Below are 57,671 nucleotides of genomic sequence, written 5' to 3'. Positions count from 1 at the left end.
TGTACCATGCGTATAATCTGCAAGCCCCGTGCGGACTAAACCGCTTGGCGGCCTGTTTGTGCATGCCGGGCTGCAAGGAACTTAAAAAATAGCACATGGAGCTTAAAAAACAGCGGTAAGCTGAGAAAACCTGCATGTTAAAGCGAAGTGACGAAGCTGTATAATGGAAGACACGTAATCGTTCCAGTTCGTTTGAGCTCGGTGTTATACCCTTGTAATGGGAGGAATGCGGCATGAGGATCAGGGTCTTATTGGCGGACGACGAGCCGGTCATATTGCGCGGGCTAAAAAAACTGATAGATTGGGAAAAATTAGGGTTTTCGATGATCGGAGAGGCCAATGACGGCAACGAATTGAGACAATTGCTGCGCGAATGCCGCCCGGATCTGATCATCAGCGATATCAGCATGCCGGGATGCAGCGGCATCGACATTATCCGCGAGATCCATGAACAATCCCTGCAGGTAAAAGTAGTTTTCATAAGTGCATACCAGGAGTTTGCTTATGCCCGGCAGGCGATTCAATACGGCGCCGTAGACTATTTGGTCAAGCCGGTGAACAAAGCGCATTTGGAAAGCGTCGTCGGCAAGGCGGCGGCGCTGATCCGCGAGGAAAACGAAGGCGAGCGGGCCAGGGAAAAGCTGACCCATTATGAGCGGAAACAACGTACCGTGACGATCGAAGAATTGCTGGACGGCTTGATGGACGGGGACAAGCGGGCAGCTTCCGAATTAACCCGCATGGGCGCGGTGGCGCTGAGCCGGCATACGAGCGTCTGTTTGCTGGAGCCGGATGAAACGATGGGAAGCGCCTCCTCCCGCTGGGAAGAACGGGAGCGGAAGCTGGTCCATTTCGCCCTGCACAACATAATCAAAGAAACGATCGAGCCCGGCGGCAACGGCTTGATGTTCCATAAAGACGGAAGGTTCGGGATCTTGATCCAGCATGAACACGCGGACGAGCCGCGTGAGTTGGCGTACGACCTGCACGGGAAGATCAACGCTTTCCTCAAATTGCCGGTTTCCCTGGGAATAGGCCGGCCGGTATGCGGCATCGAGGCGGCCTCCGATTCCTACCGCGCCGCATTGAAAGCGCTTAACCACAAATATTTCACCGGCCTTAACCGGGTGAACGAGACGGATGAAACCGCGGCGGATCATTCGGAAGAGTTATGCAGCATCGCCGAGCTGGAGGAGAACATAGCCAAGGCGCTGATGTCGCAGAACAGGGAGGAACTGCATGCGGCGGTGAACCGGCTTCTTGCGGCGACCCGGCGGCGGGCGGCGGGCAGTAAGCAACTGGCCGTGATGAGCGTGTACAATGCGATCCAACTGCTGGATCAGCATATGGCAAAAATTGGCATCCAGTTAAGCGCGTCAGGCCACGATCCCAACGCGTTGTTGGCCAGACTGTCGGGGCATGCGGCTTATGAAGGCGTAAAGAAGGAGTTTGCGGCGATCGTGGAGCGCGCCTGCGAACAGATCGTCCATAAGTTGGCAAACAAAGAAATCGCTGAGCTGCGCCGGGTCAAAACGTATATAGAGGAGCATTACGCCGAAAACATCACGCTGGAGTCCATGGCCGCTATGATTTATATGAACCCGTACTACTTCAGCAGCTTTTTCAAAAAACATACCGGAAAAAATTTCAAGCAGTATTTGACGGAGGAACGGATGAAGCATGCGCTTCGGTTGCTATTGGAGACAGACCTGATGATCTATGAAATCGCCGAACGCGTCGGCTACAACAACGCCCGCCATTTCAGCGACATGTTCAAGAAGATGTACGGCAAACTCCCGCAGGAATACCGGCAATCCGCCGGCGTGGAATAGGAGAGGCGGATGCGCTTAAGGAGATCCAAATTCACCAGTATCTTCGTCAAGTTCGCGGGGGCGTTCATCCTGGCCGGGCTGGTGCCGCTGTTTGCGTTAAGCCTTTTTTCGGTGAACACGTTTACGGGGTATGTGGAGCGGTATACCGCCGGAAATTTGCAGCAGATGGTCATGTACATGAGCTACAACCTAAACGCCGCGTTTAACCAATACAACGAAGTGTCGAAGCTGATGTATACCGGCAAATACGAAGGTTTCATCGAAAGCTCCACCCAAAACCAAACCTATAATGTCAATGAACTGGAGCAAATCAACAATATTCCGATCGATTCGTTTCTAAAGACGTTGCTGTACAGCGACAATTACATCAGCAGCGTGTATTTTGTCCGGGAGCGGGACGGGAAGCTGTTTTATCAGGAAAAAGAAAACCGGGGGATGGAAGCGGAGCTGCTGCCCTATAAAGCATGGGTTGAGCAAATGCGCGCCAATCCTTCCAAAGTCGCGATCTTCCCTACGCATACCGACGATTATTATCCGGCGTCGGGCCGCAGAGTGTTTACCATCGGCCGCAGCCTGATCGATATATCCGGCAAAGTGACGGCCGAGCCTAAAATCGTCGGCACGTTGTTCCTGGACGTGGACGCTGCGATTTTCGATCAGTATTTTAAGGAGCTTCATCTGCGGGAGCAAGACGAATTGGCTCTGCTGGACGGGGACGGCAACGTCTATTTCAGCAATCGGGGGGAGGAGGCCCGTTCGCCTGGGGAACAGGATAAGCCCGAGCCGGATGAAGGAATGATGGTGATCTCGGAGCCGATCCCGTTTCTAAAAGGCAGCCTTACCGCGCGGATTCATCGCGCCTCGTTGTTTGAGCAGCTGTTGTCGGTGCGAATGACTGTGTTTATCGCCATCGGGCTGTGTGCATTTGCGCTTGTCGTGATGGGCGCCTGGTTCTCTAAGCGCTTGTCCGCGCCGATCCTCAAGCTGATGAAGCAAATGGCCAAGGTCGAATCGGGAAACCTCGATTCGCGGGTGGAGATTCGCAGCAACGACGAGCTCGGCAGGCTCAGCCACAGCTTCAACCGGATGGTCGACCGTTTGAGGGCGTACATCGACGAAGCTTACGTGGCCCAGATCAAGCAGAAACAGACGGAATTAAACGCATTGAAAAGCCAAATCCGGCCGCATTTTTTGTACAACACCCTTGAAGTGATTCGGATGAGCGCGGTGGATAAAGACGACCATGAAGTGGCCGACATGATCCTCTCCCTGTCCAATCAGCTCAAATACGTCATCGATTACGGCGAGGAGAAGGTCAGCATCCGCAGCGAGCTGGACAATATTAAAGACTATTTTTACATTATTTCGGTCCGCTACGATCAGCGGTTTGAGTTCAATTGCCATGTGGCTCCGGAAGTGGATTTGAATTGGCACATCTTAAAGCTCTCCCTGCAGCCGATCGTCGAGAACGCCATCCAGCATGGGTTAAAGCAGCAAGGGAGAGGTACGGTCGGGCTTACCGTCGCAAGACGCGAGCGGACCATTGTCATCACGGTTTACGATGACGGCGCCGGAATGAGTTCCGATACGCTGATGAGTTTGAACCGCGCGCTGAACGATCCTGAAGCTCCCGGCAAAAACGTCGGGCTCAAAAACGTGCACGAACGGATCAAATCGGTATTCGGCGAAGCCTATGGGATCGTCATCAACAGCCGGGAGCATCTCGGCACCTCGATTGTGCTCACTTTTCCCATCGTGGAGGAGAGCGCGGCGGAACGAACGGGAACATGAATTTTCCGTTCGTTTTTTGTGCGCGCGGCTGCCCTCGGCCTTCTTAAAAACAACGCATGCGAAGCTTAAAAAAGTTCATTCAGCCCGAGAAAGGCAAATGTTATGCTTGAACCAAGGAAGCGTTTTCAAAGCGATGATGCGCACATCGTTTATTCGTTTCCAGTTCGCAGGATAAAAGGGAGGTTACCTGAAAGATGGCTAAAAAAAGAGGCTCAAAACTTTCCGCCCTGGTTTTGGCGGCGTCCATGGTGCTGAGCGCATGCGGCGGAGGCAGCTCCGGCGGAAATACGGCGGCAACGCCTTCAACCGGCAGCAATGGAAATGCCGCTGCCAGGGGAGATGCTCCGAAAGAGGTCGGCTTTACGATCGGCTACGCTTCCGGCGATCCCGCCACGAAAAAAGCGATCGCCGATACGGTCCAGCGGTTTATGGAGGCGAATCCGCAGATCAAAATCAAAGATATCAGCGAAACGACGTCCGCCGCTTATTTGGATTGGCTGAAAACGAAGGACGCGGTCGGCGAGTTCCCGGACCTGGTGGAAATGCGCGATACGGAAGTGTTTGCCGACGCGGGCAAAATCGTAGAACTGCCATCCGATTTACTGGAGTTGTTCAACGACCCGCCAAAGGTCGACGGCAAAGTATGGAACGCGCCGCTGCAGGTGAACTCGCCGCAGGGGATCATTTACAGCAAGAAAGCGTATGAGCAGGCCGGCATCACCGAACTGCCGAAAACGTACGGCGAATTCATTGAGATTCAGGAGAAGCTGAAGGCCAGCGGCATTTCGCCGATCGTGGTCGGCGGCAAAGACATTTTCCATATGGGTTTTTGGGTCAACAAGTTCCTGATCGACCAGGTGTATGCGAACGATTCGGATTGGAACTCGAAACGCACGGCCAAACAGGTGAGCTTCACCGACGCGAACGTCGTGCAAGCGATGACGGACTATAAGGAACTGTTCCAAAACTACGTCGATAAAGGCTGGCTGAGCACGGGCGACAATCAGACCGCATCCTTTCTGGTAAGCGGAAAAGCGGCGCAGTTGTATTCCGGAACATGGATGTTCACGCAAATCGCCGAAGCCGACCCAAACTTCGAATTTGGCTTCTATGCGCTTCCTGACCGCGAAGGCAATGTGAACGTAATCGGTCTGTCATCCCCGGCCGGCTGGTCCATTTCCACGGAAGCGTCCAAAGACGCGGATAAGGTGGAAGCGATCAAACAGTTTATCCGCTTTTTCTTTGAGCCGGAGAACTATTCGCTCTATTTGGCCAGCATCAATGCGATTCCTTCGACCAAAGAGCAGGTCACTTATGAATCCAGCGAGCAGATGCAGGTGGTGCTCGAGCTGATGGCCGACCCGAATGTCAAAAAATCGCTGGCGATCAACAACTGGTGGGGCGAAAATCAAATTCCGCCGCAGTTTCGCAACTGGTACTACAAGCTGCTTCAGGAACTGGTCGCAAAAGATGGAGTCGTCCTGGATTACATGAAGCAGGCGGACACGGAATACGACAACCAAGTTAAAGCCAACGCGATGTGAGGAATCCGGCAATGCCTATGAAAAAGCAGATAAAATGGCCGTCCTATGCGCTGTTCTTCATTTTACCGTCCTTTATTTTGTATACCCTGTTCGTGATCGTTCCGACGTTAGGCAGCATCTATTACAGCTTCACGTCTTGGGACGGCATTAGCGCTGACGTACGTTTTATCGGACTGGCCAATTTCGTGGAAATTTGGAACAGTCCGCGCGTCCATAATGCGCTGAAAAACACGCTAATTTTAACGATCAGCCTTGTCGTTCTTGAGAACTTGTTCGCCGTCCTGCTTGCGATGCTGGTCGATAAAGTGCGTTGGCTGAGCAAAATATTCCGCAGCATCTTTTATTTCCCCACGTTGCTCAGCGGTATTGTGATGGGGTTCGTCTGGGCGATGATGCTGAATTACAACTTCGGCGTTGTTAACCAAGTGCTGGACAAGATCGGCCTCGGGGCTTTCGCGGTCGATTGGCTCGGAGATCCACGCTTTGCCATGCTGGCGATTCTTTTATCAACGGTCTGGAAAGGCGCCGGATATTATATGATCATCTATCTCGCCGGACTTCAGGGTATTCCCCATGAAATGAACGAAGCGGCCAGCATCGACGGCGCAAACGGCTGGCAGCAGTTCCGGCACATCACGTTCCCGCTGCTGGCGGGATCGGTAACCGTATGTATGGTCTTGTCCATGATCAGCGCACTTAAAATTTTTGACCAGATCGCGGTCATGACGGACGGCGGTCCCGGTTTTGAAACCGAAACCTTAACCTATCTGATCTATAAGGTCGGGTTCGGCGAGCTGCGGCAAGGGTTCGGGACGGCGCTGGCCATGGTGCTGTTCTTCATGATTTTGATCATTACCGTGTTGCAAGTGAAAGTCCTCCAAAAAAGGGAGGTCGAAATGTGATGTCGCTGAAAGCACGCAAGCTTGTGATCGATGTTTTGATACTAATGGTGACGGTCATCGCGGCGGTATTTTTCTTCTTCCCGATCTTCTTCAACATCATGTCCGCTTTTAAGAGCAACGCGGAAATCATGAAAGACGCGGTCGCTCTTCCGGCATCGTTGTACTTGGAAAGCTTCAAATATTTGCTGACGGAAACAAACTACCCGCACGCAATCGTAAACAGCCTGATTTTGACGGTCGTGTCGATCGTATTCCAGGTGCTGTTCATCCCGATGGCCGGATACGCCATTCAGCGGCGGAACGCGAAATGGACGAAATTCGTCTTTCTGTATTTCCTCGCCGGGATGATGATTCCGTTCCAAGCCTACATGATCCCCCTGTTCAAAGAGCTCAAATTGCTGGGGCTTTACGGCAGCCTGGCGGGGCCGATCATGATCTACGTCGCCGGTTCGGTTGGCTTCGGCAGCCTGTTGTATTCCAGCTTCGTTAAAGGGATTCCGGCGGAGATCGAGGAAGCGGCGGAAATCGACGGATGCTCCCGGGTGCGGATTTTCTGGAACATCGTGTTCCCGCTGCTTGGCCCGGTGACGGCCAGCATGGTCGTCCTGAACGGTCTGGGAATCTGGAACGATTTCCTGATGCCGATGCTCGTCTTGCCGTCCGGCGAACCGAAGACGATGATTGTGGAAATATACCGGTATATCGGGGAATTTTCGTCCCGTTGGGACATGATTTTTGCCGGTACAACGATGTCAGTTGTCCCTGTGCTGCTCGCTTTTATCCTCCTGCAAAAATATTTCGTCAAGGGCATTGCAGCGGGAGCGACGAAAGGTTGAGGGAGACTTTTTAAAAAGACAGTTAATGACGGCCTCAGTCAAACTCGGCGAGGTCGTCTTTTGCTATGCTCGGAATTAGTACAATTTACATTACATGGATATCTACGCAGTTTGCAATAATAATCAAAAATATTGCTAATGCGGAGGTACTAGTCATGAAACACTTGATCGTTTATGCTCATCCTAGCCAAGAAAGCTTCAACCACGCCATTCTAGAGACTGCGGCAGGTGCGCTGAAAAGCAAAGGACATGAGGTTGTCGTACGTGATTTGTATGCGCTCGGCTTCCAGCCTGTTCTTAAACCCGAAGATACGGAAGCAATGAAGGCCGGACAAACTCCTGCGGATATCAAAACGGAACAGGAATATATCGCACAAGCGGACGTTATTACGTTCATTTATCCCATTTGGTGGGCGGGATTGCCTGCGATTATCAAAGGATACGTGGATCGGGTATTCTCATACGGCTTTGCTTATGCTTATGGCGCTGAAGGCATTGATAAGCTGCTGAAAGGCAAAAAAGGGCTGATCATCAACACTCACGGTACGCCTAAAGAAGTTTACGATCAAATCGGCATGAGCGAAGCGCTGAAACTTACTGCGACAACGGGCATTTTTGACTTCACGGGCATTGAATCCGTTGGACATCTGCTGTTCGGCAATGTTCCAAGCGTTGGTGAAGAAGCCCTCAAAGGATATTTGAAAGAGGTTGAAGAAACAATTAATTCTTTATAAGATTCATAAAAGAAATGCGGAAAGGCGTTTGGTAGGCAGATCAACTTCCGCTGTCCGGACTCTTTGCACGATTATCCCCTTTGATCAGGTAGCAGAGAAACAGACTAGCTCGGGAGAAGAAAGTATTTGGTGGAGAAGCAGATAGGTTCGAGATAATTTAAACGGGCTTAGGAGAAAGAATCAGGTTTAGATGAGGTGAAACAGACCGGACAAGAGATGAAGACAGGAGATCAATACAGGAGATCAATACAGGAGATCAATACAGGAGATCAATACAGGAGATCAATACAGGAGATCAAGGACAAGACACGAGGGAAACGAAAAGACCGTGATTTTGCTGTAGCCTGAACCCTTCCGTCTGCAGCAACGTCCGCACTGTTCATGCTCATCCCCACCCATCAAGTTGCTCCGCATCAAACTCCCCCCACCGTTCCAGCGTCTCGATCAGGCTGCGGCCGCAAGGGGCTGGTTCGGTTGGTGCGCGATTAGCCGGCGGTAAGGGAGCGCCGGAATCGCCACACACATGCGCAGCAACTTCTGCCGCATCGTTTCTTCCGCTCCGGGCAGTCCTCCGGGCAGGCGCAGCCGGCGGCGTACGGTGTACTCGTTCAGGTACGCCTGCAGATGCTTCAGTCCCAAGGCTCCATACGTACTCTTCAGCGATTCCCACGCCTCTTAACCACTTTCCGCAAGGGCGCATACAGCCGAAAGGCCAGAGGGAACGACTGTACTGCCGATGTACGGACATCCACATGCCCGCTAATAAACGCGGTTAGATCGTGACGGTCTGCCCTTTTTTCGCCTCCCCGCTTATGCGGCACCAGGCGGATTTTGACGTGCTCCGGCTCGCCCGACTCCGTGACCGTGCAGCCGGCTACGACCGCCGAGGCGTACGGATGCGAAAGCTGACACCGGGACGGATTACGCCCATACTGATCGCTGTTCACCTTCACGTCTCCAGAAAGCAGTTCCCTGGCATCGAACTCCCCCACGGCATGGCGTATTTGTAGAATAGGCCCGGGCCGACCCATCCGTGAGGATAGTTGGACGCCCGGGCCCTTCCCCGAACCGGACGTGCGCCTTTCAACGCATCCGGCTCTCCATCTAAAGTGGCGATTGCAGCGCAATCGTGTTACGTCGCGCCAGGTGTGTTTGCGTTTCGAATCTCTTGCCTTTGTAGAAGGCTTGAGCGAAGGAAGATAGCGCAATCGCCCCCATATGTACTCGTTGCGGGGGTCTACTCGGCAGATACGCACCTCACTTTAGACTGGAACCCTTCACCATGTAATGGGCTTTCCCCATCGCGGATTACTACGGTTCCTCCGTCCCCTTCCGTTCACATCAACGAAGCGTCCGGCCCGTGCGGGCGGAACGGTCGGGTTCCCACGTTCACTGTTTGTCGTCTCGCTGCCTTAGGTCGTCACTATACGCGGGGAGGATTTGCAAGGTTATACCTCTATACCCAGCAACCACCAGCTCTTCACAGGAGTCTGGGTCGTCATGTTATGCACAAGAACATGACATCCTTCCACCCATCCGTGTCGTCCATCGGTTTCGGATGTTTCGATTGACCGCGCTTCAGACGTGACTTTGCTTGCGCTGACCATAGCAGGTCATCGAGGCTAGCGCCGCCTCTTGGGAAGATGGATTTCCCTCACGGCTACATTGTCGGAAGGGCTTCAGACCCCGGCTTTGCTCGAAGCCGACGCATGCCTTCCTAGCCTAACCGGGTTGAGGTAGCCGGTTACATTGAAATGTATCAACATAAAGCGCCTCGTGGCGCACTTTGCAGCATCGACCACGCGGTTTTGTAGGTGACCCGGATCACCTTGCTCAGCCGCAGCGCCGAGATGCCGTCAGGGAGCAAGAACAACTCCAGCGCCTGAAACCACTTCACCAGGGGGAGATGCGTTCCTTCAAAAATCGTGCCGACCAAAGGCGAGGTTTGATGCTTGCACTTTCCGCACTCGAACAAAGGGATACGCCGGGAAGTCAGCCGGCTGCACCGGGTGTGAGCGCAGCGCGGGCAGACGAAGCCGTTTGGCCACTTCATCGCGATTAGCGCCTCCATGCAGTCCTGCTCGCTGTTAAAACGGCTGCTGAATGGTTGAAGTTCCGTTCCCGTATTGACCTCCATGTTCGCTCGCCCTCCCGAATTTAAAATAAGCGTACATACGTTCTCTTTTCCTAATTATACCAAACATACGTTCCCTTATCAAGCCGAAAATTTCATCTGATCCGCCTCATTTTTTTATCTCTTTTTCTTTATCCCGTACACTATCCCCCCCTGAACGAAAGGGATAATCGTGCAAAGGCAAGCAGAAAGCAGGGATACCAGGACAAGAATCCTAAAGACAGTCACCTCAGCTATTTACCTTAGTCCAGGAAATCGGGAGGGGGCGCTAGGGTCAAGTGGAAGAATAAGATTGCCTGCCGGGAAAATAAGCAAGAAAATAAGCGGGAAAGTTCTAAAATCACCGCATCTTTAGCTTAAAAAACTTCATTTTATTCACAAAACCGCAGTGTTACGCTTTCGATAAGCGGAAATTCGGATACCGTGCTGGAGCAATTACACGATGAAAGGCAGGAACCCCCCCTTGTTAAACGATACACAGCGGCAATGGTTGAACGGCGTTATCGCCAAAGTGACGGCCAAAATGGACGCGGTCAGCGAGCGCTCCCGGAACAAAATTCCTTATACGACCGTGAACGGTGTGCATGACGACCGGTCCATAGATAATCCGACGGGAGATGATTCGGACGGCATTAACTGGTGGACCAACGGCTTTTGGGCAGGCATGTTATGGCTGATGTACCATGAAACCGGCAACGAGAAATACAAGGGAATCGCGCAAATTTCCGAAGCCAAGCTGGACCGGTGTTTTGAAGAATTTTACGGTCTGCATCATGATGTCGGGTTTATGTGGCTGCCTACGAGCGTCGCGAACTACAAAGCGACCGGCAACCCGGAATCCCGGAGGCGGGCGCTGCATGCCGCAAACTTGCTGGCGGGCCGGTTCAATTTGGCGGGAGGCTTCATTCGCGCATGGAACGATCTAAAGGAAGGGGATACACGGGGCTGGGCGATCATCGACTGCATGCTCAACATTCCCTTGCTGTACTGGGCCACGGAAGAAACGGGGGACCCGCGTTTCAAGCAAATCGCCATGAAGCACGCGGACACGACCATGTCGGCGTTTGTCCGCCCCGACGGCTCCGTCAACCATATCGTCGAATTCGATCCATTCCACGGAGGCGTGGTTCGGACGCACGGCGGCCAGGGCTACGGGGAAGGCTCCTCCTGGACGCGCGGGCAGACCTGGGCGCTGTACGGTTTTATGCTGAGCTATATTCATACCGGAAAAGACGAGTATTTGCAGACGGCCAAGCGGGTTGCGCATTATTTTATGGCGAACATTCCGGAGGACGGCATCATCCCGGTCGATTTCCGGCAACCGGCGGAGCCAAGGCTGGCGGACGATACGGCCGCGGCCATCGCGGCCTGCGGGCTTATCGAAATCGCCAAGGCCGCCGGCGGGCACGAAAGCCGCTCGTATGCGGCGGCGGCGCTGAAGCTGCTGAAGACGCTGGACGAATCGCGCATCGATTGGTCGCCGGATACCGACCATATCCTGCTTTACGGCACAGGGGCCTACCACGGCAAAACGCATCATCAACCGATTATCTACGGCGATTATTATTTTATGGAGGCGTTATTCAAGCTGAAGGGCAACGATCTGTATCTTTTCTGAAATTTGGTATTGTAATCTCCCGGAAACCGATTAAAATGAAAGCACTCGATGTTTACTTCAGCGAAGGAGCCTTGCGGTGTTTAAACGAATTGCTGTAATCGGTTTGATCTGCTTGATTTTTTCGGTTTTTATTCCGCTGTCGATGTACAATCGAATCGGCGGCGCTGCTCAGGAGTTGCGGGTTCAAAACGGGGTCATGGACCTGCGTTCCTGGGACTATGAACACCATGGACGCATAAAACTCGATGGCGAATGGGAGTTTTATTGGAATAAGCTGCTGACGCCGGACGATTTTGCGCGGGCAGGAGCGGACAAGCCTGTTTATGACGCCCTGATGGAGGTTCCTTCGACATGGACCGGCCAGCAAATCGGCGCTAAAACCCTGCCGGCCTCCGGCTTCGCCACCTATCGGGCGGTTTTGAAAAATTTGCCGCATGACGGGATCTTTGCGATCAAGAAGACGAATATCCGCTTTTCCAGCACAGTTTACGTCAACGGCCAAAAGCTGCTTGAGGACGGCAAACCGTCCGGGCAAGCGGGCACGTACAAGGCGGGAAATTTTCCGCAGGTTGCGCTTTTTTCGGCGGAGCGGGGGGATGTTGAAATCATCGTTCAAGCCGCCAACTATGATTATGTCAATGCCGGCATTCCCGTCTCGATTTTTTTCGGCGAGCAGACCGCCATGGTCCAGCATCAGAAGCAAGCTCTGGCGCTTGAATTCAGCACTTTGGCCGCGCTGGGAATCCTCGCTCTCATTTATTTAATCTGTTACGCGGCGGCGGCGTTATACCGGAGGAAGGATCCTGTCGTGCTGTGGTCTGCGGCGATATGCCTGCTGTTTGCGGTTTATCACGGATTGATCGGAGAACGTACGCTTTCCCTGTTCCTTCAAGGCATTCCGTTCGAAGTCCTCTACAAAATCAAAGATATGAGCTCCATAATCGCCTTTATTGTGCTGGCTGGCTTTTTTTACAAAACGGAAAAAAGTTTTATTTCCCTCAAGCTCATTCAGGCCGTCATCGCGTTCCTCGGCTGTGATTTGGTGCTGATCGCCGTGCTGCCGATCGGGAGTTACACCCCGTTTCATGGATATGTGATTCTCGTTTATGAGTTTTTACTGGTTTGGCTTCTGTGGAAGTCCGCCTTGATTTATATCCGCAGCGAGCCGTCCAACCGGTTTAAATTTTTGCTGCTGTTTATGGCGATCCTTACGATCAACCTGTATTCGCTGGACACCATCCTGTTTGCCTTGTCCGTAAAAGAAAGCTTGTGGTCGGGCCAGGCCTATATCCTCATTTTCAATATGATTATGGTTTTTTTGATCGTGCTGAGGTTTTTTGAGGCGTATCAGACGGTTAACCGGATGAAAAACGATCTGATCCGGCTGGACGAGATCAAGGATGATTTTCTTTATGACACTACCCAGCAGTTGACCACGCCGTTGAACCACATTGTGACGATCGCGAACTCGTTGTTGAAGGGGGCGGAGGGGCCGGTTTCCCAAAGCCAAGCTATGAACTTGAACGTGGTCACCAGCAGCGGCCAAAGGCTGGTTTACATCGTAAACGAACTGCTCGACTATTCGAAAATAAAGCACGGGGACATCAAGCTGTTCAAAACCCGCATTCAGCTGAAAGACGCCGTCGATTCAGTGCTGAAGGTGCATCAGTTCCTGCTTAGCGGAAGGCAGATCCGGCTGGTCAACAGGGTACCCGCAGCCTGGCCCGCCGTAGACGCGGACAACAACCGGCTGCTGCAAATCTTGCACAATTTGCTCAGTTATGCCATTAAGTCGTCCGAGCAAGGGACGGTTGAGGTCAGCGCCGAAACCGTTCAAGGGCAGGTCAAAGTCACGGTGAAGGGGAGCGGCTCCGGCATCGTGGCGGATATGGAGGAGCGGCTGTTTCAAAGCTTGGAAGAACGGGAGGATGCCCGGGAAAATCCATATGGCGGCACCGTGCTTGGACTAAGCATCACCAAAAAACTGGTGGAGCTCCATGGCGGAACAATACAGGTGCGATCCGCTCCGGAGGAAGGGACGGCGTTTGAGTTCACCCTTCCCCTCGCCGCTCCGGTTCCGGGCCAAACAGCCGCCCTTGCAAGCTCTGGTGAAGGGGTAAATTCCGCGGAGGTTCATGCTGCCGTGGAATATCCGCATTTCGTTCAAGGCCGCAGCGATGAAACGATTCTGGTGGTGGAAAATGATTTGGCAAACCAGCGGGCCATGTCCAATGTGCTTAAGCTGGAGGGCTATTCGGCCGTTTACGTCAACCGGGGGCGGCAGGCGCTGGCGGAAATCGCCGCCGGACGTGCTTTTTTCCTGGTTATCCTGAATATGACGATGCCGGATATGAGCGGTTATGAAGTGCTGGAGCAAATCAGGGAAAGATTTTCTTCATTCGAGCTGCCGGTCTTAATGCTGACGCCGAGAAACCGGGTGAAGGACATGAAGCTGGCGGTGGACCACGGGGCCAACGATTTTGTCGGCATGCCGTTTGAAGCCGAAGAGCTGCTCACGCGTGTCCGCAGTTTAACCAAGCTGAAGGCTTCCGTAAAAAATGCCAAGGATGCGGAAATCGCCTTTTTGCGTTCGCAGATCAACCCGCACTTCCTGTATAACGCGCTGAATTCGCTCGCCGAGCTGTGCGTTGAGGCGCCCGAACGGGCCGAGGAACTGACCCTGGAGTTATCCCGGTATTTAAGAGGCAGCTTTGACTTCAAGCAATTGGACTCGCTTTCGACGCTGAAAAATGAGCTGGAGCTGCTGGCCGCTTATGTTCATATCGAAAAAGCCCGCTTCGGCGACCGGCTGCAGGTCGAATACGAGATAGACGGCGAGCCGTCGCTCCGGATTCCCCCGCTGGTACTTCAGCCCTTGGTGGAAAATGCCATCCGTCATGGCCTAATGTCCCACTTGCAGGGCGGCAAGGTGAAAATAAACGTTAAACGGGAAAACGCGTTTATGGTCCGTTTTTCCGTGGAGGACGACGGGCGCGGGATGAGCGAGCAAAAGCTCAAGGAAGTGCTCGGACAGGACGCCGAGCCGAAAGGCGTGGGGCTGTGGAACATAAACCAGCGCCTCAAGCTTTTGTACGGCAGGGGGATTCATATCGAAAGCCGCGAAGGCGGCGGCACGAGGGTGTCCTTTGATATTCCGGGACAAAGCGCCAACGCGATTGGGGAGGGAACAGCATGATGCGGGCTATCATCGTGGATGATGAGGAATTGTCGGTCAAACGGCTCACGCGGATTTTGCGGGAAAGCGGCAAAATAGCGACCTGCCGGGCGTTTTTGAACCCGCATGAAGCCTATGAGTATTCCCGAGCGAACGCGGTTGACATTGCTTTTCTCGATATCTCCATGCCCGAAATCGATGGGATGAAGCTGTCCGTCCTGCTGCAGGAGCTTGATGAAGAGATCCTGCTCGTCTTCGTTACCGGTTACGATTCGTATGCGGTGCAGGCCTTTGAAGTAAACGCGCTGGATTATTTGCTCAAGCCCGTCACCGCGCAGCGGGTGGCCAAAGCTTTAAATAAGGCCGGCAAGCGCAGCGGCCGTGCTGCCGGGGCGGCGGCTTCTGCGCTGGAAATAAAGCTGTTTGACGGTTTTCAAATGTATGGAAACGGAGACGGAAGCTCGCGCGATCCGATAAAACTGAGAAGCCCCAAAACCGCGGAATTGTTCGCCTTTCTGGTTTGCCAGAGGACGGCCAGCCGCGAGGAAATCATTGATACGCTGTGGAGCGGGCTAACGCCGGAGAAGGCCTGGAAAAATTTAAACTCGACGCTTTACTACATCCGTAAAGCGCTTGACGATGCGAAAATAGGCAGCGGAATCATCTCCGGCAAGAACGAAATTCGCATTGAAGGGAGCGCCCTTGATTGCGATCTGTACGAATTCGAACGGCTTTTGGCGGAGATGAGAAAGGCGCCGGAACGTTGCCTGGTCTTGATCGAGCGAGTGAAGGAATTGTACGCCGGGCCCTTGCTTAAAGGAAAAAATTACGAGTGGGCGGACGAATACGCGCGCCGGCTCGAAAAGGAGTTCGCGGAGGCGCTGGAGTATGCCGCTAAGCATTGCTCGAAGCAGGGAGATTCCGTTCAAGCGCTGCATTATTATAGGGGTATTTTGGAGCTGGATGCCTTAAGGGAGGATATTGTGCTGGAGGTCATACGCACATACATACAGCTGGGCAGGACCAATGAAGCGTTAAGGCAGTACCGTAAGCTTGAAGAGCAGTTGAAGCAAGAGCTGGGGCTGCGGCCCAACCCCCAAATCCAAGCGGTCATGGCCAGCATCGGCCTGCGCGGCTAACACGGGCTAACACGGGGTAACATGGGTCCTCCGGATGAAAGGACAAGCAGCTCCAGCTCATAAATCGTTTTAACGGACACTAGCGACGTTAATTACTCCAAAATCGGGAATAAAAAAATGCAACGGACCGGAGAGGCGTATTGCCGTCAAATCTGCTGAAAAAGTCTGATTTGAGGGCTAATAACGTCAACCAGGTCCGTTGCGTTGGGATATACCCGGAAAATGAGCGAATAACGGCTTTTCGGTCCGCTAGTGTCGTCTGTCCAGACGATCCGTTAGGAACCGGAAAATCCCGCTAAACCGCTCACCCCGCTAAACCGCTCAATCCAAGTGATACGGCTTCAGGTCCGCCGGGAGCGGGGCCGGGGGCGTGCACGTGCTTTGCATTTCGTAGAAGCGGCCCGAGTCCGAGGAATCGTGGAAGCCCCACATCGCTTCCAGCACGTGGTACGCGAGCTCGCCGCTGGCGCGGTGCGGGCGGCCGCGCAGCAGGGCGGCGGCCATGTCGGCCGGGCCGATGCCGCGGCTGTTCTCGGCGTAGCCCGGCAGCAGCGGCGCCTCGGTCCACTCCGTTGTGCCGAGCCTGCGGTATTTCACCGGGCCGCCGAACGTGTTGGGATCCGGCACCAGCAAGGTGCCTTCGGTGCCGTGGATTTCAAGCGGCGGGAGCGTGCTGCCGCCGAACACGTCAAAGCTTGTGATCAGCGTGGCGATCGCGCCCTGGGCAAATTCCAGCGTTCCGGCGACATGCGTCGGCACCTCCACGGGGACCCGCTGCCCGCGTTTCTTTTCGCTCGTGATCGTACGCTCCGCCAGCGCTTTGCCGGTGATTCCGGCGATGCGCCGAATCGGACCCAGCAGCTGAATTAATGCCGTCAAATAGTAGGGGCCCATGTCGAACATCGGGCCGCCGCCCTTGGCATAATAAAACTCCGGGTCCGGGTGCCAATGCTCGTGGCCGCGGCTCATCATAAACGCCGTGGCCGACACGGGCCGGCCGATCGCGCCGCCTTCGATCAGCTTCAGCGCCGTCTGAATGCCAGCCCCGAAAAACGTCTCCGGCGCGCTGCCGACCAGCAGCCCGCGGCGGCGGGCCGCCTCGAGGATGGCTTGCCCGTCCTCGCGGGTGACGGCAAGCGGCTTCTCGACGTATACATGTTTGCCGGCCTCCAGCGCCTTGAGGCACACCTCCGCATGGGCGGCCGGGATCGTCAAATTGATGACGATCGCGATGTCCGGATCGCCCAGCAGTTCCTCAACCGTGCAAACCCGGGGAATGCCGTAGCGTTCCGCCTGTTCCCGCGCCCGGGACAGATCCAGATCGGCGCAGGCCGCAAGCTCGAGCTCCGCGAATTTGCGGCAGTTTTCCATGTAAATGCCGCTGATTTTACCGCAGCCGATGATGCCAACCTTGATTTTTTCCATTACTGGCTGTCCCCCATCCCGGTGTAGGCTCCGGTCCCGGCCGCGCCCAATACTCCGGCGGCCTGAAGTTCCAGAGCTCGCTGCTTTCCTGCGGCGGCCCACAGCAGCCCGCGCGTCATCAGCTCTTTCACCGGAGGAAGCAGGGCGACATCGGCGTGATGGCCCAGCGAATTGTAATACACCCGGCCCACGCCCCACCGTTTCGTCCAAACGACCGGCATATCGACGGATTTGTTAAGGCGATGCGGCCCGTCCACGATCGGAAACCGGGTGGTGGCCAGCACCTCGACGGCCGGGTCAACGTGGAGATAATACTGCTCCGTGTCCACGAAGAAATCCTCGATCCCCTCGGTCAGCGGGCTTGATCCGGGTTTGATTTCGACCTTGTAATGAACCCCGTCGTTCCCCGGATGAGCGACCCATTGGCCGCCGGTCATGAACTGCCAGTCCACGTTGTTGCGGAACGAGTCGCACATGCCCCCATGGCATCCGGCCAGGCCGGTGCCGTTTTGCACAGCGGCTGATACATTAGCGACCTGCTCTTTGGAGATCTCTCCCATCGTCCAGACCGGCACGATCAGGTCGAGGCCAAGCAGCTTTTCGGCGTCCGCATAGGCCTCCAGCGTGTCGGATACTTCCACGTCAAACTGATGCTCCCGCAAAATACCGGCAAAAATCGCGGCGACCTTGTCCGGCTCGTGTCCGTCCCAGCCGCCCCAAACGATAAGCGCTTTTTTCATCTCGGTTTTCGTCCCCTTATCCATAGCTTGCGAATTTGAATTTCAGAATTTCTCACATCGCTCAAACCGCTCACATTTCAGAAATTTTCACCCAGCGCCGTTCATCCACTGAGCGTTCCACCGCTTCCAGCACCGCCTGGCACTTGACACCGTCGCGGAAGTTCGGCTCCGGCTGTCTGCCTTCGCGAATCGCGCTTGTCAGCTCCAGCATTTCGTGCGTAAACGTATGCTCGAAGCCGAGCGTATGCCCCGGCGGCCACCAAGCCTCGGCATACGCGTGCGCCGGATCGGTCGCCAGCACGCGCCGGAAGCCCTGAACATCCTCGTCGTCCGAGGTGAAGTACACCTCCAGCTCGTTCATCCGCTCGAAGTCGAATTTCACGCTGCCCAGGCTGCCGTTGATTTCGAACGCGTTCGTCGAGCGGTGTCCCGCAGCGAACCGCGTCGCCTCAAAGCTGCCCAGCGCCCCGTTTTCAAACCGGGCCAGAAACAGCGTCGCGTCGTCCACGGTAACCGGGCCCTTCGGCGCGTCTTTGCTGCTTTTGGCGCTGAGGCCGGTCATGTCTTCCGCCAACGGGCGCTCCTTGATGAACGTTTCGCTCATACCGATGACTTCCCGGATATCGCCGACCAGGTAATGGGCCAGATCGATCAAATGCGCGCCGAGGTCGCCGTGCGAACCGGAACCGGCCACGTCCTTCTGCAGCCGCCAGACGAGCGGGAATTCCGGATCGAGAATCCAGTCCTGCAGGAACCAGGCCCGGAAATGATAGATTTGCCCGAGCCGGCCGCTTTCCACCAGCTTTTTGGCCAGCTTCACCGCCGGGGAAAACCGGTAGTTAAAACCGACCATGTGGGTGACGCCGGCCGCTTCCGCCGCCGCCAGCATCTCTCTGGCGTCCTCCAGTGAAAGCGCTAACGGCTTTTCGCAAAAAATATGCTTCCCGGCCTTCGCCGCGGCCAAAGCGATTTCCTTATGGGCGTCGCTCGGGGCGTTGATGTCGATCAGGTCGATATCGTCCCGGGCCACAACTTGCTTCCAATCGGTGGCTACTTCCGGCCAGCCGAGCCGGTCCGCGGCTTCGCGCGCAGCCTCTTCGTTCCGTCCGCACAGCACGGCCATCTCCGGCTTCAAGGCCCCGGGGAAAAACATCGGCAGGGCCCGGTAAGCGTTGCTGTGGGCTTTGCCCATAAACTTGTAACCTATCATTCCGATACGCAGCTGTTTCATTGAATCCCTCCATATCGATTGAAGAACAAAATTTCTGTCTTCATGTATTCATTATAAGTTGGCAGAAATCTTCGACGCTCGCCAGTTTATGCGGATTCATAGTCAAAAATTGCGTTTTGAATCTTTGAAGCTTGTTTTGCCTTGCGTTTCTATGATATTCGCGGAAACTGCTAGATATACCGGCCCCGAGAAAAGTGCTATAGCCGTATAAGTTGGGCTCAACCCGGAAATCGGCTCCTGACAGCCGGCTACTGGAATGATTAACCATCGGCGACGGACCTTCGGCCTTCAAAATAGCGGCACTTTATGTACTTATATCCGGAGCCCTGGCATGTCATCCCTATTAGCGGCATTTTTGGTCCTTATTTTCCTATGAATGGTCCAGAACGTGGCCATTTCCTTGCGACGGGGGAAAATAGCGGCATAAATTGCCTCTATTTCCTTCGAATGGACGGATATCGTCGGAATAACGACCTTTTTTACCCTTATATTTTTCTCAGGAGTCCCGGGGGTTCGATTCAGAACTTCAAGGCCCGGAATTTCGTAAGGTAGAGGGAATGTAACCCCTCAGCTCCTTGAAGACGCGGTTGAACGTCCGAATGCTGGTGAAGCCGCATTCCAGCGCGATTTCCATAATGCTCAGATCGCTTGTCAGCAGTTTTTGCTCGGCGGTGAGCACCCGGATCGAATTGAGGTAGGTTTTGAAATTCATGCCGATGGCGCTCTTGAACGTTCGGCTGAAGTGCGACGGCTCCATATGAAACTGCTGCGACATGAAGCTGACATTCAGTTCTTCGTGATAGTGCTCTTCGATGTAGGAAAGGATCTGCTGGATTCTGGCCCGCCGCGATTCAAGCTTCTCCTTGGCGCCCGTGTTCAAGCGGCGCGTCTGCAAATGCCGGAGCAGCGTCCCGCACACCTCCAGCACGCCGGCCTTCATCAACATTTGGTATCCGGGACGGCCGGCGGCCCGTTCCTGCAAAATCCGGTCCAGACACGGCTTGATCGGCTGAAACCGCGGGTCCTTGTCCGAAATGAACGGGGAGGTGAAGCGGAAATCCTGCGGCCAGCCCTTGACCGGACCGATCCATTCCGGCTTAAAGAGCAAAATCAGCACCTGCGAGGGCTGGTCCCGGCTGTCGAAGGAATGGATGTCGCTGCTGCTGCAGATGACGATATCGCCCTGCTTGACCTGGCGCTTTTCCTCGTTGACGCCGATCAGCAGGCTTCCCGATTCCACGTAGATAATTTCGATTTCCGCATGGAAATGGGGATAAAACGACAGGTTTTGGCTGCGGAAAATACTCATCGGAAGTTCGGGATCGAGCTTCCAGTTTTGATAAAAGGATTTCACGATTTGGCTCACTCCGCGCGGATTTGGTGTACTGCCTATCCTTAATGTACTGCATTTTTGCCGGAGAATCAGCCTTTTTTAAATAAAACGGAGAGGGGAATAGAAAGCAAGCAAGGATCATAGGATAGGGAGGACAAGACAAAAAATGGAAGTTTCTTGGAGGCTATATGGTTGAGCGATGGTTCAAAATATTTCAAATTGCCGCAACTTATATCGGCACGGTCGTTGGCGCCGGATTCGCCTCAGGCCAGTCGATCATGCAGTTTTTTACCGTTTACGGTCCCGTGGGGGCGGTGGGGATAGCCATTGCTACATTTCTGTTTATGTGGCTCGGAACGAAAATGATGGTGGTGGCTCACCGGATTAAGGCGTTCTCCTATCAGGAATTTAACGAGCATCTCTTCGGTCCGGTTCTCGGCAAGCTCGCGAATGTGCTGACTTTGCTGATCCTGCTTGGCGTAACCGCAGTGATGCTATCCGGTACGGGCTCCATTTTTGAGGAGCAGCTGCACTTGCCTTATCAGCTCGGAATTGTTCTGAGCATCGTGCTGGCCTATTGGGTGATGACCAAAGAGCTGAACGGGATCGTGGCGGTCAATGCGCTGGTCGTGCCGATGATGCTGCTGTTCACCTGCCTGATCGCGATTCATGTTGTCGAGCCGGACGCCATCATGCGGATCACGGAGTGGCAGCGTCAGCAGCTGCAGGATTACGGCTGGGCGCTGAGCGCGTTTGTTTATGTGGCGTTGAACTTTGCCTTTGCGCAGGCGGTGATGGTGCCTCTCGGTAGCGAGGTCAAGGAGGAAAGCACGCTGAAGTGGGGAGGTATCTGGGGCGGCATCGGCCTTGGCGCAATGCTGCTGACCTACCATTTTGCCATCAATGCCCGCATGCCGGGAATCATGGAGCTGGAGATCCCGATGGCGGAGATCGTGCGCGGTCTGGGGGTTTTTCCGCATGTGCTGTTCCTGCTGGTCATTTACGGGGAGATTTTCACCACCTTGATCGGCAACGTGTTCGGCATGACCCGGCAAATCCAAACCCTGTTCCCGCTGCCGAAAAACGCCGTTATTCTGGCGGTGCTGCTGGCCTGCTTCCTGATCAGCCAGGTCGGCTTTGCTTCCTTGCTGACCTATCTGTACCCGCTGTTCGGTTATATCGGCATGCTGCTGCTCGCTCTGCTGGCGTTTAGGCGTCCGCCGCAAGCTGACGGCCCGCCGCTTGACGGCCCGCCGGCCAATCCGCCCGCCGAACATCCCGGCCTGACCGGCCGGCCGGGCACCCCGTTTTCCGCCGCCCCCGCGTACGGGCAGCGATCAAGCGACCGGCGGCAGGAGCGTCCGGAAAAAGAAAACCAGGGTCAGCGTGACGGAAATATCAAACCTTCCGCCAAAGAGGAAATGCAGTAAGGTCCGGATTAGAGCTAGATCGGCTTGACCGAAAAACGCGCCTGGAATTATATTTGTTGTAATTTCCATCCCCTTTAGACTTAAAGGGGTATTTGCATTGCGGCGATTTGACGCCAAAAAGGAGGTTTTTCATGAATGTATCAAGTGATGATCGTGGATGATGAACCGAAGCTGCGCACAGGGTTGAAAACGCTTATTCCATGGGAGAGCTTGGGGTATGAGGTGGCGGCTGCGGCGGCAGGCGGAAACGAAGCCCTTCGTCTGTTACAAGGGAACGTTCCCGACTTGCTGATCGTCGATATTCGGATGCCCGGCATGGACGGGCTGCAGCTTATTCAGGAAATACGCTCTTTGGGTTTTGCGCCGCATTTCCTGATTTTAAGCGGGTACGCCGATTTCGAATATGCGCGCAAAGCGCTGGAATTCGGCGCGGACGGGTACTTGCTGAAGCCGGTCAACAAGGAGGAATTGACCGCCAAGCTGCAGCAGCTAAGCCGCAAGCTGGAACAGGAGCGGCGGGAGGATTGGCTCAAAAACGGAACGTTGACGAAGGAATGGCTGGTTTACTCCCTGCTGACCGGACAGCTCCGGGAAGGCGGGGACAAGCTCCGGGAAATGGCCGAACAAGCCGGCCTGCTATGGCCCTGCTATGAAATCGTGCTCGTCGGGCTGGACGTTGCCGAGCCGGAACGGGCCGAAGCTCTGCTGCATTTCCGGACGAAGCTGGCTTCCGCTTTTAAGGACGGCGGGCGGGGGATCGTGTTCGGGATCGCGCCTTACACCGTGATTTTGAACAATGGACCGCTGCGGAGCGAATCCGACCGAAAGCGGCTTTATCGCGAGCTGCGGATGCTTGCGGGCGAATGGAGCGGGCAAATGGACGCCGCCGCCGGGGGAGCCGTGGCCGAGCTTCAGCGCGTCGGACAATCGTACAAGGCGGCCGAAACGCTCCTGGAGCGCCGCTTTTTTTACGCGCCGGGAAACTTGTTGGGCCCGGATACGCCCCGGGATTTTGCCGGAATCCCGCAAACCGGGCTTCGCGGGGATCGGCTGGATGAAGGGGAGCTGGCGTTCCGCCTGTTTTATTTCGCGGATGTCGGCGATGCCGGAGCCCTGGAGCCGCTGCTGGCGTCAGCCCTGCGGCAGTGGGTGGCCGAGGGAACCGGGGAGACGGAGATCAAGCAAAAGCTGTTTCAGGCGGCGAACGAGGTGATCCGTAAAGTTCCGCTGGAGCTCAGGAGTCAACCCGAGCATTCGCTGGAGCCGGCCGCATTTTTGAGCGGGATTTACGAGCAAAGGCATATTCGCGGGCTGTTCGATTACGTGCTGCGGTTCCTTGAAAAGCTTGCCATGTCCGCGGACGATCCCGACCAGGACCAGGAAATCAAAAGGCTGCTCGACTTCATCCACCGCCACTATCACGAAAATCTCCGGCTGGAGATGATGGCCGGCCTGTTTAATTACAGCAGCGCTTATCTGGGGCAGCTGTTCAAGAAGAAAACCGGGGAGTACTTCAACGCTTATCTGGATAAAGTGAGGATTCAAAAAGCAAAGGAACTGCTGGCCCGGGGCATGAAGGTGTATGAGGCCGCGGAACGGGTCGGTTACGCCAACGCGAACAATTTTTACGAAAAATTCAAAAAGCTGGAGGGACGTTGTCCTTCCGAATACCGGCACAAACCGTATTAATGAAAACGCTGAAACTTTCGGAAAACCGTCTAAATTGCCGGGTGAAATCTCCGAAATTTCGCGTATGTCCCAAACGGCCGAGTTGAATTACGATAAACGCGAGGAGGGAGGGGAAGAAATGAAAACGGTAACAGCCGAGCCGCGGAGCGGAGGCGGTTTAGGGCGGAAGCCGCAAAGGTGGAAGGTGTTTAAGAGCCAGAAGTATCTGTACCTGATGTCGTTTCCGTTTGTGATCTGGGTGTTCGTGTTTCAATATTTGCCTCTCTGGGGCTGGACGATGGCCTTCCAAAACTACAAGCCGGGCAAAAGCTTTTGGGAGCAAAAGTGGGTGGGGCTGGAGCATTTCGAGGCCTTGTTCCGGGACGGCCATTTTTATCTCGTGTTAAGAAACACGCTGGCGATGAGCCTGATGGGCCTGGTCGCGGGGTTCGTGTTCCCGGTTATGTTCGCCCTGCTGCTGAACGAGGTCCGGGTTCAGGCGATGAAGCGGTTCGTGCAAACGGTCTCTTATTTGCCGCATTTCGTGTCCTGGGTCGTGGCCGCCGGTATCGTGAGCAAAATGCTGTCCACCGACGGCGGGGTTGTCAACGCGATTTTGGTCCAGTTGGGCCTGATCGACCAGCCGGTTCAGTTTATGGCCAAGGGGGAGCTGTTTTGGGGCATCGTGACGGCCGCCGACGTGTGGAAAGAGACAGGGTGGAACGCGATCATCTATTTGGCGGCGATTGCCGGCATCGGGCCGGAGCTGTACGAAGCGGCCCGCGTGGACGGGGCCAGCCGACTGAAGCAGATGTGGCATATTACGCTGCCGGGCATCCGGCCGACCATCGTCGTGCTGCTCATTATGTCGATCGGGCATCTGATCGGCATCGGGTTCGAGAAGCAGTTCCTGCTCGGCAATCATATGGTCAGCGACTATTCGGAGGTGCTCGATTTGTACGCCCTTAATTACGGGTTGTCGATGGGCCGTTATTCCTTTGGTACGGCGATCAACATTTTCAACTCGGTGATCAGCCTGCTCTTATTGTTTATTGCCAACGGAACGTTCAAAAAATTCACGAACGAAAGCATTATGTAGAACGGAAAGAGGGGGGGTTGAACAAGGAAACGGCCAAAACCTCGGCGCCCGTCAGAGGCGGCAAAGCCGGCAAACGGGCTTCCAGGCCGCTTTCGGACTGGATTTTTGACGGCGTGGTGTATTTGTTGATTTCCCTGATTACGGTGGTCACGCTGTATCCGTTTTTGAACGTGCTGGCGATCTCCTTCAACGATTCGGTGGACACGGTGCGCGGCGGCATTACCGTCTATCCGCGCGAGTTTACGCTGGAAAATTACAAGCAGATTTTCAGCTACGGCGGTTTGGTGACCGGGTTCAAAATTTCCGTTCTGCGGACCGTCGCCGGGACCGCCGCCGGCCTCGTCAGCGGCTCCATGGTCGCTTATACGCTGGCCCGGAGCGATTTTCAGGGGAGAAAATTCGTATCCACATATCTCGCAATCACGATGTACGTTTCCGGCGGCTTGATTCCGGGGTTCATTCTGATCCGCAATCTGGATTTGATCAACACTTTTGCCGTGTATATCCTTCCGGGCCTTGTAAGCGCATTCAATATTTTCGTCATCCGCTCGTTTATCGACGGCATTCCGTATGCGCTGCAGGAATCGGCCAAGCTGGACGGGGCCAACGATTTTACGATTTACTGGCGCGTCATCCTGCCGCTGTGCAAGCCGGCGCTCGCCACCGTCGCGCTGTTCCTGGCGGTCGGCCAGTGGAATTCCTGGTTTGATACGTATTTGTACAACGGCTCGAACGATGCTTTGACGACGCTGCAGTATGAGCTGATGAAGGTGCTGCAAAGCACGACGACGAACGCGAACAACATTCGCGGGGAGAACATGACCCAGTTGATGGCGCAGGTGTCGCCGGATTCCGTCAAAATGGCGATCACGATCATCGCGACGGTGCCGATCCTGGTCGTCTATCCTTTCTTGCAAAAATATTTCGTCAAAGGGATGACCTTGGGGGCTGTAAAAAGCTGATATTTAACACAAAAAAGGAGTGATATCGCATGCGGAAGGCAAAAAAGACCAAGGCGGCGGCGCTGCTTTTGGGATGGTTCCTGCTGCTGGGCCAGCTTGCGGGCTGCGGCGGGGGAAGTGCGGGAACGTCCGGGGGCGGAACGAACGGGGCGGCTGAAAACGGCGGCCAGAGTCCGAACGGTTCCGGGCCGGTCACCCTGACTTATTTTTCCGAGGATGCCAGCAGCAACTGGAACAACATGCAGGATCGCGTCGGCAAGGTGCTTACGGAAAAAACCGGCGTGATTCTCGATGCGGAGTTTGCGGTCGGCGATCCCGTGCAGAAGGTTTCGATCATGGCGGCCACCGGAGACGTGCCCGATCTGATCGCCGCCAAATCCGATCTCGGCAAGTTGATCGATGTCGGCGCCGTGCTCGATTTGACGGACCTGATCGACAAACATGCCCCGAATATCAAAAAGATGCTGGGCGACAAAATCGTCCGTATCAAATACAGCCTGGACGATCCGGCGATATACGCGATTCCGACCTGGTCTTCGGTGGATGAGCGGAAGTTCAAAGCCGAAGGCGGGTTCCAGTTGCAGCATCGCGTCGTTAAGGAAGCGGGATATCCGGAAATCCGCACGGTCGAGGATTACGAGAAGGTCATTAAGGACTATTTGGCCAAGCACCCTACGGACGAGAACGGCAACAAAAATATCGGGCTTACGCTCAACGCCGACGATTGGCATATGTACCAGGTGACGAACATGGGCTTCATGACGACCGGCGCGCCGGATGACGGGGAATATTACGTGAACCAGGAGACGTTTGACGTCACCTATCATTTCCGCCGTCCGGAGGAACGGGAATACTTCCGCTGGCTCAACCACATGAACGACATCGGGCTGCTTGACCCGGAGAGCTTTGTGCAAAAAACGGACCAGTTCAGAGCGAAGGTCGCTTCGGGACGCGTGCTGGGGCTGATCGATCCCGCCTGGGACTTCGGCGAAGCCCAGCAGGCGCTGAAAGCGGCCGGGAAATTCGATCAGACTTACGGGCATTACCCGGTTACGCTGACCGAGGAATACAAGGACACGAGCTTCTGGCCGGCCGGTTTTGACGGCGGGTACGGCATCGCGATCTCCAGCAAATGCAAAGATCCGGTGGCCGCGATCAAATTCCTCGACTTCCTGGCGTCCGAAGAAGGGCAAATCCTCAACAACTGGGGCATCGAAGGCACCGATTACGTGGTGCAGGACGGCAAACGTGTCGTTCCGGCGGATATCCAGCAAAAGATGGATAGCCAAGGCAGCGCCTACACGAAAGAATCGGGCATCGGCTTATACTGGAACCTGATGGTTCATTACGGGGACGGAATCAAGGATTCGACCGGCAATTATTTTACGAAATCGAATCCTGAGCTGCTGACGGCCACCTACAGCGAACCGGAAAAAGAGGCGCTTGCCGCTTACGGCATCGAACATTGGCGCGATCTGTTCCCGAAGGAAGAGGAGTTCCCGGAAAGAAAAGCCGGCGCCGTTTACAACATCGCCTTGCCCAGCGACAGCACGGCCGCCATTCTCGGGACCAAAATGCGGGACATCACCTGGAAACGCATCCCGGAAGCGATTATGGCCGAACCGAGCAGGTTCGACCAAATCTGGGACGCTTACCTGGCCGAGCTGGAAAAAGCGGGGGTTAAAGAGATGGAGGAGGCGTACGGTCAATTCGTCAAAGACCGCGTGAAGCTGTGGAGCGGGGAATGATTTAGATGGTCCGCTGGAATGGTACGCTGGCCCGTACGTTCGCGTACGGGCCATATTTATTGGGCCGTTGTACCTATTGTTCAGAAATTGTAGAGAATGGTGTGGTACGATAAAGTAATTATATTTTTCAGAGATAACATCGCAGAAAGTCGGGACGCAAAATGATGATGGAAGGCAGCTACAACTACTATATCGTCGCGCTATCGGCAGCCATCGCGATATTGGCGTCGTATTCCGCATTAAGCATCGCCGCCAAAATTTCGTCCTCTGACGGAAAAATGAGGTTGTTCTGGCTGTTCGGCGGCTCGCTCGTCATGGGAAGCGGCGTTTGGTCCATGCATTTTGTGGGAATGCTGGCGTTTCATCTGCATGTTCAAGTGAAATACGATGCTTGGCTTACCCTGCTGTCGATGGGGGCCAGCGTCACCTCGTCGTTTATCGCGTTTTATATCACCATGCCAAACGACGTCAAGCGTTATCAAATTGCCATCGGCGGCCTGATGATGGGAGCCGGGATCGTGAGTATGCATTACATAGGAATGGAAGCGATGATCATGCCGGCGGGGCTGTCGTACGATAAAACGCTGTGGGCGTTGTCGGCGGTCATTGCGGTTGCCGCGTCTTACGCGGCGCTGTTTTTGTTCTTGCGCTTCCGCAGCCAGAAAGCGTTCAGTTGGTTGAAATGGATGTCCGCGGTCGTGATGGGCTTTGCGATCTGCGGGATGCATTATACGGGAATGAAAGCGGCGCGGTTTCACACCGCCATGGACATGGATATGAGCATGAGCATGGCTCGCGATTCCTCCATGGACATCTTTTTGCTGTTTGCCGTCACCGTGACGATATTCATCATCCTGCTGGTATCCTGGGGAGCGATATTTTTTGACCGCCACGTCCTCGAGAAAATGGCGTACATGGACACCATCACCGGACTTCCCAACCGCAACGAGATGAACCGGTTTTTTGACAAATATACGGGCGGCGAGACCTTGGCGGTGCTGTTCATCGACCTGGACCAGTTTAAAGCGATTAACGATACATTAGGGCACAATGTCGGCGATTTGCTGGTTCAGGAAGTGGGGTATCGCCTGCGGCAGTTTGTTCGCCCGGACCGGAAGGCTTTCCGGATCGGGGGCGACGAATTTCTGTTCATCGTAAAAGGGTGCGAGCGGGAACAAGCCGAACAACTGGCGGGGGAAATTTTAAAGAGCATCAAGCAAGTGGTCCGGGTGGAGGGGAATGAGCTGTACGTCACGGGGAGCATCGGCATCAGCATTGGTTCGATCCGGGAATCCGACCGTTCCGTCCTGCTCAAGACCGCCGATACGGCGATGTACAAGGCCAAAGGCTTGGGCAAAAACCAGTATTCGGTTTACACCGATGAAATGGGCGTCAAAGAGGTCCGCAAAATGGAATTGGAGAAGGATTTGCAGCTTGCGCTGGAGCAGCGCCAGTTCTATATCGAATATCAGCCGAAATGGAATGTGAAAATGAACCGGATGGCGGGATTTGAGGCGCTGCTCCGCTGGCAGCACCCCCGTTTGGGGATCGTTACGCCGACGGAATTTATTCCGCTGGCCGAAGAAACGGGGCTGATCGTCCCGATTACCCGCTGGACCATGGAAGAAGCCTGCCGCCAATGCAAGGTATGGCAGAGTCAGGGCATCCGCCAGCCGGTGTCCGTGAATTTGTCCGGGCGCCTGTTTCATACCGATAGCTTGATCGATATGGTGCAAAGCGCGCTGGCGGCGGCGGAGCTCGCCCCGGACATGCTGGAGCTGGAAATCACGGAATCCATGGTGCTTTACGACATTAACGAGATCGTCCGGCAGCTGGAAGCGGTGCGGAAATTGGGCGTACGGGTGTCCATAGACGACTTCGGCACAGGATATTCGTCGATCGGGCTGCTCGATAGGATTCCGATCGACGCGCTCAAGCTGGACCGCCTGTTTATCAATGACCTGGAGTCCCCCAGCAAACGCGCTATCATTAAAGCGATCGTCTTGATGGCGGAGAAGCTGCGGCTGGATGTGGTCGCCGAAGGCGTGGAAGACAAGGAGCACATCGATTTTTTGATGCAGCTGGGCTGTCACGTCATGCAAGGTTTTTTCTACGGCAAGCCGATGAAAAACGAGGAAATCGCCGATTGGATAAGGTCGGCGGGAACGGGGACGGGTGGCGCCTTGCAGGCAGTGAAAGAATCCGGTGCGGGCGCGGCAATCGATTAATTGGCTCTGATGATTGCCGAGTCTTGCCGAGTTGCTTGTTTATAGCCGCCTTTGTGAGCTGGTTGTCTAGTTGGTGTGGTGGCTAGTTGCTGCTGCTGGCCGGTCGGGTGGTTGCTTGGCTAGTTGTCATGTAGCCTGGCCGGCGAGGGTTCAATTTCTAACGGATGCCACAAGCGCTATTTGTTCCAAAAACAATGATTCCAAACTCTAACGGTTGCCATGACGCTTATTTCACCTAAATCCGGCTATTTTTGCGTAGATTCGGGCAAATAACAACGCTAGCAACCGTTAGAATTTAGAATAGGTCTTTTTTTGGAAAATAGCCGCTGCTACAACCGTAAAATTTCCGGTCAAGCGGTATTCGGCCGACCAGGTCTATGTTACTATTAAATAGGGAAAATTATCCGGGAGGTAGAATTCATGAAAAAGCGGATTGTTGTCTTGAGTGTGGCGATCATGATGGTCGCGGCAAGCGCTGCCCCTGCCGGTGCGCATCCGGGCCGTACCGATGCCAATGGAGGCCATACGTGCCGGACCAACTGCGAGAAGTGGGGGTTGGAGTATGGGGAGTACCATTATCATAATGGCGGAGGTTCAAGCTCCAAGTCCGGCGGCGATAAATCCAACAGCAGTAAATCCGGTTCGAGTACAAAAAGCAGTTCTGCTTCGAAGAAAAAGCCGGCGAACAAGAAAACGTCCAGCAAGCCTGCCGCTCCCGCCTATCAAACGACAAATTTGACGTTGAAAGTAAACGGCGAGCAGGTGTCATTGGAGCATTCTCCCATCATGATTCAAAATACGAACCTCGTCCCTCTGCGCGAATTGGCGAAAAGTTTGGGGGCATCAACGACCTGGGATCCCGACTCCCAAACGATCGGCGTCTCCAAAGACGACAATAAGATCACATTGACGATCGGTAGCACAACGGTGTTCTATAATGGCGTTCAAGAGACGATCGGCGCCGCGCCGAAGATCGTCGAAGGTGTTACTTACGTGCCGGCGCAGGCCGTTGCCAAAGGATTAAAAGCAAACTTAAGCTACGATAAAGAGTCGGAGGTTTTGGACATAACACTGTGAGGCCTAGGCCTCAAGCCAATTAAATGTTATCGTTATTGCGATTTACAAGCACAAATGCTGCGATATACGGGTACAAATCCCGTCTGCGGGGTTTGTGCTTTTTGTTTGCCCTTTTTGGAAGGGAGCCATTGACAAGGGGATCCGGATCAATATAAAGTAAACTTAAAGTTTACTTTATTGCATACATGTGCAAACTGTGGGAGGGAGCCTATTGGGGACTCAGGAACGAAGACAGAAGGAACAGGAAATCCGCCGAAACGACATCATCGAAGCGGCGGAGAAGGTTTTTTTCGAAAAAGGGTACCATTCGGCCACCATGGATGACGTAGCCAAGGCGGCGGAATTTAGTAAAAGAACGGTATACATCTACTTTACCGGTAAGGAACAAATTTATTTTGAAATCATGATCCGGGGTTACAGACGGCTGATCGGCATGCTGCAGGAGGATTTGAATAATGGGGATTTTGCGGACGCGATTGAAGCGATCAGGCGGATGGGCTGGACGATGTACCGGTTCAACCGAACGTTTCCGGACTATTTTAAGGCGATTATGGAATATGAAACCGGAGAACGCGATTTTCAAAAAGGAATCCCGGATGCGTCAAGGGAAGAATGTTATGGGCTCGGCGAAGAAATCATGGGAACCTTAATTGGCCTGCTGAAAAAAGGAATAGCGGAGGGTTCCGTCCGCGCGGATCTTGATCCGGTCAAAACGGCGTTAGTTTCATGGGCCTGTATTATCGGCGTTTTTAACACCGCAAGCAAGAAGGAAAAATATATGCAGAGCTACTACGGCACAACGGCGGAGGAACTGGTTTCGGAATCGATTGCGCTGATTATTTCGTCTATTCAGTCCGGGAGGGAAGGAAAGGTCCAATGAGCCGGAGAAGGGGGAGGAGAGCCATGTTGATAGCGATAGCGGGGATCGCAGGTTTAGGTCTGGCGGCCTTTGCGGGACTGCTGCTGGTTAGCGGAGCGTATAAGCCCGCCGAATATTTGGAGCCTTGGCAAAAAAATACGGCACGGCAGTTTGACGACCCGCGTGTTCGCCTTACCGCCCACGGTTTGCTGGCGGCCAGCGGACATAACATGCAGCCGTGGAAGATCAAGCTTGACGACAGCGATCCGCTGGCTTTTTATCTGTACGCCGACAGTGAACGCCTGTCCGAACAAGCGGACCCGCTTTCAAGGCAAATGATGGTGAGCCAAGGCACGTTTTTAGAGTATGTGCGGGTGGCCGGACGGCAGTTGGGTTACGAAACATCCGTCACATTGTTCCCATATGGCGGATATGACGAAGGGAACCTGCGGGCAAGCATGGACGCTAAACCGGCAGCAAGGATCGAACTTGAACAAACGGACCCGCAAAGCGAGCCGTTATATGACTTCCTGTTTTTGCCGGATACGAACAGATTGGCGTATCAGTTGGACAAGCTTACCCTGAAAGAGGTCAAAACGCTTGAGCGCTTGAGCGTGGGGGGCGGCATCACCGTCAAGGTGTACCAGGACGAGGAAGATGTGCGCAAGCTGGGAAGCTACGCGCTTAGAGCCGCCGCGATCGAAGCGGGCGTAAGCCGCGTGATGGAGGAGGCGGGCGTTATCTTCCGTGCCAATGAACGCGAGAAAAACAGTGACCGGTATGGCTTTTCCGTGGAAGGGCAGGGAACCTCCGGCATCATGCGGCATGTTGTACAGGCGTTGGTTACCTTGTTCCCGTCGATGAACACCGGGCAAGCCGCGGCCGATCGGTATGTGCGGACCGCCGAAGAGTCGGTCTCCGGCACCTCCGCTTACGTGATGATCCTTTCGAGCGGCAACAGCCGCACGAGTCAAATCGAAAGCGGCATGACGTACAGTCAATTGATCCTGGAAGCGCACCGCTTGGGGCTGGCGATGCAGCCGCTCAGCCAGGCGCTGGAGGAGTATGCCGAGATGAAGGAGCTGTACGACGGCATCCACCGTGAGTATGCTCCCGGCGGAGAGACCATCCAGATGCTCGTCCGCATCGGCCGCCCTACGCGGGAGGTTCCGCAAACAATGCGCCGCGATGTGCGGGAGTTGATCGTGGAAAACTAGTCCGATTCGTAAACCCCCTCCGGAAGTCGGCCCGAGTAGATTAAGCATCTGTTTAGCACGCTATGAAGGGTCTGCGCATCGTAAACTTGAGCGTCATGATTGTGCCGGATCACTTTGCCGACCCAATCTACGGCTTTTTCATAAGACTCGGCATGATACACAGGGACATGAAAATGGCCCAGTTGGATATGCAGCTTATACTCTTCTTCCGTTGGCGTAATGCCGATTCTGCGCAGCTGCCGGTATTGCACCTTTTTTAAACTCTGTTCTTGGATGGACCGGTGTTGCCTTGATACTTGTCCTTCATGGGACCGGTAATAAAGAACGCAATAGGGCAAATTCGCCAACCGGGTGACTTGGCCAAGCCGTTCCCATAACTCATAATCCTCGGCGTGTTTATATTGTTCGTCATAACGGAAGCCCTGATTTTGCAGTACGCTTGTACGCATCATCACGGTTGGGTGGCAAAGACACGGGTGAAACAGCTGCCAGCAGCGGATTCCATCATGGGTGACCGGTTTGGGGATAAGTTCGCGGTTATGCAGCCATTTCATCAACCCACCCAAAACCCCAACTTCGGGATGGGCGTCGAGATATGCGACCTGGCGCTCCAATCGCTTTGGAAGGGAGAGATCATCGGCGTCCATTCTGGCGATATACTCCCCGCCGGCCATTTCAATGCCCTGATTGAGGGAGTAAATCAGCCCCCTATTTATCTTGTGACTTATGAGACGAATCCTAGGATTCTTCAACTGCTGCAGTTTCGCTAAGGTGTCATCCTGTGAACCGTCGTCAATGATGATAAATTCAAAATCTTTCAATGTTTGATCCAAAATACTCTGTGCGGATCTAAGAATATAGCGCGACGAATTGTAAGTTGGGAGAAGCACAGTAACTTTAGGCACCGCCATCCCTTCCTTTTTTGTGAGGTGATTTTCTAAGCCATCCTATGTTGTCTTTGATGTGCATTAAACGGACAGCTACCGGACAGAAAAAATAAGTTTAGCGGATGGGAGAGGAGACGGTACGTAACCGAACATAAATGCAGTTTTGCGGAGTTGCATGTATATTAAGCAGAACATATAATAAAGATATAAAGGAGCCGTGCCGGTAGCACGACTCCTTACACAGTAGCCGCTTTTAAGGGCGGAGGCTCGTTTAACCGTGGAAGTTAGGCTCCCAGGTCGTCAAATCCAAGGGGGCCTACTTCTTTTTTAAGTAGGTAAGTAAAGCGAGAAGAAACATCCCGAACATTAACATAAGGGATAATGCTTCCTTTACTTCCATGGGACCACCTCCTTTCGGAAAAGTGGAACCATGCCGCCCTTGCAAGCCGTTCTACCGGGCAGGAATATTATACCATAGATTACATGAGGCAGCCTCGTCAGGGGCTGCTGCTTTTTCTATCTCTCAACCTATATAAATTGAACTATAGAATAGGACAGATACGGCAAGAGGGTGAAATGATTCTGGAGAAGCGGCAGCGGTCGCCTTTGTGAGCGGATTTCTACTTTAACAGCCATCCGAGAGAAGTCCCCTTCCTCTATAGGGAGGGGATGAATATCGGCCAGGCGAAGCCTGGAAGCTCTTATTGCTTTGGTTTGTGGCATTTTATATAATCAGTCTTAAATAGAAATAAAGTTGGTGTATTAATGAAATTAGACTCAAATAATCATTCAGTGTTCTCCTTGAACTACCATCTCATACTTTGCATCAAATATCGTAAAAAGGTGCTAACGGATGAGATTTCCGGGTATGCGAAAAGCGTTTTTGAACGCATTGGAGCAAATTATCGTATTACGATAAGTGAATGGAATCACGATCACGATCATATTCATGTGCTTTTCAAGGCGCATCCAAACTCGGAACTATCCAAATTTATCAACGCCTATAAAAGTGCCAGTTCTCGTCTGATCAAGAAAGGTTTCCCCAATGTAAAGAAGAAATTGTGGAAAGAATATTTTTGGTCACAAAGCTACTGTCTGATTACCGTGGGTGGCGCACCTCTGGAAGTATTGAAAACCTATATTGAGAGTCAAGGGAAGGAGGTGAAAACGGAGTGATCCGATGTGTCAAAACAGCGTTTCGGACTTCCAAAGCCGACCTGGACAGACTGTTTGCGTGCAACCGGATTTCAGCGGAAATCTGGAATCAGTGTCTGTCGATCGCCAAGAACTATTCCTTGCTGCATGATGGAAAATGGATTGGAAAAACAGAACTTCAAACCTCCTTAAAAAATCAGTTCCCCCTTCACTCACAGTCCATACAGGCGGTTTGTCATAAATATCTGTTTGCCAGGGAGAGCGCAAGGCAAGCGAAAAACCAGGGCCTGAATACCAAATACCCCTACAAAAACAAGAAGTATTTCAACACGAAATGGGTAGACCAATCGTTCAAAATAAAGGGCAACAGGGTACAATTAAGTCTGGGCATTCAAAACGGCAAGCGCCAAGAGCCGATTCAGATTATCGTGGCCGACATGCCCGATGCCGAGATCAAAGAAATAGAACTGGTGTATGACCGAAAACTCATGGTATCTCTTTGCTATGAGGATGGGAAAGTAGCAGCGGCAAACGATGGAAGCGAGGTGGCAGGAGTTGATCTGGGTGAAATCCACTCGATTACGGCAACGACCACCGCAAACCAGTCGATCATCATCACGGGAAGAAAAGCAAGATGCATTCATCGGCTTCGAAACAAGAAGCTGGCCGAAATCCAGAAGCTGATGAGCAAATGCAAAAAGGGCAGTCGGCAATGGAAAAAGTACAAGAGGGCCAAAACCTACATACTCAGCAAAAGCGAACGCCAACTCCATGATGTCATTCATAAAACAACCAGGCAATTTGTTCAGTGGTGTAATGAAAATAACGTCAGAGAAGTCGTGATTGGCCAAGTGGAAGGCGTAGAGCGCCATACGAAAAAGAAGAAAAGAAAGACCGTCACGCAAAAGTTATCCAATTGGAGTTTCGGCAAGATTCGGAAACAACTCGAATACAAGCTTGAAGAACATGGAACAAGCGTGAAGATGGTGGATGAAAGCTACACGAGTCAACAATGTCCTTGTTGCGGTAGAAGAAAAAAGACTTCTACAAGAATCTATATATGTTCCTGTGGCTACAAAGAACATCGGGATGTTCATGGAAGCAAAGGAATATTGTCCAAATATCTGCATGGAGAAATCCGATATTTGGGCGAAACGAAATCGATCAAGTATCTACGGATCGCATAGTTTAGCGAGAAGTAGTAGACGGTGAGTTCCCACCCACTTGCAAAGTGTTGCTTACTGAACCATACCGTTAGATTTCCGCCTCTGGGAGCGAAAGCAAGTAGCCAACCTACTTGTTTGCAGAAAGTAACGGTATGGACTGGTAAGAAACCCCTACTTCTATGCGAAGCGTAAGTAGGGGAGGTTCATTAGAATTAGGTTAATAATAAGAAATCCGGGAACAACAGCGATCGGAAGAACATTTCACCCGTTTGCCTCTGTCCGTGCAAATTTTAGTTTAACTTATATAGAATCTCCCAATCTTTAAAAACCGGCTGCAGCCCGTTTTGATACAGCATCTCGCGAATCTCCGGCACGCTGCGCCCGTCCGAAATTTCAAATTGCGGCGTTCCTCCCGTATGGGTGTGGCCTCCAACCGCCGTGGACACGCCCGCCGACATCTTGGTCACCCCGAGATGCACAAGTTTATCGCGCAATAGAGCGGGTTCTCTGCTGGACAAGGTGATGCCGGCCCGGGGCAAAAAGAGCCGATACGCCGCTATAATCTGCGCCAGCGCCCTGTCCGAAACTTCCGATTCCGGATGAAAGTCTCCCAGAAAAGGACGGAATCTCGGGATCGACAAGCTGATCTCGCAGTCGGGGTACTTCTGCTGAAGATAATCGGCATGCAGCACCGTAATAAACGCCTCCTGCCGCCAATCATATAAGCCGAGCAGGGCGCCGATATTTACGGAACGAAATCCCGCTGCACAGCCGCGCTCCGGCGCGTCGAGGCGGTTTTTAAAATTACGCTTGGGGCCTTTAATATGCAGCTTCCCGTACGTTTCCCGATGATAAACCTCCTGAAAGACGGTTAAACTGTCAACGCCCGCCTCGGCCAGCTCCCGGTACTCGGTGACGGACATCGGATTCACTTCAATGCCGATCGAAGCAAAATACCCGCGCAAAACCTTGACGCAGTCCTTAATATAGCCGACCGGAGAGTCTTTGCGCGATTCGCCGGTTAGCAGCAAAATATGGCGGATGCCGGTAGAGGCGATCGCGGCCGCTTCCCGCTCGACTTCTTGCATATCCAATTTCCTGCGCGGAAAATCGTAGACGGAACTAAAGCTGCAATATTCGCAGTGATTCACGCAGAAATCGGACACATACATCGGGGTAAACAGCTGTATGGTATGACCGAACTGGCTCCGGGTCACCTGCCGGGCCATCTGGGCCAGCTCCTCCAGGTGCTTTCCGGCCGCCGGGGACAGCAAAACGAGCAGATCCTCTTCATTTATTCTTCGCTTTGCCAGCACCCGCCTAATATCCGCAGCGGAATATTGCGGCCAGCGCTCCTGAAAGGGAAACTGTTCCAACGACAATAGCCTGTTATAAAAACTCATTTGTTCGCTCCTATTCGTCCAGGAATCCGGTTAATGGGGAGGAGGCGACAGCTTCTTGCTGCACCGGGCCCAATCCCGCCAAATAGGCCTGTCTGCCCGCCGCCACCGCACTGCGGAACGCTTCCGCCATGCCAAGCGGATCGCGCGCGGTGGCGATCGCCGTGTTCAGTAAGACGGCGGCGGCTCCCATTTCCATCGCTTCCGCCGCTTCCGAAGGCCGGCCGATGCCGGCGTCCACGATGACAGGCAGCCCCGCTTCTTCGATCATCATGCCGATCATCTCTTTGGTGCGCAGGCCCCGGTTGCTGCCGATCGGGGATCCAAGCGGCATGACCGCGACAGCGCCCGCGTCCCTTAGCCGGAAGGAAGCCGTCAGATCCGGGTTCATATAAGGGAACACCGCGAATCCCTCGGCGGCAAGCACTTCCGTGGCTCTGATCGTCTCCATATTGTCCGGGAGCAGGTATCTTTGATCATTAATCACCTCTAATTTGATCCAATGGCCCATGTCCGCCGCCCGGGCAAGCCGGGCGATCCGGATGGCCTCTTCTGCGTTGCGGGCGCCGGAAGTGTTCGGCAAAAGCGTCATATGCGGCGGGATATGGTGAAGGAGATTTTCCTCCTCCCAGTCCGGGTTAACCCGCCTTAACGCTACGGTAATCACTTCCGCTCCCGACCTTGCGATCACTTCGGGAATCAGCGCATTGCGGTTATATTTGCCGGTTCCGATAAATAATCGGCTGGACAACGCCTTGCCGCCAATGTGAAATACATCTTCCATGCTTATCAGCCTCCTCCTACAAAATGTACAAGCTCGATGCGATCCCCCTCGGCCAATCGGGTACTGGCATACGCCTCTTTTCGGACAACCGTCCCGTTCAGTTCAACCAAAATTCTTTCCTTATTCCACGGGCTGTCAGCCAATAAATCGTCCACCGTAACGCAATCTTCTTTCAGCAGGGTGTCTTTGCCATTTAGATGTACCTGCAACATTTTCACCTCCTCTCAGGGCCGCGCGGCATGGATGGCGTCACGATAGGATTTGGCCTCTGCCGCTGGGTCCGCGGAGAGTGGAGGCCGGACAGGACGGCAATGCCTTGCGCACCGTTTCGGATGACATCCCCCGCATTATCCGGCCGTATTCCTCCGATGGCAATGACCGGAACCGGGCAGCGAGCGCAGACCTCGGCCAGCATGTTTAGCCCTCGCCCGGGAAGGCCGGGTTTGCTGGATGAATCATAGACATGGCCAAAAAGACAGTAATCCGCTCCCTCACTCGCGGCCTGAGCTGCTGCTTCGGCAGAATGCACGGAACATCCGATTCGCATTCCTTGGGCAAGAGAGCGTACGGAAGCTGCCGGAAGACTGTGACCCGCCAGTTGAATATTTGCCGCTCCCGCGGCCAGCGCAACATCCAGGCGGTCGTTGATGACGATTTTTTCCAGTGGCACTCCCGCTTGGCGCAGCAGCTTCACCAGCTCGAACTGCTTTTTGGCCGAAAGCTGTTTCTCGCGCAAATGAATATAATCGACGAAAGGAAGAACAGCCTCCGCAACGCACAGCAGCTCATGGCTCTCGATTCCCTCGGCCGATATAAGATGAAGTTCAGGCGCAGCATAAGCTGGGTGACGGTTCATCATGCGGATATCACTCCTAGTTCCATTAATCAATGCTAAAAATAAAGGCTTAACCTAGAAATCGCTGCTTGACGGCCGATTGCCGGAACGACCGGCAGCGTCGGCCTTCAAAATAGCGGCTCTTTATGTACTTATTTCGGGAATCCAAGCCTGTTCATCTCCGTTAGCGGCATAAATTTACTCTATTTCTCCTAAATGAACAGATATCATCGGACTAAGGCCATTTTGTGTCCTTATTTTTTCAGGAGCTCGAGTTTCTTGGGCAGCCCTGGTTTCTGACTATTCGATGGTTTTGCCAAGCGCCGTTTTTGGTGGCTAGCCAAAATAAACGCCAAAAAACCGCTCTCCTTCAGGAGGGCGGCTAAGAACAATAACGGAAAATAAGCCACATCAGACATAATTCCGTTCTTAACTCTCCACTTCCCTACGCAGGTATTAACCAGTTCAGGTTCAAAGGGTCCGAATTTGCATTCGTCTCAGCCTTGCGGCACCCCTAGTGTCGATTCCATATGCGATTATTCATAAATTAATATACATGGTTATCCATAAAATTACAATCGCTAGTGTGCGGAGAAAGTTATTTTTTGCTGCCGATCAACAAAACATCCGCTTCGAAATCGTGCATTTCAAGGATCGTGATGTTCTCGCGGACGGTAACCTGAGGGACCGCGAACCGCCGGTGCTCCAGGTCGATAAGCGTAAATTCGTAGCCGCCAAGGTCGGCATCCAGCTTCAGCACGGTGTTGACCGGCACATAAACGGCCATCTTGCCGAAGTCGGCGGTGGCGGCCGCGCGGATTTCCTCCGTGTTCTTCAGCGCAATATTCCAGGGGCGCAGATCGGCCAAGCCGTATAGCTCAAACAGCCGTTTGGCAAACCCGTAATCCCAGGCTCCTTCAAATTTTAGCGCGGACCGCCAATCATAAGGGCTGTCGAAGCCTTCGCCGGTCACGCCGAAGCGCCGGCCTTTTTGATGCCAGCTCCAGATCCCGTGCGCTCCGTAAGTCACACCCGCTGCGGCCCCGGAAAGCAGGCTTTGCCAGGCGGCTTTGCGGACATCGGCCCGGGTAAAGCGGCCGTAAACCCGCCGGCTGTAACCCATCTGTTCATAGCAGGGTTCGGAATTGATGACCGGCCGGGTCTCAGGCTTATTGTAAAATTCCTGGGCCAACGTATACGCCGTTGCTTGAAATTGCGAATTGTGGCCGGACTGGTACATATAGAAATCGAGATCGGGATTGCCGGAAAATTCATCGGGCAACATCGCCAGTCTGCCTTGAATATGCAGCGTGGTCAAACACTGCGGACTATGCTGCTTTACGGTGCGCAGCGCGGTCAAGTAATATTGATTGGCGCGTTCGGAAGGAAAGTCGGTATCTCCGCTGATCACATAGATCGGGTAATATTTAGAAAACCGGTTGACGGCATAGCGGACGTAGGGCTCTACCGCTTCCAGCGGCATTTTCTTCTCTTCCCGCAGCTTGGCAGCCCAGGTGTCCGGGATATAATTGCACCATAACAGGACAAGCGCGGGGACAAAACCTCTGTCTACCGCCATTTGCACCATCGTTTCCGCCCTGTCGAAATAGGATTCGTTGAATTCGAAAAAGTTGTAGCTCCCGTCCGCATCGCTGGCGAAAGGCTCATACTTTAGCTCACTGCCGCTGGCATCCCATTGCCGCAGCAAATTCATCTGCAGCACATTAAAGCCTTGCTGCTTGCGGTAATCCAGATAGTAGGCCCATTCCTCCAGGGTAATGTTGGTAAATGCGCTCCAGACGGTATCGGCCAAATAGAAAAAAGGCGTGTCCTCATGCACGAAATAACGTTTGTTTGCGGATATTCCAAGTTTGATCATAGGCTATCGCTCCAGCTATCGTAATGGCGAAAAACGGCGGATGGTGAAAATCGCCGCCGTTTCTCGTTTTGTTCCTCTTTATAATACTATTATAGGGAAACCGGACTTACTGTGGCTACGTCGGACCCCTCTTGCTTATTTTTTTCCTCGGCTGCGCGTTCTTTATTCAAGAGCTGTTTGTCCAGCGCCCGGAAGAACGGATAGTAAATCAGCATACAAATCGGAACCAGCACCAGCTGCGCCGCGGCCAATTTCCAGCTGCCCTCAATAAAGCCAAGCGCAACAATAGGTGTGCCAAACGGCGGATAAATTCCAATCGGCGCCGGCAACAGGCCGATCGTAGTCGCCGCGTATCCAAGCACCGCGCACACAAGCGGAGCCGCCACAAACGGAATGGCCAATATAGGATTCAATACGACCGGAATCCCGAAGATCAGCGGTTCGTGAATCGAGAAAAAGGTTCCCGGAAGCCCCAGCTTGCCGATGGTGCGCAGCTGCTTGCTTTTGGCCATAAATACCAGCAGCAGGGCAAACCCAAGCATCGGCGCGTAGTTGCAGAAGATGGACCAGAAAGCGACGCCGATAATGTTCGGCAGCGGAGCTCCGGCTTGAAACGCTTCGAGATTGGCCAAGTCCAGGCTCATCCAAATCGGCTTCACGATCGCCAGGATAACGATGGCCCCATGAATACCGAACATCCACAGCGCCTGCATAATCAGTACGGCGATAATCAAGGCTCCAAGCGATCCGCCGAGTCCTTCCAGCGGTACCTGCAAATACGTGTAAATAAATTCATGGACCGTGCCGAAAGACGTTTGCATGAACAGTCCGGCTACAACGACGAACACCAGAGCCACCAGAATGGCGGGAATCAGTCCGGAAAAGGTTTTAACCACGGTTGGCGGAACACTGTCCGGCATTTTAAGCGTCCAATTGCGGTCCACGATCCAGATATACAGGCGCGAAGCGAGCAGGCCGACGATCATGGCGACGAATAACCCCTGCGCCCCCAGCCATTGCAGCGGCAACGCCCGCACCGTATCAAAAGTCTGTACGGGGGTGACGATTAAAAATGAGAGCAAGGCGGTAGCCGCGGGAAGCAGCGGGTCTTTGTCGAAAGCTTGAGCCAGCCTGTAGGCGATGAAGAACACCGCATACAATGCGATAATCCCGGTGGTCATCGTCGAGGCCAGACCGATAATGCCCTTCACCGGGGCGATGAAGTTCTGATAAGGCTCCCACGCCAGCGCGGAGAAAAGCGTGGCGAAGGCGCCGATGATCAAGAAGGGAAGGGTGGACATCAGCCCGTTGGAAATGGCGCTCATGTAACGGTTTTGCTGAATTTTCCCGGCCGCTCTTTGCAGTTTGTGCGAGAACTTTGGTTGATTGTTCATAAATTTTCAACTCCTGCTCAAGGCTTCATAATGAGATGCTGGAGAACGCTTCCATTTGTGCGGATTAAACGCTTGCCTCAAAGGGCCAAAGCGTCGGCAAGCACTTTTTCCCCGTTCATCATCCCGTAGTCCATCGTATTAATAACGCTTACTTTGATGCCTTGGGGTTCATATTTTGCTTTGAAATCGCCTTCCAGATAACCGACCTGCGGCCCGATGAGCAGGACATCCGTCTTGTCCGCGTACTCTTTAAAGGAACTTTCGGAAGTGGCTCTGATTTCGACTTCCAGGTTTTGCGCCTCTGCGGCCTTTTTCATCTTCTGCACAAGCATGCTCGTCGACATTCCCGCTGCGCAAACCAATGTAATTTGTTTCATGTTGTTTCCTCCTTAACCGTTGCAAGTTTTAGCGTGTTTTCTTTTCACCGGCGGTCCAGTTTGTTGTAAAGGTCCACGATATGTTCGGCCAAATCCCGGATCGTAATCGCCGACATCAGATGATCCTGTGCATGTACCATCAGCAGCGTAACCTCATGAGAGGTCCCGTCCGCTTCCGATTGGATCAAACGGGTTTGCGCCTTATGCGCTTTGACCAGCTCGGCTTTGCCTTCATTCAGACATTCCGCGGCTTGCTCCGCTTGACCCCGTTGGGCCAGACGGATGGCTTCCATCGCCTTGCTCTTGGCGACGCCTGCGTTTGTAATGATCTCCATAATGATTTCCTGGTACTCATCCACTGCTATCACCTCGTAGTATGTCTCTGTCTCTTGCAACTTCAGTGTATCCGATTACATTAAACTTCTGTATGCATTCCTTTTCCGCTGCTAGCGGAAATCAGTTGTTATGTCTCATAAGGACTCGGGCGAATTCATCATAAGCTTCGCAAGCCAGCATCTGCTGGACGATTTCCGGATCATCCACGATCCTCATCAAATGGTCGTACATGGCCGTCGGGGGTTCCTCGCCGTTCTTGTCTATGCTGAGCAAGCAGATGAACTGCACGGGCTTGCCGCCCCAGGCAATGGGTTGCTTCAGGGTGCAAACCGCCCATACGGTGCCGTCGCTTTGCGGAATGATCGGATGGGGGATGGCCACCAAATTTCCATAAGCGGTGGGCGCGGCATGTTCGCGCTCCAGGACCAGTCCGATGAAGCCCTCGGCGGAAGCGATCAAGCCGGCCGCATGGATGCGTCTTCCCAGAAACGAAATAACTTCCTCCTTGCTCGCGAAGCTTTGTTTCAGAAAGACAAGGTCTTCCTGAATATAGCGCAGAGGGTGCTCTTCTGCGCCGTTTAGCAGGGCTTCTATTTTATCCATATCACCTGTACCGAGCAAGGTTTGAACCACGACGACCGGAACCGGCAGCGTCTGCGGAATAGGCACCGTGCTGACGACGAAATCGACTGCTTGCAGCGGAAACTGCGAAAGCTTGTAGTATGGGGTCGTTCCCGCCACTTCAAGCCGGGCCCCGAACGTGTTTTGCAATTTATATTGAAGCAGGCGCGCGCTGCCAACTCCGGAAGTGCAGACTACAAGGCAGCGCTTGGGTCCGCAGCTTATTCGTTTGCGTTCCAGGGCGGCGCCGACGTGAATCGCTAAAAATCCCATCTCCGCTTCCGGAATCGCAATATTCAGTTTGCTTTCAATGAATTTGGCGGCGATGACTCCGGCTTGAAAGGCTAGCGGATAATTGGTTTTCACATGGTCCAGCAGCGGATTGCGAATGTTCATCCCGTATTTTACCCGATTCAGCGCCGGTTTCAGATGCAGGCAAACGCCCATCAGCAGCTCGGAATCATGGCTGAGGTTTAAATTCAAGTCCCGGTCGATTTCGGCCAGAATGCTTTTTCCCAGTTCATAGATTTGCGCATCCAGCAGCTTGTCCGGCGTTATACTCTCGGTTTGCTGATCTTTGATCCCCGTAAGCCATTTATTTCCGGCCAGATGCAGGGAGATATAGGCGACTTCGGTTTCCGGAAAAACGATATCCAATGCTTCCCCGATTAGCGCCACGATTTGCTCAGCGGCCCTATACTCCCCGCTGCTGCGGATATCCGCGATTTCCGCCGAAGGCATGGTTACCTGGTTGCCGTCGCGGATTCGCTTACAGGCGATCGCTATATGAACGACCAAGTTGCTGAAGGCCACATCGGAAAGGGTTACGCCAAACTTTTGAATCTGTTCCAGAACGATTCCGCGGATCAGGGTCATTTCTCCGGGCGCGAGTATGCGCGGCGCGTTGTCCAATCCGCCGATTTGCTCGTCGCTTGAACGGTTGATGATAAATTCGGACATGCAAAAGCGCAGACGCATTTCATCGCCTTTGAGCCTGATACCGTAATTGGGGCGTGCATCGATCGAGATTCCGTAATTCTTAAGTGTTCGCTTGACCTCTTTAAAATCATTATTCAGGGTGGAGCGGCTTACATACAGTTCTTCGGCCAAATCCTCCAGCTTTAAAAAATGATCCGCAATCAGGAGCCGCCTGATGATATGCATTTGACGATATTCGGGGGAAGCGGGATCATTGGGTTCGTTTACGATGAACAGCTGCTGCAGCAGATCGCGGAAAGCGCGGTTATCCGTTATTTTGAGTGCGTATCCCCTTGACCGAACAGGCTCAATGGCTGCCCCGTGCTTGTTCAAAAAATCATCCAGCTGCCGAATATCGCTGCGAATCGTTCGTGAAGTGACTTGAATCAATTTGGCAAGATATTCGCTTTTGACAGGAGCGTCGGAAACCAGCAAATGCTGGAGAATGGAAACCATGCGTGCATTCATTTCAAGAGGCAGCTCCTTTCCTGCGGAATTTTGCTCCATGTGGTTTTAACATTGCCCTGCGGGGCGTGATCTTATAATCGCTGATAGTAAACAAGAGTGTTAAGTTGTTGTTTAGTTTTATTTTATAAGTTTTATATAAATATAACCACAAACGACATGTTGATTCGATATTACTACGCCATTTAGCAAAAGAGCAAGATTTAATTATTTAAAAAAGCTTCTAGATTCCTAATTAAGTTTGGGGATTTATTTAGATTAATTTGAGTAAATTGTTTATTGCTTCGGGGAAAATATAAAAAACAACGGCACTATAGGGGTTTCAACACCTATAGTGCCGCTGTTTCATTTTTGTAAGTCTTATTCTGCCCATCAATCCCATATCTTAGGGCGGTATACACGAACGAAAGTTCCCGTTTTAAAACTGTTGTAGAGCAAAAAATTTGGAGTTTCCATGCGATTTATAGTTGAAGCGATATAAGACATTCTATATAATACGGGTCTGAGTTTAACTAGGGGTTGATTGGATTGAAATGGGTCATTGGATTGCGCAATGTGAAGACGGGGATTGCGATCTTCATCTGTTTAATCGTGTCCAAGCTTCTGCATTTGGAGTATCCTTTTTACGCGGCGATCGCAACTATTATTTCGATGGAAAATTCGGTGACCAATTCGTTTAAAGCGGGCAAACACCGCACGATGGGGACGTTTATCGGCGCGATCGTCGGCGCCGGCTTCGCTTTTCTCGAGCCGCGGAACGCGTTTTACTGCGCCATCGGGGTCATGGTCGTAATCTACGTCTGCAACTTGCTGAAATGGAACAAATCGGTTTCGATCGCGTGCATCGTATTTCTGGCCATTATGCTTAATCTAAAAACGGGCGAAAATCCGCTTGCTTACGGGTTTCACCGGATTACGGACACGCTGATCGGGATCGCCGTTGCGGTCATCGTCAATTACGTCGTGTTTCCGCCCAGGCATGAAGTCAGCCTGAACAAAGCGCGCAAAGAGCTGGCCAAACGGATGGCCGAAATGTTCGAGCAGATGGCCGAGCACGGAGAGGAACCCGACTTAAAAAGCCTTCGTTCCCAGCTCAGCAGCCTGGAGAATTATTATCAGCTGTGCAAATACGAGTTCCATCTCAAAAAAGATCTCAGCGCCACGATGGACCAGATCGGCGAGGAGATCGAGTCGTACCGGCATATTTACGAGCATTTTATCATTTTGCGGCGGCTGATTGACGAACATCGCTTGAAGCTGGAGCCGGAGCCGGAACCGGATGGCCACGTTGAATCCGATGCGGCGGAACGAAACCGAATGGGGGAGACAGAAAACGGAATGGAAGCCGGCGCGGCCCCGGCGGTCGTGTACGATTATCACATGAAATGGATTTACGATGAAATGCAGAAGCTCGGACTGCCCGTTCCGCTTAAAGAGCGGATTCGGTGGGCGGGCGGCACTAGCGAAAGCTGAGTACGGGCACCGCTTCCCCTAGCGCAGTCCGGGCACGACAATGCTGCAGTCGCTCAGGTTTGCCGGACAGCCGGGCACAAGCCAGCGGCCGGGCGTATCCCGGACCCCGCGAATGTCTGCGGTGAACGGTTCCGCGGGGAAAAGATCCGAGCGCAGCGTCACCGACTGGCCGTCGGCGGCGGCGCTCAAATCGGGGAGGGCCGCCGGTTCCCCCTGCGAGGTACGGATCCGGTAATGCTCTGTCCGCTCCGCCGACGCGGCGTCGATCCGCTTGTTGAAATCGATGCGCACGCTGTCCCTTCCGAGCCGAGTCGCCTTTACCGCCCGGGGCGGCTCCTCATACATCCACCCGCCGATGGAATATTCGTAGGCGGTCCAGGAGGCGTAGCCGAGCGCTTCCGCCGTTTCGGCGAACCGCCGCGTCCACGCCGCGCTTCGCCGCATTTGGCGCAGCGAGCCGATATCGGTCTGCAGCGCGAGCGGCAGCTCCGGATACAGGCGGCGCAGCGGTTCGGCGAACGCGCGGTAGCGCCGGGCATAATCGGCGGGCAGACGCCGGCGCATCCAGTCGGGCCAATGGGTCTGCAGCACGTGCAGGTCGGGTCTGACGGCGGCGATCATCTCTCCGGCGTCGATGCCCTGCAGCTCGCGCACGGCGCCGACCGGGTCCCGGCCCGCATCGACGGCGATGGACCACGTCGCGATGCGCAGCTCCGGCTGCGCCTCGCGGATACCGCCGGGGCCGTTCACAAGCCGGGCAAGAAAGCGGTTGACCGCGTGGACGCGGAATTCCACCCACGCGCGGTAACGCGCCCGGTCTTTTTTGTAATAGGCCGGGGAGGTGCGATGCACGAATTCCGGAGGAAGCATTCCGCTGTAGGAGCGGAATGCGGCTAGAGCCAGCGGGCCGACATCCCCGTACGTTCCGGTTGCGAGACCGTCCCACTCCGGGAAATACGCCTCGGCGATTTCCAGCCCGTCGAACGGGTGCTCTTGCGCGAGACGGACCAAGGCCTGCCGTTTCCAATCGAGGTAACCCTCGCTATGAGGCGAGAGGCGGGTATAGCCGTCCTTGGCCGGCTTCAGCAGCTCCATGCGCCAGCGCTCCCAGCCGGCCGGCAAATGGCCGGTGACGTACGTGCCGTTGCCCAGCGTCATCGCCCAGACGAACAAGCCGTGGCGCTTCAGCGCTTCCACCAGCCTCCCGTCTACCCGGTCCTCCCGCGTAACGAAATAGCGGACGGAGCGGTATCCGGCCTGCTTCAGCTCCCGTGCCACGCTGTCCGCCGAGCGGTCCCGGTAATACGCAAACGCCGGATCGATTTGAATGGAAGGCCCGAGCCAATCCACTTTCCGCATTCGTTCTTCACCGTCCCTCCCGGGCCGGGACCGCACAGCATAAGTCCCAAGCCCGATTTGTCGTTTGTTTTCATGGTAATGGGATTGGAGCTTAGGTGCAACTTTGCATAAAGGTACATTTTTACTATTAAGGAAAAATTGCGAGAAGCCGATAAAATTCTTATATCCGCAATATTTTGAACCGCAAGAGCCCGGTTTGGAGTTGATAAAGAATGACTAAGGATGTTTTGTTGGAGCTATCAAAAACGTTAAATACAGAATATGAGATAGGAATTTGGATAGAAGCTATGTTTTTCATGACATGGCAAGAGAATATTGAAGACTCCTCTGTTACGTATAATGAGGATGCAGGCCAATATAAAATTGTGATCAAACTGAAAGAGTTTAACTTACATACGGCAAAAAAAATTTTCGGTTCCTTGGTGAGTTTTATCGAATATCAATCGACGTTTTATGTAAGGGAAGATCATGAAGATTCCTTTGAATATTACCTGTTATCTTCAACTGACAATAAAAAGGCGTTTTTCTTCCATGTTATTTTTCAATAAGTCCAAGACCTTGGGGGTATTTTACTCAGGGTCTTTTTTTGCTCAATCTAGAGATCGCTGCATGATGGCCCGGCCTGGTTTCTGGAATGATCGGCCGTCGTTCTGTAAAATAGCGGCACTTTATGTACTTATGATCCGCAGCCCTAGCGTGTTCATCTCTATTAGCGGCATTTTATGTACTTATTTTCCTATGAATGGTCCTGAAAGCGGGTATTTTCTTGCGAGGGGAGAGAATAGAGACATAAATTTCCTCTATTTTCTTCAAATGAACGGATATCGCCGGAATAACGGGCGTTTTTGTCCTTATTTTTACACCCTATAATGCCTAGACCTATCATTCCAAAAATAAAATAAGAGACCATTGCTCACATATTATTCGTGAATTCTGGGAATTTTGACCGATTTTATAAATATTTGAAATAAAATGCCGATAAATATGTTACTGTATAGTAGAAACTACCAATATTTCATTATTGAGGGAGGCGTGTTAATGATGAAAAGGCTACTCTGTTGTTTGTTGATGGTTTTATTGTCGTTGAGTGCAACCGGCTTTGGGGCTTTGGCCGATTTACCGGGCGCTGTCACAACGGCAAAAGCGTCGGAGTCAGAAAGCGCTGCCACTACGGAAAGCGCAGAAAGCACGGAAAGTTTAGAAAGCGCGGAAAGCGAAGTGTTTGCAAGCGAATACAAAGCAAGGGACGCTTTTTATTCTTTATCCGACACTTCAGTAAATCGCGCGGTTTCCGAACATTTTCAGATTATTTGGGGCAACAGGGATACAACCGGAACCGTAAATCGGCAATTTGCCGAGGGCAATTTGGCAAACCTGGAAACGATTCGTTCATTTTACATTGACAAAATTGGGTTGGGGGATATCGGAAGTTCTCAAAATCCATGGATCACCGGAAAATATAAAACAAACATTTATATTGCGGAAACCGGGCTGGACAAAATTTCCAACGATTGGGCTTATATGTCTGTAGACCAAGATTCTTTTGGCTACATTGTCATGATGCCGGGGGCCATGCGCGTGGATCCGCCTAGCTGGGTGGTGCCTCATGAATTGGCGCACGTTTTCGTTTTCCATAACGGAGGGGTTGTCCCTTATGCGTGGAATGAAGCGATGGCCAACTTCCTGCGCAATGAATATTTAGGCAGTGATTATTATAGTTATGGCGGCAGGGTGTACGGGCCAACCTCCGACTTTTTCGCCCCCTATGTCCTGAACTCGGAATCCCATTTTCCACATGTTAAGAATTGGTACGATGCTTGGCCTATTTTCCTGTACATTAACGAAAATCCGGACAACCTCGGCGGACTTGGCCATCAAGCGTTGTTAAATTTATTGACTTACGGCCAAGAGGACTCTACTTATTTTGCATCCATGGAAAAGGTAACGGGCGTTTCCATTAAAGAAATACTGGGCGGAATGGCCAGAAGAATGGTGACGATGGACTTTAAGAGTCAGGAATATTATTTGGAGCATTTGGATGAACTTTTGAGAACGCGCGGCAATTATGAAAAGATTTATACGACTTTGGAAAAACAACGCGATGGCTGGATGACAGTGCCTGCCGGCAAAGCTCCGCAACAGACAGGCTATAATATTGTTCCTTTAAATATCGATTTAAGCAAAACTTCCGTCACGGTTGATTTCCAAGGTACGAGCACGGCGAGGGGCGCTGATTGGAGAGCCAGCATTGTTACCGTAACGCGTGCGGGAGATACCAGATATTCTACGATGTGGAATCACGGTCAAAACAGAGTCCGTTTGCAAGGGGATGAAAAAGCGGTTTATTTAGTAGTTTCCGCAACTCCTGACAATATTCAATATCTTGATATTAATCAGGATGGCATTACGTACCCTTACAAGGTAAAGGTGACGACGAACTAATACGACCCAAAGAACAAGCCCGAAAAAGAACAAGCCCCCTCGGGAAGCTGTTTCCCTAAGGGCTTGTTCCATTTCTATCCGCTTACACTGCAATAGCCTTCAAATCCGCTGAAACCATCAGCTCAGCCTCGGTGGCCTTCTGAACGTCTTCCACCGACAAACCCGGGGCGATTTCCTTCAGCATCAGCCCTTTGCCCGGAATTACATCGATGACGGCCATTTCGGTGACGATGGTCTTTACGACCTTTACGGCGGTCAGGGGCAGCTTGCAGGATTTCAAGATTTTCGGCGCCCCGTCTTTGGTCAGATGCTCCATGGCTACGATCACCCGCTTGGCTCCGACCACCAAATCCATGGCCCCGCCCATGCCCGGCACTTTTTTCCCGGGAATCATCCAGCTTGCCAGGTTGCCTTGCTCATCGACCTCCAGGGCGCCCAGAACGGTGATGTCCACATGCCCTCCGCGAATAATGGAAAAAGAAAGCGTACTGTCGATAAAACAAGCTCCTTTCACGGTTGTTACGTAGTTTCCGCCGGCATCGATACAATCGAGTCTTTCTTTGCCCTGAGCCGCTTTGGGGCCTACGCCGACGATTCCGTCCTCAGCCTGCAGCGTAATATGCACGTTGTCGGGGATATAGTCCACCGCCATGGTAGGCATGCCGATTCCCAGGTTGACGACATCGCCGTCTTTAAACTCCCGGGCTATTCTTCTAACGATTAATTCTCGGTTATTCATGCTTAATCTCCCACCTTTACGATCGCGTCGACAAATATTCCGGGAACGTTGACATGGTTGGGGTCAATGTCCCCCGCCTTTACGTATTCGTCCGTCTGCGCAATGACATACTCGGCCGCCGTAGCCATAACGATGTTGAAGTTGCGTGAAGAGCCGTTGATGACCAGATTTCCCGCTTCATCCGCCTTATGGGCCCGAATTAACGCCACGTCCGCTTTGAGCGGCAGCTCCAGCAAATATTCCCGTCCGTCAATCTCCAGCTTCTGTTTACCTTCTTCGACAACGGTGCCCACGCCCACAGGGGTTAAAACACCGCCCAAACCCGCTCCTCCCGCGCGGATTTTTTCCGCGAGCGTGCCTTGCGGGAAGAGCTGCACATCCGCTTCTTTCGTCATCAGGAGTCTTCCCGTTTCCGGATTGGCGCCGATATAGGAGGCGAAAATCCGCTTTACTCTGCCGCTTTTCACAAGCTCATAGATAGATAATTCCGCTGTGCCCGTATCGTTGGAAATAATGGTTAAATTGCCGGCGGAATTGGAGTCGACCAGCGCGCGCACCAGCTCTTCCGGATAACCTCCGGCCAGAAAACCGCCGACCATCACCGTGTCCCCGTCTTTCACCTTCTTAACCGCTTCTTCCGCGGAGATGACTTTGTTCATCATGTTTCTCCCACCTTGTCTAATTTTTAAAGGAAGCTAACTTTATTGGAGATAATCATGGATGACTCTTGCATAAGGCAGCGTTAAATCGGCGATAAAATGTTTTCCGCCGACATAAGCTTTCACCGGCAAATCGGCCACAGGGGCGTTGACATGGGGGACCAGGCTTAATCTGGCGGGACCTGACCAGGCGCCTTTGACCGTGATGTTTTCCAGATTATACGCCGCTAACTGCGCGATTTTCGGGGTGCCGTCAACATCGGGGATCAATTTTAAGTTCACCTGGGTTTTGGCGATCGATTTAGCCGTTTCCTCCGCATCAAGAATGTGATATTTGAAAGGCATCGTTCCCATGGCAACCAGGACGTTATTATAATGCAATGTGCCCGTCAGCGTCTCGGTCTCTTCGACTCTCAGGCGAGGTTTCGCCCATTTTTTCGGGAATCCCCAGATTTCCCGGCCCCCGAGAATGGCAGGCGCGTTGTCCAAATACATTTGGGCGACAAAATTGCAAGGCTCTCCATGAAAAGTACACGGAATGACAATCCCGCTTTCCTCGTAGCTTCCCAAACCGGACGAATCGGGCATCTTGATCCATTCGTACGAAACGGTGTTGCTTCCATCCGGCTCAAGCGGTTCCGGGACCGCCTGTCTGATCGCGGCGGGATCGGATTCATAAGTCACAATAAAAAATTCCCGGTTGATGAAACGGCATGGCGGGCGCCCGTAACTGGCGCTGGCCGCGGGCATCGATTGCAGTGAAAGTACTTCTTTTTGATTCATAACGTTCTAGGGTCTCCCTTCTTGATTAAATAAGTGCATTTTCAACCAGCATCGCGATTCCCATGCCTGTTCCGATGCATAACGAGGCTATGCCGTAACGCGCAGATCTCCGTACCATTTCATGAACCAGCGTAACCAAAATTCTAGCGCCGCTTGCCCCGACAGGATGCCCGATCGCGATCGCGCCGCCATTGACATTGACCTTCTCCGGGCGAATCCCCAGCTCTTTCAACACCGCAACTGCCTGTGCGGCGAAGGCTTCATTTATTTCAAAAAGATCGATGTCAGAGGTGGACATTCCCTGGCGTTTAAGAAGCGACGAAACGGCTTTCACCGGACCCATTCCCATATAGGCGGGATCGACGCCGACCAGCGAGTAACCTTTGATATATGCTAGCGGTTTTAACGCAAGTTCCTTACATTTGTCTTCCGACACGACGAGGGCGGCCGCCGCGCCATCATTGATTCCCGAAGCATTTCCCGCGGTAACCGTTCCGTCTCCCTTAAACGCGGGCTTTAAACTGGAGAGTTTTTCCTTGGTGGTATCTCCTCTTACGTGTTCGTCCTCCGCGAAACTGATCGTTTCTTTTTTGGTTTTAATCGTGACCGGAACGATCTGTTCCGCAAAAACTTTTTTGTTTTTGGCTTCCGCGGCCTTGCTCTGGCTTTCGTAGGCAAATTCATCCTGCTCAAGTCTGGAAATTCCATATTTTTCGGCGACATTTTCCGCGGTAATTCCCATATGGTATTTGTTGATCGGGCACGTAAGGCCGTCGTTCACCAGGGAGTCGACCAGTTCGCCGTTGCCCAGTCTGTAGCCGTTTCGGGCATCTTTTAGCAGGTAAGGGGCGTTCGACATGCTCTCCATGCCTCCGGCCATGACGATGCTGCTTTGCTCCGCCAAGATGGAATCGTAAGCTAAAGCGACGGCATGAAGCCCTGAACCGCAAACCGTGTTGATCGTTGATGCGGGCACATCGATGGGGATGCCGGCTTTGAGCGCCGCCTGTCTGGCGGGATTCTGGCCAACGCCCGCCTGAAGGACATTTCCCAGGAAGACTTGATCAATCTTAGCCGGCTCTAGTTTGCTTTGCTGAAGGCATGCTGTCATCACGTTGGCTCCCAGTTCGGGAGCGCTTAAAGGCGCAAGAGTTTTGTTAAAGGAGCCGACCGCCGTTCTCAATGGGCTTACAAGTGCAACTTTTTTCACAAACACTCACAATCCTTTCGTTGTGTTTAAGACAAACAAATCCGTGACTGCATTTTATTTCCTGTTTTCCTCGGATTTAAGAACCGCACCGGCTTTGAGGTCCATGGCATACAAGCAAATTACAGCGCATGAAACGGCGAGCATGACGACCTTGCGTTGTCCATCATTTTCGACAGCCTTCTTTCTTCCTTTAATTGGAATTTAATAGCGGTTTTATCTTAGTTCGAATGCAAATTTTGCTCAACGTTCAAATATATACATAAATTTACAAAATAATATATATACTGCCATATGCTCCATTGTAGATAATTCATGCTTATATTTTCTGGTCGTTTCTGAATTTTTCTGAATGTTTCTGTAAATAAAGGAGCAAATGCTATTTAATGGGAGAAAACAATGGCTGATCGCCATGTGGAGCAGGATTTTAAGCTTTCCTGAACTTTGAGGGGAATATATGAAAATAAATAGAATTTATAGATATAAACGAAATATCGATTTGGAGGGCCGTGATGGATTGGATCAAGGGCAGCAGTTTAATCGAATATGTTGGTGAAGAAAGAATGGTTTTCGACCATCCGGATTTCCGCATGGAAAAAGCGGACCTTAACCGGATTCCGCAAACGATGACAGCATTGGGGCAATTTTTTACGGCGGCGAGCCTTTGGTTGGGACCGGACACGATGGTTATCCTTCCGGCGGAAGACGAAGAGATGCGCAATTTAGTGGTAGACCAGGTGGCGGCGCATTTTGAAAAGGTGAGGCTTCGTTCCGTTCATTACGTTTGCCGTTGATGCGGACACCCATCAGGTACTGTCGCTGGAGTTGTCCAGGGACGAGATCAGGCACCCCGTGCAATTAACGATGGTAAATTTATCGGCACCGCGCCGCCAAAAAAACTGCTTGTATTTTGAACTTGGCGGAGGTTTGGTTCAGGTAGTTTATTTGGCCGGACAGGCTCCGGTTCGTTTCTGGCGGGATTTGAAAAAGTGCGAGTTGTTCCAACTTGCCGAAAATGAGAGGTTTGCGGATTTTGATCATGAGCTGGCGGAACGGGTTCCGGAGGGAGTCAGCATCTTGTTGGACCAGGATTCCATCCAGGCGATGCTTGACGCGGTGAACCGGGAGCTGGCTGAGCAAAGATAACTGGCCGGCTCATGGATTAGTTCGGCTGTCATTGGAAGATCACATGCCTCAAAATTTACAACTCTATAATAACTTTCAAGCGGATATTTGGTATCATGGCGGTGGAGTGTGATTGAATGGCTAAAATTTTGATCGTCGATGATGAGAGGGCAATCAACGACCTGATTGCTCTAAATTTGAAAATGGTAGGGCATGAATATATTCAATTATACAGCGGAGAGCAAATTTCAGAGGTTTTAAATGAGACTCGTGTCGATTTGGTCATTCTGGATGTGATGTTGCCGGGGCTTGATGGATTTGAACTTATCGATCGGTTTATGAAACGCGGGATTCCGGTGATCTTCCTGACGGCGCGAAATGCCGTTTCCGATAAAGTGCACGGCCTGGAAAGCGGGGCGGAGGATTATATCGTCAAACCGTTCGAAGCGGTGGAGTTGATCGCCCGGATCAATGTGGTGCTGCGCAGAAACCAGAAGAACGCCACCGAATTCAGCCTGGACGGAACGACGGTGGATCTGGAGAAGCACATCGTCACAGTTAACGGACAGGCCGTGGAAATGACCAATAAAGAATTTAAGCTGCTCGATTTTCTCATTCAAAACAAAAATATCGCGCTCTCCCGTGAAAAAATCATTGAGCAGACCTGGGGCTTCGATTTCTATGGCGACACGAGAACCGTTGACGTACATATCCAGAGGCTGAGAAAGAAGCTGAACTGGGAGCACCGGATCAAAACGGTGTATAAATACGGATATAGGCTAGAGGTGTAAAGGTGAAATTTTGGCAGAAAACGTATTTATGTGTGCTGCTCGTGTTCCTGGTCGCTTTTGATCTTGGAGCCTATGCGCTGCTGCAAAAAAGCTACCAATTAAACGAGCGGATGGATATGTCCAGAGGCGTAAGCGAATATGAGAGCATCGAGCAAACGTTAAGCTATATCCTGCTGGCTTTTGCCAACAGTACCGGCAGTTCGGGCTATGAGACGGTCATTTCCGGGATCGCCCAAAATTACGATGAAGAGGGCATCCTGACCGAGGTATATGATGGGGAGCGGTTGGTTTTTTCCAATGCCTATCAATTTGCGGGCGAGCGGGAAGAGTTGCAGGGAGGGCAACGGGAAACCGTATACAGGAAGCTTGACGGACAGCTGTGGATCTTCGTAGGCGGCAGCATGGAGTTTAACGGGCTTAAGCTGGTCATTTCTAGAAGCTCCGCTTATCTGCAGGATTATTATAATACACTGCTTAACTATTTTATTGCCTTGAGTGTGGTCATTTCGTTAATTTTATCCGCTGTGCTTATTTTGCTGTTATTCCGGTTAACCGCTCCGGTCCGAAACTTGAACAAAGGCGTAAGGGATATTGCGGCCGGGGCCTATCATCAAAGGGTCAAGGTCAGCGGAAGCGACGAAATCGCGGAATTGGCCCAGGACTTCAACAAAATGGTGGACGCGGTATCCGCGAATATTGAAACGATCCAAAAAGCGAGCGAAGAAAAAGAAAACTTCATCAATAATCTGACCCATGAGCTGAAGACGCCGATTACGGCGATCAAAGGGTACAGCGAGTTTTTAAATCATGCCAACAGCACCGAGGAAGACCGCAGAATGGCGGTCGATTATATTCATGAGCATGTGGCCCGGCTGGATCTGCTGTCCGGAAAATTGATGGAGCTGCTGTATTTGAAGAACGAAGAGATTGCTTTGCAGATTGTGGAGATTGCCCCCTTGTTTGCTTATGCGGAACAGATGGAACGGCATGATTTGGAGGCAAAACAGATCACCCTGGTGAAGGAGTGCGGGGCAGAGCGGATCTATGGAGATCCTACCCTGCTGCTGACGCTGTTGATGAATTTGGTTGAAAACAGCATTAAGGCTTCTGAAAACGGAGGGGAAATCCATCTGAAGAGCAGCTTCCGGGACCAGGATGTAGTGATTGAGGTAATCGATTATGGAAAAGGCATCCCGGACAAGGACATCGAAAAAATTACCGAAGCCTTCTATGTCGTAGACAAATCCCGTTCCAAAGAACTGGGAGGGATCGGGCTGGGACTGTCCATCTGCAGTCAAATTGCCCGGCTTCATCATGCGCGGCTGCACATTGAATCCCGAGAACAAGAGTACACGAAGGTGTCCGTTTTTTTTACAACCTCGTTACAACTCGAACACTAGTCTATAATACGCCCCCCTCATAATGGCCTTGTAGCTACGAAATTCCAATCATTTTATGACGGAGGTATGAAAAATGAAAAAGAAGCTTTACGCCACAGCACTTACCGTAGGAGCGGCAGTTACTTTAATCGCGGGGAATGCCGCATTGTCAACTTATGCTTTTGCAAATGACACGGCCCCTAATGTGAGGGTGACCGGTCAGCATCGGCAAACAGAGTTCGTGGGCAAATTTCGCCCTGCGGTACCTGCCGTCAAAGCTCCCGGCTTCTCGGTCACCCCTGAGAAAACAAGCAAGGATATGAGCGAAGACAAAGCGGTGGATATTGCAAAAAAAGCGCTTGAGGAGAAATTTGATGTGTCTCTGGACGGCATGAAGGCTTTCCCGATCTTCTGCACGAGAGAGGATATGGAAGGAACGTTTTATTTTGTATCTTTCGCGGATGTCCAGGTTGTGGATGCTCAGCGGGCTGTAGGAGCTAAAAGCGGTAAAAAGGTACCCAGTGAGACCGTCCAAATCTCTGTTGCAGGTAAGAACGACAAAGTGGATGTTTATATTGCATTTGTAAACTCCAAAACCGGCGAAGTTGTTTCCGCCGAAAAAAATCCGACATCGCCATCGGATACAGCGGCGCCGACAGCGCCAGTCGATCCGGCCAACTAATACGGTCTTGCTGGAGCGCCTGCCTTCTTATGA

At 52.8% G+C, this 57,671-nt stretch carries 50 protein-coding genes, 1 pseudogene and 1 riboswitch; of the genes and pseudogenes, 28 read left to right on the top strand and 23 right to left on the bottom strand.

Annotated features, from left to right (window positions below; translation table 11 throughout):
• The first annotated feature begins 233 nt into the window (after nt 1–233).
• From NYE69_RS25215 to NYE69_RS25190, 6 genes are all read left to right on the top strand, one after another.
• Nucleotides 234–1,832 (top strand): response regulator, encoded by a 1,599-nt coding sequence (locus NYE69_RS25215; protein ID WP_340928428.1) that lies wholly within the window; start codon nt 234–236, stop codon nt 1,830–1,832.
• 9 nt (nt 1,833–1,841) lie between these two features.
• Nucleotides 1,842–3,623, top strand: a complete 1,782-nt coding sequence (locus tag NYE69_RS25210) for a cache domain-containing sensor histidine kinase (RefSeq protein ID WP_340928427.1) — start codon at nt 1,842–1,844, stop codon at nt 3,621–3,623.
• Between the two features lie 194 nt (nt 3,624–3,817).
• Entirely contained in the window at nt 3,818–5,167 is a 1,350-nt protein-coding gene (locus tag NYE69_RS25205; protein WP_340928426.1) for an ABC transporter substrate-binding protein, read from the top strand.
• 11 nt (nt 5,168–5,178) lie between these two features.
• Nucleotides 5,179–6,069 carry a carbohydrate ABC transporter permease gene (locus NYE69_RS25200; RefSeq protein WP_340928425.1) on the top strand — a complete coding sequence of 297 codons (891 nt, stop codon included), beginning with the start codon at nt 5,179–5,181 and terminating at the stop codon, nt 6,067–6,069.
• Nucleotides 6,069–6,905 (top strand): carbohydrate ABC transporter permease, encoded by an 837-nt coding sequence (locus NYE69_RS25195; protein ID WP_340928424.1) that lies wholly within the window; start codon nt 6,069–6,071, stop codon nt 6,903–6,905. Before NYE69_RS25200 ends, NYE69_RS25195 begins: the two co-directional genes overlap by 1 nt.
• A 155-nt stretch (nt 6,906–7,060) precedes the next feature.
• Complete coding sequence (locus NYE69_RS25190) at nt 7,061–7,639, top strand: NAD(P)H-dependent oxidoreductase (RefSeq protein WP_340928423.1); 579 nt, start codon at nt 7,061–7,063, stop codon at nt 7,637–7,639.
• Nucleotides 7,640–8,083: 444 nt separating this feature from the next.
• On the opposite strand, the gene NYE69_RS25185 is transcribed toward NYE69_RS25190, so the two are convergent.
• The 3 genes and pseudogenes from NYE69_RS25185 to NYE69_RS25175 all read right to left on the bottom strand — a co-directional run.
• Nucleotides 8,084–8,278, bottom strand: coding sequence for a hypothetical protein (locus tag NYE69_RS25185; protein WP_340928422.1), 195 nt, complete (start codon nt 8,276–8,278; stop codon nt 8,084–8,086).
• 17 nt (nt 8,279–8,295) lie between these two features.
• The gene (locus NYE69_RS25180; RefSeq protein ID WP_340928421.1) at nt 8,296–8,586 is read right to left on the bottom strand and encodes a hypothetical protein; all 291 of its coding nucleotides are present in this window, start codon (nt 8,584–8,586) and stop codon (nt 8,296–8,298) included.
• An 842-nt stretch (nt 8,587–9,428) separates the two neighbouring features.
• Nucleotides 9,429–9,776, bottom strand: a pseudogene (locus tag NYE69_RS25175) (transposase); the annotation flags it as partial.
• Between the two features lie 439 nt (nt 9,777–10,215).
• Here NYE69_RS25175 and NYE69_RS25170 point away from each other — a divergent pair.
• From NYE69_RS25170 to NYE69_RS25160, 3 genes are all read left to right on the top strand, one after another.
• Nucleotides 10,216–11,391, top strand: coding sequence for a glycoside hydrolase family 88 protein (locus NYE69_RS25170; RefSeq protein WP_340928419.1), 1,176 nt, complete (start codon nt 10,216–10,218; stop codon nt 11,389–11,391).
• 76 nt (nt 11,392–11,467) lie between these two features.
• A complete protein-coding gene (locus NYE69_RS25165) occupies nt 11,468–14,587 on the top strand; it encodes an ATP-binding protein (protein WP_340928418.1) in 3,120 nt (1,039 codons plus the stop codon).
• On the top strand, nt 14,584–15,705 hold the full coding sequence (locus tag NYE69_RS25160; RefSeq protein ID WP_340928417.1) for a BTAD domain-containing putative transcriptional regulator: 1,122 nt from the start codon (nt 14,584–14,586) through the stop codon (nt 15,703–15,705). Before NYE69_RS25165 ends, NYE69_RS25160 begins: the two co-directional genes overlap by 4 nt.
• A 321-nt stretch (nt 15,706–16,026) precedes the next feature.
• On the opposite strand, the gene NYE69_RS25155 is transcribed toward NYE69_RS25160, so the two are convergent.
• The 4 genes from NYE69_RS25155 to NYE69_RS25140 all read right to left on the bottom strand — a co-directional run bounded on the left by NYE69_RS25155 (nt 16,027) and on the right by NYE69_RS25140 (nt 20,455).
• Entirely contained in the window at nt 16,027–17,130 is a 1,104-nt protein-coding gene (locus tag NYE69_RS25155) for a Gfo/Idh/MocA family protein (protein ID WP_340928416.1), read from the bottom strand.
• The gene (locus tag NYE69_RS25150) at nt 17,130–17,870 is read right to left on the bottom strand and encodes a ThuA domain-containing protein (protein WP_340928415.1); all 741 of its coding nucleotides are present in this window, start codon (nt 17,868–17,870) and stop codon (nt 17,130–17,132) included. The genes NYE69_RS25155 and NYE69_RS25150 overlap by 1 nt, the downstream gene beginning before the upstream one ends.
• Nucleotides 17,871–17,940: 70 nt before the next feature.
• Nucleotides 17,941–19,101: a Gfo/Idh/MocA family protein gene (locus NYE69_RS25145; RefSeq protein ID WP_340928414.1), complete on the bottom strand. Its 1,161-nt coding sequence runs from the start codon at nt 19,099–19,101 to the stop codon at nt 17,941–17,943.
• Between the two features lie 526 nt (nt 19,102–19,627).
• Nucleotides 19,628–20,455, bottom strand: coding sequence for an AraC family transcriptional regulator (locus NYE69_RS25140; RefSeq protein WP_340928412.1), 828 nt, complete (start codon nt 20,453–20,455; stop codon nt 19,628–19,630).
• A gap of 167 nt (nt 20,456–20,622) precedes the next feature.
• Here NYE69_RS25140 and NYE69_RS25135 point away from each other — a divergent pair, with 167 nt between their 5' ends.
• The 9 genes from NYE69_RS25135 (at nt 20,623) to NYE69_RS25095 (ending at nt 32,722) form a co-directional block, all read left to right on the top strand.
• Nucleotides 20,623–21,864 carry a YkvI family membrane protein gene (locus NYE69_RS25135; protein ID WP_340928410.1) on the top strand — a complete coding sequence of 414 codons (1,242 nt, stop codon included), beginning with the start codon at nt 20,623–20,625 and terminating at the stop codon, nt 21,862–21,864.
• A gap of 135 nt (nt 21,865–21,999) precedes the next feature.
• Complete coding sequence (locus NYE69_RS25130; RefSeq protein ID WP_340928409.1) at nt 22,000–23,553, top strand: response regulator transcription factor; 1,554 nt, start codon at nt 22,000–22,002, stop codon at nt 23,551–23,553.
• A 118-nt stretch (nt 23,554–23,671) separates the two neighbouring features.
• A complete protein-coding gene (locus NYE69_RS25125) occupies nt 23,672–24,631 on the top strand; it encodes an ABC transporter permease (protein ID WP_340928408.1) in 960 nt (319 codons plus the stop codon).
• Between the two features lie 17 nt (nt 24,632–24,648).
• Entirely contained in the window at nt 24,649–25,593 is a 945-nt protein-coding gene (locus NYE69_RS25120; RefSeq protein WP_445744790.1) for a carbohydrate ABC transporter permease, read from the top strand.
• A 239-nt stretch (nt 25,594–25,832) separates the two neighbouring features.
• Nucleotides 25,833–27,341, top strand: coding sequence for an ABC transporter substrate-binding protein (locus NYE69_RS25115; protein WP_340930522.1), 1,509 nt, complete (start codon nt 25,833–25,835; stop codon nt 27,339–27,341).
• 164 nt (nt 27,342–27,505) lie between these two features.
• Nucleotides 27,506–29,569 carry a bifunctional diguanylate cyclase/phosphodiesterase gene (locus NYE69_RS25110; protein WP_340928407.1) on the top strand — a complete coding sequence of 688 codons (2,064 nt, stop codon included), beginning with the start codon at nt 27,506–27,508 and terminating at the stop codon, nt 29,567–29,569.
• Between the two features lie 420 nt (nt 29,570–29,989).
• Entirely contained in the window at nt 29,990–30,646 is a 657-nt protein-coding gene (locus tag NYE69_RS25105) for a copper amine oxidase N-terminal domain-containing protein (protein ID WP_340928406.1), read from the top strand.
• Nucleotides 30,647–30,857: 211 nt separating this feature from the next.
• Entirely contained in the window at nt 30,858–31,526 is a 669-nt protein-coding gene (locus tag NYE69_RS25100) for a TetR/AcrR family transcriptional regulator (RefSeq protein WP_340928404.1), read from the top strand.
• A 23-nt stretch (nt 31,527–31,549) separates the two neighbouring features.
• Nucleotides 31,550–32,722 carry an Acg family FMN-binding oxidoreductase gene (locus NYE69_RS25095; RefSeq protein WP_340928403.1) on the top strand — a complete coding sequence of 391 codons (1,173 nt, stop codon included), beginning with the start codon at nt 31,550–31,552 and terminating at the stop codon, nt 32,720–32,722.
• Here the strand turns inward: NYE69_RS25095 and NYE69_RS25090 are convergent.
• Together NYE69_RS25090 and NYE69_RS25085 are read right to left on the bottom strand one after the other, a co-directional pair.
• Nucleotides 32,719–33,627, bottom strand: a complete 909-nt coding sequence (locus NYE69_RS25090; protein WP_340928402.1) for a glycosyltransferase family 2 protein — start codon at nt 33,625–33,627, stop codon at nt 32,719–32,721. The two genes, NYE69_RS25095 and NYE69_RS25090, sit on opposite strands and share 4 nt — an antisense overlap.
• 298 nt (nt 33,628–33,925) lie before the next feature.
• Nucleotides 33,926–34,009: a putative holin-like toxin gene (locus NYE69_RS25085; protein WP_340930520.1), complete on the bottom strand. Its 84-nt coding sequence runs from the start codon at nt 34,007–34,009 to the stop codon at nt 33,926–33,928.
• 365 nt (nt 34,010–34,374) lie between these two features.
• Between NYE69_RS25085 and tnpA the strand changes: the two genes are divergently transcribed.
• Together tnpA and NYE69_RS25075 are read left to right on the top strand one after the other, a co-directional pair.
• Nucleotides 34,375–34,785, top strand: a complete 411-nt coding sequence (gene tnpA, locus NYE69_RS25080) for an IS200/IS605 family transposase (RefSeq protein ID WP_340928400.1) — start codon at nt 34,375–34,377, stop codon at nt 34,783–34,785.
• Nucleotides 34,782–35,951 (top strand): RNA-guided endonuclease InsQ/TnpB family protein, encoded by a 1,170-nt coding sequence (locus NYE69_RS25075; protein ID WP_340928399.1) that lies wholly within the window; start codon nt 34,782–34,784, stop codon nt 35,949–35,951. Before tnpA ends, NYE69_RS25075 begins: the two co-directional genes overlap by 4 nt.
• A 269-nt stretch (nt 35,952–36,220) precedes the next feature.
• Here NYE69_RS25075 and thiH read toward each other — a convergent pair whose 3' ends face one another.
• From thiH to NYE69_RS25030, 9 genes are all read right to left on the bottom strand, one after another.
• Nucleotides 36,221–37,333 carry a 2-iminoacetate synthase ThiH gene (gene thiH, locus NYE69_RS25070; protein WP_340928397.1) on the bottom strand — a complete coding sequence of 371 codons (1,113 nt, stop codon included), beginning with the start codon at nt 37,331–37,333 and terminating at the stop codon, nt 36,221–36,223.
• Between the two features lie 10 nt (nt 37,334–37,343).
• Entirely contained in the window at nt 37,344–38,114 is a 771-nt protein-coding gene (locus NYE69_RS25065; protein ID WP_340928396.1) for a thiazole synthase, read from the bottom strand.
• 5 nt (nt 38,115–38,119) lie between these two features.
• Nucleotides 38,120–38,326 carry a sulfur carrier protein ThiS gene (gene thiS / locus NYE69_RS25060; protein ID WP_328273033.1) on the bottom strand — a complete coding sequence of 69 codons (207 nt, stop codon included), beginning with the start codon at nt 38,324–38,326 and terminating at the stop codon, nt 38,120–38,122.
• 2 nt (nt 38,327–38,328) lie between these two features.
• Entirely contained in the window at nt 38,329–38,973 is a 645-nt protein-coding gene (locus NYE69_RS25055) for a thiamine phosphate synthase (protein ID WP_340928394.1), read from the bottom strand.
• Nucleotides 38,974–39,374: 401 nt separating this feature from the next.
• Nucleotides 39,375–39,475: riboswitch (TPP riboswitch) on the bottom strand.
• A 72-nt stretch (nt 39,476–39,547) separates the two neighbouring features.
• On the bottom strand, nt 39,548–40,828 hold the full coding sequence (locus NYE69_RS25050; protein WP_340928392.1) for an apiosidase-like domain-containing protein: 1,281 nt from the start codon (nt 40,826–40,828) through the stop codon (nt 39,548–39,550).
• Nucleotides 40,829–40,917: 89 nt separating this feature from the next.
• A complete protein-coding gene (locus NYE69_RS25045) occupies nt 40,918–42,222 on the bottom strand; it encodes a PTS sugar transporter subunit IIC (protein WP_340928390.1) in 1,305 nt (434 codons plus the stop codon).
• Between the two features lie 77 nt (nt 42,223–42,299).
• On the bottom strand, nt 42,300–42,599 hold the full coding sequence (locus NYE69_RS25040) for a PTS sugar transporter subunit IIB (protein WP_036621177.1): 300 nt from the start codon (nt 42,597–42,599) through the stop codon (nt 42,300–42,302).
• 44 nt (nt 42,600–42,643) lie between these two features.
• On the bottom strand, nt 42,644–42,958 hold the full coding sequence (locus NYE69_RS25035; RefSeq protein WP_036621178.1) for a PTS lactose/cellobiose transporter subunit IIA: 315 nt from the start codon (nt 42,956–42,958) through the stop codon (nt 42,644–42,646).
• Nucleotides 42,959–43,055: 97 nt separating this feature from the next.
• Nucleotides 43,056–45,002, bottom strand: coding sequence for a BglG family transcription antiterminator (locus NYE69_RS25030; RefSeq protein WP_340928387.1), 1,947 nt, complete (start codon nt 45,000–45,002; stop codon nt 43,056–43,058).
• A 525-nt stretch (nt 45,003–45,527) separates the two neighbouring features.
• Between NYE69_RS25030 and NYE69_RS25025 the strand changes: the two genes are divergently transcribed.
• A complete protein-coding gene (locus tag NYE69_RS25025) occupies nt 45,528–46,472 on the top strand; it encodes an FUSC family protein (RefSeq protein ID WP_340928385.1) in 945 nt (314 codons plus the stop codon).
• 18 nt (nt 46,473–46,490) lie between these two features.
• Here NYE69_RS25025 and NYE69_RS25020 read toward each other — a convergent pair whose 3' ends face one another.
• Nucleotides 46,491–47,867, bottom strand: coding sequence for an N-acyl-D-glucosamine 2-epimerase (locus NYE69_RS25020; protein WP_340928383.1), 1,377 nt, complete (start codon nt 47,865–47,867; stop codon nt 46,491–46,493).
• 176 nt (nt 47,868–48,043) lie between these two features.
• Between NYE69_RS25020 and NYE69_RS25015 the strand changes: the two genes are divergently transcribed.
• Nucleotides 48,044–48,379, top strand: coding sequence for a hypothetical protein (locus NYE69_RS25015; protein ID WP_155619933.1), 336 nt, complete (start codon nt 48,044–48,046; stop codon nt 48,377–48,379).
• 490 nt (nt 48,380–48,869) lie between these two features.
• Nucleotides 48,870–50,273: a DUF6055 domain-containing protein gene (locus tag NYE69_RS25010; RefSeq protein ID WP_340928380.1), complete on the top strand. Its 1,404-nt coding sequence runs from the start codon at nt 48,870–48,872 to the stop codon at nt 50,271–50,273.
• An 82-nt stretch (nt 50,274–50,355) separates the two neighbouring features.
• On the opposite strand, the gene NYE69_RS25005 is transcribed toward NYE69_RS25010, so the two are convergent.
• Genes NYE69_RS25005 through NYE69_RS24990 form a run of 4 tightly spaced genes read right to left on the bottom strand, consistent with a single transcriptional unit; the run spans nt 50,356 to nt 53,664 of the window.
• Nucleotides 50,356–51,012 (bottom strand): 3-oxoacid CoA-transferase subunit B, encoded by a 657-nt coding sequence (locus NYE69_RS25005; protein ID WP_328271746.1) that lies wholly within the window; start codon nt 51,010–51,012, stop codon nt 50,356–50,358.
• A 2-nt stretch (nt 51,013–51,014) separates the two neighbouring features.
• Nucleotides 51,015–51,674: a CoA transferase subunit A gene (locus NYE69_RS25000; RefSeq protein WP_328271745.1), complete on the bottom strand. Its 660-nt coding sequence runs from the start codon at nt 51,672–51,674 to the stop codon at nt 51,015–51,017.
• A gap of 39 nt (nt 51,675–51,713) precedes the next feature.
• Nucleotides 51,714–52,454 carry an acetoacetate decarboxylase gene (locus tag NYE69_RS24995; RefSeq protein ID WP_036621194.1) on the bottom strand — a complete coding sequence of 247 codons (741 nt, stop codon included), beginning with the start codon at nt 52,452–52,454 and terminating at the stop codon, nt 51,714–51,716.
• Nucleotides 52,455–52,479: 25 nt separating this feature from the next.
• On the bottom strand, nt 52,480–53,664 hold the full coding sequence (locus NYE69_RS24990) for an acetyl-CoA C-acetyltransferase (protein ID WP_340928377.1): 1,185 nt from the start codon (nt 53,662–53,664) through the stop codon (nt 52,480–52,482).
• A gap of 509 nt (nt 53,665–54,173) precedes the next feature.
• Between NYE69_RS24990 and NYE69_RS24985 the strand changes: the two genes are divergently transcribed.
• The 5 genes from NYE69_RS24985 (at nt 54,174) to NYE69_RS24965 (ending at nt 57,638) form a co-directional block, all read left to right on the top strand.
• On the top strand, nt 54,174–54,455 hold the full coding sequence (locus tag NYE69_RS24985) for a hypothetical protein (protein ID WP_340928376.1): 282 nt from the start codon (nt 54,174–54,176) through the stop codon (nt 54,453–54,455).
• Nucleotides 54,456–54,513: 58 nt separating this feature from the next.
• Nucleotides 54,514–54,807: a hypothetical protein gene (locus tag NYE69_RS24980; RefSeq protein WP_340928373.1), complete on the top strand. Its 294-nt coding sequence runs from the start codon at nt 54,514–54,516 to the stop codon at nt 54,805–54,807.
• 116 nt (nt 54,808–54,923) lie between these two features.
• Nucleotides 54,924–55,577 (top strand): response regulator transcription factor, encoded by a 654-nt coding sequence (locus tag NYE69_RS24975; RefSeq protein ID WP_340928372.1) that lies wholly within the window; start codon nt 54,924–54,926, stop codon nt 55,575–55,577.
• Nucleotides 55,578–55,579: 2 nt separating this feature from the next.
• Nucleotides 55,580–56,977, top strand: coding sequence for a sensor histidine kinase (locus NYE69_RS24970; RefSeq protein WP_340928370.1), 1,398 nt, complete (start codon nt 55,580–55,582; stop codon nt 56,975–56,977).
• 73 nt (nt 56,978–57,050) lie between these two features.
• Entirely contained in the window at nt 57,051–57,638 is a 588-nt protein-coding gene (locus NYE69_RS24965; RefSeq protein WP_340928368.1) for a hypothetical protein, read from the top strand.
• Nucleotides 57,639–57,671: the final 33 nt, after the last annotated feature.

This window comes from Paenibacillus sp. FSL R5-0527 (assembly GCF_038008055.1).
GTDB lineage: Bacteria > Bacillota > Bacilli > Paenibacillales > Paenibacillaceae > Fontibacillus > Fontibacillus macerans.
Note: the sequence above shows the minus strand (reverse complement) of the source record. Positions and strands in the feature narration are given on the sequence as shown.

Coding starts and splice junctions, on each gene's coding strand:
- NYE69_RS25135 (WP_340928410.1), top strand. CDS start 20,623: ATGGTTGAGCGATGGTTCAAAATATTTCAAATTGCCGCAACTTATATC.
- NYE69_RS24975 (WP_340928372.1), top strand. CDS start 54,924: ATGGCTAAAATTTTGATCGTCGATGATGAGAGGGCAATCAACGACCTG.
- thiS (WP_328273033.1), bottom strand. CDS start 38,326: ATGTTGCAGGTACATCTAAATGGCAAAGACACCCTGCTGAAAGAAGAT.
- NYE69_RS25145 (WP_340928414.1), bottom strand. CDS start 19,101: ATGAAACAGCTGCGTATCGGAATGATAGGTTACAAGTTTATGGGCAAA.
- NYE69_RS25190 (WP_340928423.1), top strand. CDS start 7,061: ATGAAACACTTGATCGTTTATGCTCATCCTAGCCAAGAAAGCTTCAAC.
- NYE69_RS25040 (WP_036621177.1), bottom strand. CDS start 42,599: ATGAAACAAATTACATTGGTTTGCGCAGCGGGAATGTCGACGAGCATG.
- NYE69_RS24995 (WP_036621194.1), bottom strand. CDS start 52,454: ATGAATCAAAAAGAAGTACTTTCACTGCAATCGATGCCCGCGGCCAGC.
- NYE69_RS25210 (WP_340928427.1), top strand. CDS start 1,842: ATGCGCTTAAGGAGATCCAAATTCACCAGTATCTTCGTCAAGTTCGCG.
- NYE69_RS25195 (WP_340928424.1), top strand. CDS start 6,069: ATGTCGCTGAAAGCACGCAAGCTTGTGATCGATGTTTTGATACTAATG.
- NYE69_RS25130 (WP_340928409.1), top strand. CDS start 22,000: ATGTATCAAGTGATGATCGTGGATGATGAACCGAAGCTGCGCACAGGG.
- NYE69_RS25110 (WP_340928407.1), top strand. CDS start 27,506: ATGATGGAAGGCAGCTACAACTACTATATCGTCGCGCTATCGGCAGCC.
- NYE69_RS25095 (WP_340928403.1), top strand. CDS start 31,550: ATGTTGATAGCGATAGCGGGGATCGCAGGTTTAGGTCTGGCGGCCTTT.
- NYE69_RS25010 (WP_340928380.1), top strand. CDS start 48,870: ATGATGAAAAGGCTACTCTGTTGTTTGTTGATGGTTTTATTGTCGTTG.
- NYE69_RS25030 (WP_340928387.1), bottom strand. CDS start 45,002: ATGAATGCACGCATGGTTTCCATTCTCCAGCATTTGCTGGTTTCCGAC.
- NYE69_RS25155 (WP_340928416.1), bottom strand. CDS start 17,130: ATGGAAAAAATCAAGGTTGGCATCATCGGCTGCGGTAAAATCAGCGGC.
- NYE69_RS25085 (WP_340930520.1), bottom strand. CDS start 34,009: ATGGAAGTAAAGGAAGCATTATCCCTTATGTTAATGTTCGGGATGTTT.
- NYE69_RS25065 (WP_340928396.1), bottom strand. CDS start 38,114: ATGGAAGATGTATTTCACATTGGCGGCAAGGCGTTGTCCAGCCGATTA.
- NYE69_RS25150 (WP_340928415.1), bottom strand. CDS start 17,870: ATGAAAAAAGCGCTTATCGTTTGGGGCGGCTGGGACGGACACGAGCCG.
- NYE69_RS25160 (WP_340928417.1), top strand. CDS start 14,584: ATGATGCGGGCTATCATCGTGGATGATGAGGAATTGTCGGTCAAACGG.
- NYE69_RS25215 (WP_340928428.1), top strand. CDS start 234: ATGAGGATCAGGGTCTTATTGGCGGACGACGAGCCGGTCATATTGCGC.
- NYE69_RS25045 (WP_340928390.1), bottom strand. CDS start 42,222: ATGAACAATCAACCAAAGTTCTCGCACAAACTGCAAAGAGCGGCCGGG.
- thiH (WP_340928397.1), bottom strand. CDS start 37,333: ATGAGTTTTTATAACAGGCTATTGTCGTTGGAACAGTTTCCCTTTCAG.
- NYE69_RS25125 (WP_340928408.1), top strand. CDS start 23,672: ATGAAAACGGTAACAGCCGAGCCGCGGAGCGGAGGCGGTTTAGGGCGG.
- NYE69_RS25055 (WP_340928394.1), bottom strand. CDS start 38,973: ATGATGAACCGTCACCCAGCTTATGCTGCGCCTGAACTTCATCTTATA.
- NYE69_RS25170 (WP_340928419.1), top strand. CDS start 10,216: ATGAAAGGCAGGAACCCCCCCTTGTTAAACGATACACAGCGGCAATGG.
- NYE69_RS25000 (WP_328271745.1), bottom strand. CDS start 51,674: ATGATGAACAAAGTCATCTCCGCGGAAGAAGCGGTTAAGAAGGTGAAA.
- NYE69_RS25115 (WP_340930522.1), top strand. CDS start 25,833: ATGCAGGATCGCGTCGGCAAGGTGCTTACGGAAAAAACCGGCGTGATT.
- NYE69_RS24985 (WP_340928376.1), top strand. CDS start 54,174: ATGGATTGGATCAAGGGCAGCAGTTTAATCGAATATGTTGGTGAAGAA.
- NYE69_RS25105 (WP_340928406.1), top strand. CDS start 29,990: ATGAAAAAGCGGATTGTTGTCTTGAGTGTGGCGATCATGATGGTCGCG.
- NYE69_RS25200 (WP_340928425.1), top strand. CDS start 5,179: ATGCCTATGAAAAAGCAGATAAAATGGCCGTCCTATGCGCTGTTCTTC.
- NYE69_RS25015 (WP_155619933.1), top strand. CDS start 48,044: ATGACTAAGGATGTTTTGTTGGAGCTATCAAAAACGTTAAATACAGAA.
- NYE69_RS25005 (WP_328271746.1), bottom strand. CDS start 51,012: ATGAATAACCGAGAATTAATCGTTAGAAGAATAGCCCGGGAGTTTAAA.
- tnpA (WP_340928400.1), top strand. CDS start 34,375: ATGAAATTAGACTCAAATAATCATTCAGTGTTCTCCTTGAACTACCAT.
- NYE69_RS25050 (WP_340928392.1), bottom strand. CDS start 40,828: ATGATCAAACTTGGAATATCCGCAAACAAACGTTATTTCGTGCATGAG.
- NYE69_RS24965 (WP_340928368.1), top strand. CDS start 57,051: ATGAAAAAGAAGCTTTACGCCACAGCACTTACCGTAGGAGCGGCAGTT.
- NYE69_RS25205 (WP_340928426.1), top strand. CDS start 3,818: ATGGCTAAAAAAAGAGGCTCAAAACTTTCCGCCCTGGTTTTGGCGGCG.